Genomic DNA, 57,671 nt, shown 5'->3' with positions numbered 1-57,671 from the left:
CCCCGAAATCGAACTACGCCGTCCCCGGCCTGTACTTCTACGACAACGACGTCATCGCCATCGCCCGCGACCTGCAGCCCTCCGCCCGTGGGGAGTACGAGATCACCGACGTCAACCGTCACTACTTGGAGGCCGGCCGCCTGCAGGTCGAGGTTCTCCCTCGCGGTACTGCCTGGCTCGACACCGGCACCTTCGACTCCCTGCTCGACGCCTCGAACTACGTGCGCACCATCGAACAACGCCAAGGCCTCAAGATCGGGTCTCCCGAAGAAGTGGCCTGGCGACGAGGATTCATCTCCGACGACGAACTGCGCGTGCGCGCGGAGACGCTCGTCAAGTCCGGGTACGGCCGCTACCTGCTGGATCTGATCGACCGAGGGAACCGATGACCTTTCGTGAACTGACCATCGCCGGTGCCTACGAGTACACGCCCCGCCAGTTCGGTGACGACCGCGGTGTGTTCTTCGAGTGGTTCAAAGCGTCGGCGTTCGAGGAGACGACCGGGCGGTCGTTGGAGCTGCTGCAGGCGAACTGCTCGGTCTCCGCAGCCGGGGTCCTGCGCGGGATTCACTTCACCACCAACCCGCCCGGGCAGGCGAAATACGTCACCTGCGCCCGCGGAGCCTTCCTCGATGTCATCGTCGACCTGCGCGTCGGATCACCGACGTTCGGGCACTGGGACAGCGTGCTGATCGACGACATCGACCGCAAAGCAGTCTTCCTGTCCGAAGGACTCGGCCACGCCATCTTGTCCCTGGAGGACAACTCGACCGTCATGTACCTGTGCAGCCTCGAGTACACCCCGGCCTTGGACCGCGACATCAACCCCCTCGACCCCGCCCTGGGCATCGACTGGCCCACCACCGCACGCGACGGCACACCCCTGACCTACGAGCTCTCCGACAAGGACAAAGCCGCACCCACCCTCGCCGAAGCCCTCGAACGCGGAGACCTGCCGAACTTCTCGTGAGCGGCGGGACGAGGCGGCGACGCCAGATCCGGGCAAACGCGCGCGCGTTAGTCAGGCGCGCGCAGAATCGCCCGTGACCGCTGACGAGAATGCGCGCGTCTAACAAGTGCGTGCGCGTTTGCGGACCTCACGGGGGGCGAACCCGCGCCTGCGAACGCCCGGCGGCGACTCGGAGGCTCAGCGGATCTTGAAGATCACGAATCGCTGCACGAGGAAGTTGATGACCGTCGCCGTGCCCTGCGCGATGACGAAGGCCACGTTCGCGTACCAGAAGCCGTCGGGAAGGGCCTGGTAGAGCCAGGTGTAGATGCCCACCTGGACGGCGAAGGTGACTCCGTACAGCGCGACGACGGCAAAGAACCGCGCCCGTGACGGGGCCGCGTTGAACGTCCATCGACGATTGATCAGGTAGGCCGTCGTGGTTCCGAGGACGAAGCCGATGGCCTTGGCCAGGGTCACCCCCACGCCGAACACGAAATGCAGGATCAGGTTGACGCCCTGGTCGACGATGGCCGACAGCACACCCGTCGCCAAGAAGCGCAGCACCTGCGTCTTGAGATCGAGGGCCGCGTCGGCGATGTTCTCGGTCAGCGGCAGCTCGACGGGGAGCGGGACGTGATGCTGCAACTCGTCGTCCTCGGGCGACCAGTCGTCGCCCGTGGAGCCTTCTTCTGCGGAGCGGTCGGGGGTGGACACGAGGACTGACACTAGCCGCTGCTGCGGTGCGGGTACCCTCTTGAGCGATGTCCACGACAGCCGACGACGCACTCTTCCCCCTGGAACCACAGGCCGGGAACACTGCGCCGCTACCCACGCAGACCCGCACACTCACCGGTTGGGGCCGCACTGCGCCCTCCACTGGAGAGGTGCTCTCGACCTCCGACCCCGAGCTCATCGCGAACGCGGTCAAGCAGGTCGCCGAGCAGAACGACTCCAAGCCGGCCCACCTCCGACGCGGCGTCATCGCCCGCGGCCTCGGCCGCTCCTACGGTGACAACGCGCAGAACTCCGGCGGCCTCGTCATCGACATGAACGCCTTGAACGGCATTCACAGCATCGATGCATCGACGCGGATCGTCGACGTCGACGGTGGCGTCAACCTCGACCAGCTGATGCGTGCCGCGCTGCCGTTCGGCCTGTGGGTACCGGTGTTGCCGGGCACGCGTCAGGTCACCATCGGCGGTGCCATCGGAACGGACATCCACGGTAAGAACCATCACAGCGCAGGTAGCTTCGGCAACCACGTCCGCTCGATGGAACTGCTCACCGCGGACGGCCAGGTCCGCCACCTGACGCCGTCGGGAAAGAACGCCAAGCTCTTCTGGGCGACCGTCGGCGGCAACGGCCTGACCGGCATCATCCTGCGCGCGACGATCGAGATGACGCCGACGGAGACGGCCTATTTCATCGCCGACGGCGACGTCACCACCACCCTCGACGAGACCATCGCCCTGCACAGCGATGGCAGCGAGAACAACTACGACTACTCGAGCGCGTGGTTCGACGCGGTTGCTCCGCCGCCCAAGCTCGGCCGCGCGGCCCTGTCCCGCGGATCGCTCGCGACGTTGGACCAGTTGCCGGCCAAACTCCAGAAGGACCCGCTGCGGTTCAACGCCAAGCCGTTGGTGACGTTCCCGGACGTCTTCCCGAACGGTCTCGCGAACAAGTACACGTTCTCCGCCGTCGGCGAGGTCTGGTATCGCAAGGCCGGCAACTACCGGAACAAGGTCCAGAGCCTGACGGCGTTCTATCACCCGCTGGACATGTTCGGTGAGTGGAACCGTGCCTACGGCTCCAAGGGATTCCTGCAGTACCAGTTCGTCGTGCCGCCGGAGGCCGTCGACGAGTTCAAGAAGATCATCGTCGACATCCAGAAGTCCGGGCACTACTCGTTCCTCAACGTGTTCAAGCTGTTCGGGCCCGGAAACAAAGCGCCACTGAGCTTTCCGATTCCGGGTTGGAACATCTGCGTCGACTTCCCGATCAAGCCGGGCCTGAACGAGTTCGTCCGTGAACTCGACAAGCGCGTGCTCGAATTCGGTGGCCGTCTCTACACCGCGAAGGACTCGCGCACCGATGCCGAGACCTTCCACTCGATGTACCCGCGGATCGACGAGTGGATCAAGGTCCGTCGATCTGTAGACCCCACAGGCGTTTTCGCCTCCGATATGGCTAGAAGGCTGGAACTGCTGTGACGATAGACGCCGTAGGTAACCCCCAGACGATTCTCGTTCTGGGTGGCACCAGCGAGATCGGTCTCGCGATCACCGAGGAGTACCTGTCGAAGTCCCCGGCACGTGTCATCCTCGCCGCGCTGCCGAACGACCCGCTGCGCGAGAGCGCAGTCGCCCAGCTGAACGCCAAGGGCGCGAAGTCCGTCGACGTCATCGACTTCGACGCACTCGACACCGCGTCGCACCCGAAGGTCATCGACGCGGCCTGGGCCAAGGGTGACGTCGACGTGGCCATCGTCGCCTTCGCCGTCGACTTCGATGCCGAGCAGCTCTGGCAGGACCAGCGCAAGGCCGTCCTCGCCGCCAACATCAACTACACCGCGTCCGTGTCGGTCGGCGTGCTGCTGGGCGAGAAGATGAAGGCGCAGGCCTACGGCCGCATCATCGTCATGTCCTCGGTGGCGGGCGAGCGGGTACGTCGTTCCAACTTCGTCTACGGCTCCACCAAGGCCGGACTCGACGGGTTCTACCTCGGACTCGGAGAAGCGCTGCGCGAGTTCGGACCTCGGGTCACCGTCGTTCGCCCGGGCATGGTGCGCACCAAGTTCAGCGCGCACGTCAAGGAAGCCCCGATGACGGTCGACAAGGAGGTCATCGCGAAGCTCGCGGTGAACGCGTCACGCAAGGGCACTCCGCTCATCTGGACTCCCGCTCCCTGGCGTCTGGTGATGATGGTCCTGCGGCACGTACCGCGGCCCATCTTCCGCAAGCTGCCCATCTGATCTCGATGACACTTCTGCATTCGTGACAACGGGGCTCATGACACAGCAGGTTGCACCGGCTCGCAGGACCGCCTCTGCCGTCGGGGAAATCGTTCTCGGTGTGGTCGTTGCAGTCGTCGTGGCGACGGTCGGGTTGTACGCCTTCTCACTGGTTCAGTGGCCTGCGTTCAACTCGTCCAACGTCACCCGCGCCATCACGACGCTCGGTCAGGTGGTTGCGGCAGCACTGTTCGCGGCGTCGATCTACCTGTACCGGATTCGGAAGTGGCCGTGGATCGCCCGGCTCGCGGCGTGGATCGGGCTGAGCGGATTCGTCACCGTCACCCTCGGGATGCCGCTGGCCGCAACCAAGCTCTACCTGTTCGGCATCTCCGTCGACCAGGAGTTCCGCACGGAATACCTGACTCGCCTGACCGATTCGGCGTCGTTGCGCGACATGACGTACGCCGACATTCCGCCGTTCTACCCCGCAGGCTGGTTCTGGCTCGGCGGACGCGTCGGCAACCTCCTGGGCATGGACGGCTGGGAAGTGTTCAAGCCCTACGCAATCGGGCTGCTCGCCGTGACCGCCGTTGTGTCGTTCGTGCTGTGGAAGGCGCTGATCCGAGCCGACTGGGCCGTCGCTGTCAGCGCCGTCACCACCGCACTCGTCGTCGCCCACGCCTCCCCCGAGGCATACAGCGCCGTGATCGTGATGCTCTTCGCTCCCGCACTGGTCCTCGCCTGGGGTGCGCTGCACCGCTCCGCATCGGGCGGGTGGGGAGCGGTGGTCGGCACCGGACTCTTCCTCGGCTTGGCCGCGACGTTCTACACCCTGTATCTCGGTCTGGCGGCCTTCACCGTCGTACTCATGGCGTTGTTCGCCGCCGTACTCGCCTATCGCGAGCGGAAGTCCTGGAACATACTGGTTCCCATCGCGATCAAGGTCGCCGCGATCGCCGCGATCTCGGGCCTCATCGCCGCGACCGTGTGGCTGCCGTACCTGATCGAGTTCTTGCGCGGCGCGCCGTCCACGTCGGGCACAGCGTTGCACTATCTACCCGAAGCCGGTGCGACACTTCCCTTCCCGATGTTCGAGTTCTCCCTGATGGGCGTGCTCTGTCTCATCGGCACGGTGTGGGTGGCGGTGCGGTTCTCGTCCTCGCGCCGGGCGCAAGCACTGGGCGTCGGCGTCGTCTCCATCTATCTGTGGACGCTGCTGTCCATGGCCGCCACGGCGGCGGGCACCACCCTGCTCTCGTTCCGCCTCGAAGCGGTGCTGATCGTATTGCTCGGCAGCGCAGGCGTTTTTGGCTTCCTCGAAGGCAGCCATGCGATCTACCAGGCCATCAACGAGCCACCGAAGTTCCGTATCGCCGCTGTCGTCGTAGCGGCCATCGGTGCCATGACCTACGCGCAGAACATCCCCCAGGTACTGCAGACCGAGATCACCGTCGCGTACTCCGATACCGACGGCGACGGCAACCGCGCCGACATGCGTCCGCCGAGCGCGGTGTCGTACTACCGCGAGGTCGACGACGCACTCACCGAGCAGACCCAGCGTCCGCGCGACGAGACCGTCGTGCTGACGGCGGATACCTCGTTCCTCAGCTACTACCCGTACTTCGGCTTCCAAGGACTGACCTCGCATTACGCCAACCCACTGGCGCAGTTCGATCAGCGAGCCGACGCCATCGAGCAGTGGACCGAGCTCGAGACTCCCGATCAGTTGGTGGACGCGCTCGACAACAGCCAGTGGCGCGCGCCGGATGCGTTCCTGTTCCGCCGCGGTGCAGACGGCTACACCCTGCGCCTGGCCGAGGACGTCTACCCCAACGACCCGAACGTGCGCCGCTACACCGTCACTTTCCCCGAGGCACTGTTCGAGGATCCACGCTTCACCGTCACCGACATCGGACCCTTCGCGCTGGTGGTGCGTACCGCTTAGCGAATTGGGTGGCACCTACCCGCATGCTTGGAAGCAGTCCGCCGAGGTGCAAGAACTGTTGCGCCAGCTGGCATCCGGCCAGATTCCGATGACGAACGACCCCCTCGACAGCGTCGGCGACGATCGCCGCGCACCGCGCCTGCGGGGCATCCACCATCACGCTTCCCCGCTCATGAATCGACTACGTGTCGAACGTGGTGAGGTAGTGTCACGGTCATGACACTGCAGAAAGGCGCATGAGCGCCCCGTCGTCCGAGCGCAGACTCTTGCGCCCCCGGTACATTCGTTTCGCTGGCGGCCGACTGTGGGCGATCGATGAAACCCAGCCTGTTGCAGTACTTCTCGAACCGAGATACGGGCAGATCGACCGAATTGTCTCCTGGCCCGAGATACCCTCACCGTCACCCGCACTGACCGTTGCCTCTTATGAGGACCGTGTTTGGCTTCAATACCGCGGGACGGAGGTTCTGGCCTGCGTCACTGCGGAAGGGGTACATCACGCCGAGTATCTCGAAGGCACACAGCTGCTGACGGCAGGACCGTCGGGAGCATGGTGTTTTCGACCCACCCGGATTCGTGACGACGTCGCACGTACCGCGGATGCGCCTCCGCTCCTACGCCCTCGACCTGGACCTCCTTTACTCCTCGCCCACCCGGGCGGAGGCATGTCTCCGATAGCCATCGACGGGGTTGTCTTGGCAGCCGATTTCGACGAAGAATCGGTTCACCTCGGCGTCGAGCACGCCCCATGGTCGCGCACCTATCGGGACACCCCAACTCCGGCAGGATACGTTCTTCGACAATCCAAGTCGTGGATTCACCTACCACTGAACGCAGAGACAACCCGTATCGGACTCGACGACTACCCACGGTCGAAAGCTGACGGCGTCTGGCACACCAGCGAGTACCCGGACACTACTTGCAACGAGCAGCACCGCCGCAAGCGCGCACTGGGCGCCAGCATCCGATGGCACTGGGGCACGCCAGACAGGCGCAGCGGCGTTCTTCTCCTGAAGGCATTCCGTGACGGCTCGTCGACGCCCGTCCGTGAGATCGTACTGACCGGGATCCAAGTCTACGAGGGCACCGCACACGGTGACCGGCTATGGCTTCTGGTCAGATCTGCAGACAGAGGCAGTCCGGGCCGCCAGCTTATTCGACTGCCGATAGACACAGCAGAGCGCGAACTCGAAACAGCGATAGACGATCTGGACATCACGGGGTACTGCAGGCCCGTCGCCCCGGAGCCGCCGGATCATGCGTCGTATGTTCGCTACTGCATTCGTCGACTCGACGGTCGGCAGTTCTCGAACCGAATGCACGACGTGCGAGCCGAGTTCATCGGGGACTGGCCGCGCGGTCGATTGCACATCAGTTTCACGCACGATGACTACGAGCGGCTTACTTTGGTGGCTCGACTCAATCTGTACGACGAACAGGGACAGCGCCTCGACGACATAACTCGTTATGCCCCGACAGAATTGATGGAGCAGGCAGACACTCGCGCCTACCCTGATCGGTCGCACGCCATTGGCGGAGTGTTGTACGTATGACGCATTGGGTCGAGGTGTTGCTGAAGATCGTCGATGGTCCGCAGCGGCCGGTCACGGGCATCGCCCACGCAATTCACGCCGACATCGGTCCGCGAGTCGTCTACGACGCGCACTACGGCATCGTTCCGTCGTACGTGGGTTTCGGACTCGGCGAGGTCCGTCTGTTCCGTTTCGGTCGAAAGACGCGCATGGAGTCCCTCGATGGGAAACCGCTGTTCATTGCCGACGGCCAGAAGTGTTGGGTCTTTCAGGCTGGTCATGACGATCCGATCGAAACAAACGAACTCAACACACGGATACATGACCCTGGCCGGGATCTCATCGTGTCCCGCCCAGTCGAACACTGGGCGCGGCCGGGCCTTACCCGACCCACACGCCCCATCGAAAAGGTCGAGTTCATCGGACGACGCTGCTGGACAGTGGAATTGAAGACCGGCAGCAGGGGCCTGCCGATGGTGCTGACGATCGACACCGAGACCGGGGCCGTGCTGAGGCAGCAGTGCGAGGAGGGCAGTGGGGAGTACGTCCAGTGTGTTGTGTCGAACGAAGTACCGGACTCGACGTTTTCGTGGACCGGCCCGGTCAGAATGGCCCGAAACGTGTTCGCCGAAGATCGGGCGCGCTCGATCGAACGATCGAAGAGCACCATGCAATGGTTCCACGACAACGTCAGCCCACAACGTCTGCAGGCAACCGTCCTGGTCGACTTCACCCCGACCGAGGTGCGACGAGACCCCGAACACCCGGACAGCTTCGAAGCCGATTTCGAGAAGGGTATTGGCCGCCTGTGGCGCCGCACGCGCTCCTGCGAAGACTGGCTGCTCCCCGTCAATTGGACCGCTCACTACCCGACTCCGATCCGAGCGTGGTCCACGGACGAATTCGACTGGGCATGCGCAATAGGTCTGGGAGCGGGCAGTTTGACCGATGCGACAGTGGCGCAACTACAAGACGCTCTGCATCCAGGTCAAGACGTGGTGGGCACACCTCCACTGAATCCGAGACCCCGCTGAGCAGTACGACCGACTCCGATATACAGAGTCACCATAGAAGTTCTGCATGTTGTTGCAGCACTTCAACTTCTGTCGGTATCCAGAGGGCCAATGTTCCTCATTTGATGACGAGCATGGGGTGGTCCAATCGCGTGTGGCCCGCACGGTCGCACCGCACCTGGCGACACCGATTCGCTGCGTGCACAGCAACAGCAGTCACGCTGGTGACCGCTCTTGCCTTGTGCTGGCTGTTCGTCGCTGCCGGTGAAATCTTCACCGATACAGACGAATTCCCGCCTTGGCGGATCGCGCTGGCAGCGATTACAGCGTCGAGCTACCTGCTCGCTCCCACGACAGACCGCACCGCCCGAACACAAGACCGCCTCGGAGAATTCTAAGCCCGCGTCCCGGCCCGTCCTCAGCTTCCTCCGGGGAGTATGCCGCCGTGCAGGTACGACGATATGGGCGAGTGATCGCAGCCGTCCTGGTTGTGGGTTGTTGCAGCGCAGCGAATTCCGCGCCGCCTAGGAAGTCCAGCCCTCGCCCGGAACAGCTTCGTCTTCGGGGTCGGTTGCCAGGAAACCGTCATCGACGGTGTTTGAGCCGGGCCGAGAATCTCGGACCCAGTCACGGATGGATTGCGGGGCATCGCCATCAATGACCGGCTCTTCCAAGGCTGGGTCGTTATCGTCGCCCATTTGGGCACCGACTGTCTGGTCGCCGCGGTGGTTGTTCTGATCGCTCACGGTGGTGTTCTCCAATTCGGTGCCTAGGACCGAGGATCGCTGAACGCAATCGAACCACACCATGTGGTACGAAATATGCCAGAACCAGACATGTACCCCATTCAGGGCATGAACTAGGCGAAGGAGTAGGCGATCAACGACGTCCGGATCGAGAAGAACGGCGACGTGCGATGGGGTCTTGCCGCCTTCATCACTGTCGCACTGCCCGTCGCTGGTTGCACAGTCGACGACACAGCAGTGCCGACTGTGGGCGGGCCAGACGCCGTGATGGTCGCCACCGTGGATTGCGGCGACGACGGCGCAGCTACGGTCCGCGCCACGTTCGGTTCCCGCGACACCGAGGAGCTGTCGGTGGCAAAGGCTCCCGCGATTGCGTCAGCTGACACAGTCCCGATTTACTCCGACGAGTTCAGGGCAGAGGACGGCGCAAACGAATCCGCGTTGACCATCTGGACATCACCTACCCGCGGAGTGTGCACCACTGCGCTGACCGACCCAGCGACGGGCAACGTGCTGGTCCAGGTAACAAGTCCAGCAGCTGAGACAGTCGAAGGCCTGGTGAAATCTGACGGCTAGACGGTGGAGTGTGCATTCGAACGTCGATGCGCTGAGGACCGGCACGTTCGTCAGCTCGGTCGACGTGTAGCGATATAGGTGCACCGATGGGTCGGTGTCGAATTGTTGTTTCGGCGGGTCAGGCGGGGAAATCCGCGCTACGAGACAGCGTTTCGTTCGACCGAATGTCGCCCAGGTTCTGCTCCAGCGCGTCGATCACGGCGTCGTATCCACTGTTGCCCAGGATCAGCCGACGCGGCGGCGGGTCCTGGGCCATCGCTGCGATCACCGCACGGGCACCGCGATGCGGATCGCCCGGTTGCACCCCGTTCATGTCGATGAAAGCGGCACGGACCTCTGTCAGCATGTCGTGGTATTCCGGAATCGTCTCCGAGACGGTCTCGTCGGCGAATCCGGCGTATGCGTTCGTGCGGAAAGCCCCCGGTTCGACCGCCAACACGGAGACGCCGTGCTCGGCAACCTCTTGGCGCAGAGCGTCGGTGACGGCCTCGATCGCGTATTTCGTGGCGCTGTAGTAACCGAATCCGACCGCCGCCAGAAGCCCGGCCACCGAGGACACGTTGACGATCCACCCGCTTCCGCGGGCGCGCATACCCGGCAGCACTGCGCGCGTGACGGTCAGTACGGCAAAGAAATTCAGCTCGAACATCGCCCGTATCGAGGTCTCGTTCATTCCCTCCATCGATCCGTACCAGCCGCGGCCGGCGTTGTTGACCAGTACGTCGATACCGCCGAAGTGCTCCTCGGCTGTTCGTACCGCCTGCAGTACCTGCGCCGCGTCGGTGACATCCATGGGCACGACGAGAACGCGATCACCGTACTGATCGGCCCACGACGCCAGTTCCCCCGGACGCCGAGCCGTGAGTACCACGCGGTCCCCCGCCTCCAGCGCCACCTCGGCGTACGCCATGCCGAAGCCGCCGGGTGTGCCACCGGTGATGAACCATCGCTTGCTCATGGCTCGATCACCAACCGGTCGATCAGCGCGCCGTCCAGCGTGAAGCGGTAGTGCAGGTCGGCGACTCCCCCGGGGAAGTCGCCTTCCAGGTGCTGCTCGACGTCGACGGTCGTGCCGGTCGTGGTCGCTCCGGTGAACTCTGTTGTGTAGGTGTACTCGCTCTCACTGACCGAGGCGGCCAGCCAGGCCTCGATCTCGTCACGGCCCGAGTGGTCGTGGCCCTCATCGGTCACCACGGCATCCGCGGTGAATACGGTGAGCGCTCGAGCGCCCTGTCGGGCGTCGAGTGCGGTCATGAACTTCTTCACGGTGTCCGGGAGTCCATCCCATTCTGTGGTCATGACCCCACCGTGATCCTTCCCCCAAGGGGAGTGTCAACACTCGCCCGAGATCGAGCCCCTCGGCACCGAATCTGCCGGCCGGTGTGACCCAGGTCGTTCGAGTTTTCGCCCATCGTGATCTTTCTGTAACCTCGACGCGATGACCACCCACGACCAGAGAGTTCTCGAGCGGCAGCCGCTTACGGCACCGGCTCGACACTCCGGCGTCGGGCGTGGCGACGTCGTGGCGGCCGTCGGATTTCTGATCGCCGCCGTGTACGTCCTGCAGGGTCAGTGGCGCAATCCGAACGGCGGCTACCTCTACAACAGCGGCCAGGACCAGACGATGTGGGAGTGGTTCTTCTCCGTCGCCGCCCATTCTGTCGCGCATCTGGACAACCCGCTGTGGAGTGACCTGCAGAATTACCCGCTCGGGGTGAATCTGATGGCGAACACGGCAATGTTCGGGATCTCCATTCCGCTTGCGCCGATCACCTTGCTCTTCGGACCCACCGTGACCTGGGCGATTGCCCTCACCGCAGGCCTGGCCGGCACCGCGTTCGCGTGGTTCTGGCTGTTCTCCCGCCAGCTCAACGCGTCCAAGGGTGCCGCTGCAATGGGCGGCGCGTTGTGCGGCTTCGCGCCCGGCATGATTTCCCACGCCAACGGCCACCCCAACTTCGTGGTGCTGTTCCTGCTTCCGGTCATCGCCATGCTGGTCACCCGCATTGCACGTGGCGGCGGGACCAAGAAGAACACCGTCGGACTCGGGTTGATCGTCGCGCTGCAGATCCTGCTCGGCGAAGAGCCGCTGCTGATCTTCGCGATGTCGTTCGCCATCTTCGCCGTCGTCTACTACGTGTCCCGGCCGCGGTCACTGTGGCCTGCCGTCCGCAACGCCGTTCCCCGACTCGCGGTGTCCGCCGGTATCGCGTTGACGCTCGTGGCGTTTCCGCTGTGGTGGCAGTTCTTCGGCCCGCAGTCGTACTCGTTCCTCGAACACGGCGCGATGGGCAACGACGCCAAAGCACTGTTCCAATTCCCGACGCAATCCCTCGGCGGCGAGGCGACGCCGGGGCAGAACGTCCGCATCAACGCCACCGAGGAGAACGCGTACTTCGGCTGGCCGCTGCTGGTGCTGTGCCTCGTGGCAGCGGTGTGGATGTGGCGCGTCGCCTGCGCCCGCGCCGCCGCCGCGACCGCCATCGTCATGAGCGTGCTCTCGCTCGGTGCGACGCTGGTGATCGGCAAGGACGACACCGGCATCACGCTGCCGTGGACGAAGCTCGCCGAGTACCCCCTTGTCGAATCCGTGCTCGAGACCCGCTTCGCGTTGGGCGCGGTACCTGCCCTGGCACTGCTGCTCGTCCTGGCCACCGATCGCACGTTCCGCAACGGACTTCGCCCATTGCCTGCGTTCTGGATCGCCGGCCTCGCCCTCGCTCTCGTACCGCTGATCCCCACGCCGCTGGTGACCGTCGACAAGTCCCCGACCCCGGAGTTCTTCGCCGACGGTGAGTGGGAGAACTACGTCGACGACGGTTCCGTCGTCACCGTTCCCCTCCCACGGCCCGAGGACGCGCGCCCGCTGCGCTGGCAGATGGACGCCGACATGGGCTTCAAGCTGGCCGCCGGATACTTCGTGGGACCGAGCGACAAAGAAGAGAAGGTCGCCAAGTACGGAGCCGTCGACCGTCCGACGGCATTGCTGCTCGGCTCGGTCTACGACTCGGGCACCGTCCCCGAGATCACCGACGATCAGCGCAGCCAGGCTGCCGAGGACATGGCGTTCTGGGAGGCCGACGTCGTCGTCCTTCCGCCGGGCAAGAACACCCTCGCCCTGCGCACCACCGTCACCGACCTCGTCGGCGTCGAGCCTCGATACACCGGGGGCGTGTGGGTGTGGGACGTGCGGACGCTCGTCCCATAGCATCGTCGGCGTGCCCGAGACCGCTCCGAACATCGCGACCGCCCGGCTGATAGCGATCGTCACCGGCATCATCGGTGCCGTCCTGGCCATCGCCACGCCCCTGCTTCCGGTCCAGCAGGACGTCGCGACGCTGTCGTGGCCACAGAGCTCGTTCGGCAGCGTCAACGCCCCGCTGGTGAGTTACTCGCCCGTCGACCTCGAGGCAACCGTTCCGTGCAGCGCAGCCACTGCTCTCACCGACGGCGGCACTCTGGTCTCCACCGCACCCATCGCGGCTGCGAAAACCGAGCAGAAGGCACTGATCGTGCGGGTCGACGACGGCCGACTGCAGGTGCTGCTGCGTGATCGCGTCCTCGCCGAGGCTCCCGTGTCCGAGCTGTCCGAAGACTGCGCACTGACGGTCTCCTCGAACGCCACCAGCACGGTCGTCGACCTCGACGGCGACGCGAACACCGTGGACGGAGACATCCGGCCGCAGGTCGTCGGCATCTACACCGACCTCACCGCACCCGTCGACGGCCTGAACGTGCGTGCCGACATCGACTCGCGCTACTCCTCGAGCCCCACCACGTTCAAGTTGCTGGCCATGATCGTCGGCGCACTCGCCGTGATCGCCTCCCTGTTCGCGCTGCATCGCCTCGACAGCATGGACGGTCGACGCCACCGCCGATTCCTCCCCTCGCGCTGGAAGTCCGTCACCGGCGTCGACGCCGTCGTGGTCGGCGTGCTGGTGCTGTGGCACTTCATCGGCGCGAACACCTCCGACGACGGCTACCTGCTCAACATGGCCCGGGTCTCCGAGAACGCCGGGTACATGGCCAACTACTTCCGCTGGTTCGGCGTCCCCGAGGCACCGTTCGGCATGCCGTACTACGACATGCTCGCCGCCCTCGCGAAGGTCAGCACCGCCAGCATCTGGATGCGCCTGCCCGCCACCATCGCGGCGCTCCTGTGCTGGCTGGTCATCAGCCGCGAGGTGATCCCCCGCCTCGGTCGCGCGGTCCTCACCAACCGTGTCGCACTGTGGACCGCCGGATTCGTGTTCCTCGCCTTCTGGCTGCCCTACGACAACGGACTGCGCCCCGAACCGATCATCGCCCTCGGCGCACTGCTCACGTGGTGCTCGATCGAACGCGCCATCGCCACCGGACGACTACTGCCCGCCGCCATCGGCACCCTGATCGCCGCGTTCTCCCTCGCCGCCGGACCCACCGGACTGATCGCCGTCGCCGCCCTGCTCGCCGGGCTGCGCCCGCTGGTGATGATCGTCGTCAAGCGGGCTCGCCAGGTGGGACTGCTCGCCGTTCTCGCGCCGCTGGTCGCGTCGGGACTGGCGGTGTTGATCGCGATCTTCGCCGACCAGACTCTGAGCACCGTGCTCGAAGCCACCCGGGTGCGCTCGGCCATCGGACCGAACGTGCCGTGGTTCGAAGAACGCGTCCGCTGGGACGCGCTGATGACCATCTCGCCCGACGGCTCGCTCGCCCGACGATTCGGCATGTTCGCGATGCTGCTGTGCATCGTCGTGTGCATCGCGGTGATGCTCCGCAAGAACGGACGCATCCCCGGTACGGCCACCGGGCCATCGCGTCGGATCCTCGGAATCATCCTGGGCGCACTGGCTTTGATGATGTTCACCCCCACCAAGTGGACCCACCACTTCGGCGTGTACGCCGGTCTCGCGGCATCGTTGGCTGCGCTGGCTGCCGTTGCCGTCACCGCTGCGACCGTCCGATCTCCGCGCAACAGAACACTGTTCACCGCCGCCGTGCTGTTCCTGACGGCGGTGGCGTTCACCAGCTCCAACGGCTGGTGGTACGTCTCGAGCTACGGCATTCCGTGGTTCGACAAGCCGCCGTCCATCGCCGGCAAGGGCTTTTCGACGATCCTGCTCGGACTGACCGTTCTGACGCTGCTCTACGCCGCCTACCAACACGTCCGATTGCCCTATCGCAGAAAAGAACCCACCACGCGACGTAGATTCGCGCCGTCCGCGCTGACCATCGTCGCCGGCGGCGTTGTCGCCTTCGAGGTGCTCTCCTTCGTCAAAGGTGCTGTGGCGCAATACCCGGCGTACTCCATCGCCCGCTCGAACTTCTCTGCCCTCGCCGGAAACTCGTGCGGACTCGCCGGCGACGTACAGGTGGAGACCGACGTCAACGGCTCGGTCCTGCAACCGATCGAACCCGGCGTGGACGCACTCGGAGCGGGTGGCAGCACCGGATTCACCCCCGACGGCGTCGCACAAGACCTGACGGCCGACTCCGAGGACACCGCGCAGGGCAGCGCGAACTCCATCCGCCCCGAGGACTCCGAACAGAGCGCGGCGGCCACCTCGTCGAACTCCGCGGGCACCTCCGGTGGAACCAACGAGAACGTCGGAGTCAACGGCAGCACGGTCGCTCTGCCGTTCGGACTCGATCCGAGCACCACACCGGTACTCGGCAGCTTCGGGGCCACCGAGCCTGCGTCCCTGATCTCGGGTTGGTATTCGCTGCCTGGAGAGGGCGACCTCATCACCATCGCCGCCGCCGGCCGCATCCGATCGGTGGACAAGGACGGAATCGTCACCGAAGGCCAACGCGTCGAACTGGAATACGGTCGCCGCGACGGCGGTGACGTGCTCGCGCTGGGACGGATCACCCCGCTCGACATCGGTCCGTCGCCGTCGTGGCGCAACCTGCGCGTGCCGATGAACGAGCTGCCTGCCGACGCAGACGTCGTGCGCATCGTCGCCGAGGACAACGACCTGGCCGGCGATCAATGGCTCGCCGTCACCCCACCGCGCGTCCCGAAGACGCAGACTCTCGACTCATTGGTCGGATCGACCGATCCGGTGTTGCTGGACTGGGCCGTCGGGCTGGCGTTCCCGTGCCAGCGCCCGTTCGATCATCGGGACGGCGTCGCCGAGGTGCCGGAGTACCGGATTCTGCCCGACCGCACCGGTGCCGAGTCCACCAATGCCTGGCAGGACTCGATCGGCGGCGGCCCGCTCGGCTGGACCGAACTGCTACTCGGTGCGCAGACGTTGCCGTCGTACCTCGCCGACGACTACGCCCGAGACTGGGGATCGATCGAGAGATACATGCCACTCGATCCTGACGCGGCGACGGCCGAGATCGCCGTCGAGCAGCGGTCTCGGTCCGGATTGGCCAGCGACGGACCGATGAAAACAGACTGATCCCCTGGTTCTGGAACTATTCCGGGGACGGTGCCTGTGTGACCTCTTCGTCACGCTCGCATAACATCGACTCTCGTGCCCGACGTCGTGACAGATTCATCAGCTGGTCCACCCGTTCCCGCTCCACTGCGAGCCTCGGACGAACTTCGTGCTCAGGTACGAGTTCCCCGGCTGATCGCCATGGTGGCCGGCGTGCTCGGTGTGCTGTTCGCGCTGATCACTCCGTTCGCACCCGTCACTCAGACCACGGCCACCATCGAATGGCCGCAGAACGGCCTCCTGCAGGACGTGGACGCCCCGCTGGTGTCCCAGGCACCCCTGAGCCTCACTGCGACCCTCCCGTGCTCTGCCGTCGCAGCACTTCCCGCGTCGGGCGGGCTGTTGCTGGCGACTGCGCCCCCGCAGGGCGAAGGCGCGGCACTGAACAGTCTGTTCGTGCGCGTCGGCGAAACGAACGTCGACGTTCTCGACCGCAACGTGGTCGTCGCGACGGCACCTCGCGCCGACGTCGAGAGCACCCGCTGCGCGGCCATCGAGATCACCTCGAACGACCAGTACACCTCCGCGGCCTTCACCGGCCTGACCGATGATGACGGCCAGCCTCTGCAAGGCCGGCTCGACGGCGATCTGCGACCCCAGGTCGTCGGCATCTTCAGCGATCTCAGCGGCGCGGCCCCGGCCGACATGTCCGTCACCGTCGACGTCGACTCGCGGTTCTCGTCGTCGCCGACGTTGCTCAAGTCGCTGATCATGATCCTCGCGATCGCCTGCACCTTGCTGGCCATCGGCGCACTCGGTCGGCTCGACGGCACCGACGGCCGCGCGCACCGCCGCTTCTTCCCCTCCCACTGGTGGAAGTTCACCGGCGTCGACGTCACCGTCCTCGGAGTTCTGGTCGGTTGGCACTTCGTCGGTGCCAACACCTCGGACGATGGCTACCTGCTCACGATGGCCCGCGCCGCCGATCACTCCGGCTACATGGCCAACTACTTCCGCTGGTTCGGCGTACCCGAGGCCCCGTTCGGCTGGTACTACGACGTACTCGCCGTCTTCGCCAAGATCTCGACCGCCAGCCCGTGGATGCGTCTACCCGCCCTCATCGCAGGCGTCCTGTGCTGGATGGTGATCAGCCGTGAGGTGGTGCCACGCCTCGGCCGCGCAGTGCGCAAATCCAACGTCGCTCTGTGGACCGGCGGACTGGTGTTCCTCGCGTTCTGGCTGCCGTACAACAACGGACTGCGTCCCGAGCCGATCGTCGCCCTCGGCGCACTCCTCACCTGGTGCTCGGTGGAACGATCCATCGCCACCGGACGACTGCTCCCCGCAGCCGCAGCATGTCTCATCGGAGCCTTCACCCTGGCCGCAGCGCCGACCGGATTGATGTGTGTGGCAGCACTTCTCGCCGGGGCCCGGCCCATCGCGCGCATCGTCGTCCGACGCCACCGCCAGGTCGGCACCCTCGCGATGCTGGCACCGTTGGCCGCGGCAGGCGTACTGGTTCTCGTGGTCGTGTTTGCCGACCAGACGTACGCGACGGTCATCGAGTCCACCCGAGTCCGCACCATCATCGGCCCCAACGAGGCCTGGTACCAGGACTTCCTGCGCTACTACTACCTCTTCGTCCAGACCGTCGACGGCTCCGTCGCACGCCGCTTCGCGTTCCTGACGATGATCCTGTGCCTGTTCACCACTCTGTTCGTGCTGCTGCGTCGCCGACGCATCCCCGGCATCGCGAACGGGCCGGCCTGGCGGCTCCTCGGCGTCGTGCTCGGCACCATCTTCTTCATGATGTTCAACCCCACCAAGTGGACTCACCACTTCGGTTCCTACGCGGGAATCGCCGGTGGACTCGCCGCACTGACCGCCGTCGCCGTCTCGGCCAGCGCCCTGCGCTCGCGACGCAACCGATCGCTGTTCACCGCCGGACTGATGTTCGTTCTCGCACTGTCGTTCTCGGGCATCAACGGCTACTGGTACGTTTCGAGCTACGGCGTGCCGTGGTTCGACAAGACGGTATCGCTGAGCGGCAACGAATCGGGAACCCTGTTCCTCATCCTCTTCGGACTGGTCCTCGCCGTCGCCGCATTCCAGTACCTACGCGAGGGATACGCTCCCCCACAACCGAAACCGACGTCTGCGCGCGGCAAGCGCATCCGTAAGTTCGCCGCCGCACCGCTGACCGTCATCGCCGGAATCATGGTGCTCTTCGAGGTGCTCTCGCTCGTCAAGGGAGCCGTCTCGCAGTATCCCGCCTACTCGCTGGCACGCTCGAATGTGCAATCGGTTCTGGGCAATTCGTGCGGACTCGCCAACGACGTCCTCGTCGAATCGAACCCCAACGCAGGTGTACTGAGCCCGCTGCCGGAGGAATTCGACCCCGTCGCAGGACCCCTCGGCGGATCGAGCAGCACACTGCGCAACTTCACCGCCAACGGCGTCCCCAGCGACCTCAGCGCCGACGCCGTGGAAGTCAAACCAGGACAAGGCAATACCGACCAGCAGTCCGTCGGACCCGCCTTCGAGGAAGGCCAGAGCTCCGGAACTGCAGGAGGCACCGGCGAAGTGGGCGTCAACGGCTCCTCCGCCGCCCTCCCCTTCGGACTCGACCCGGCCACCACTCCCGTCCTCGGCTCGTACCAGGAAGGCGTCCAGGAGCCCGCGTCGGCCACCTCGAGCTGGTACCAACTGCCCGCCCGCAGCGACGACGCACCGCTGGTCGTCTTCTCCGCAGCCGGACGTATCTGGTCCTACGACGACACCGGAGCCCTCACCTACGGACAGTCGCTGCTGCTCGAATACGGCAAGCGCCAGCCCGACGGTAGCGTCCAGGCCCAGGGCACCTACCTGCCGCGCGACATCGGACCCGCACCCTCGTGGCGCAACCTCCGAATCCCGTTGGCAGACATCGCACCCGACGCCGATGCCGTCCGCATCGTCGCCAACGACCCCAACCTCACCGGCGACCAATGGCTCGCGTTCACCCCACCGCGAGTGCCCGTGATGGAAAACCTCAACACCATGATCGGCAGCGAACAACCCGTGCTGCTCGACTGGGCCGTCGGACTGCAGTTCCCGTGCCAGCGCCCCTTCGACCACCGATACGGCGTGGCCGAGGTACCCGGATACCGCATCCTGCCCGACCGCCCACTCGCCGTCAGCTCTACCGACACCTGGCAATCCGGCGAGAACGGCGGCCCCCTGGGCTGGTCCGAACTGCTCGCCAAGCCCGTCACCGTCCCCACCTACCTCGAGAACGACTGGGCCAGGGACTGGGGATCGTTGGAGCGCTACGAGCAGTACTACCCGAGCGCCGTGCCCGCTGAACTCGACACCGCCGACGTCACCCGATCGGGTTGGTACAAAGACGGAGAACTGCGAGTCTTCGAGGACTGACCGCCCGCCCGCCCCCCGCTCCGCGTGAATGGACCCTTGCACACGTCTCGACCGTGCAAGGGTCCATTCACGTATCGGCACGTCGTGGGTCAATGGACCATTGCATACGTCTGAGCGCGTGGATGGTCCATTCACCCTCCGGTGGGGCACAGACCGCGGACTTCATCGGACTCCATCTGACGGCTTTATCATTCGAGTCCGACAGCGTCGTCCGGCTCGCGACCGGTAGCAGCCGATCCATCCACAGCCTCGTCGGGTATCCACAGACAATCGGCGACAGCGTCTAAATGCGAAAAACGTGTCGGTGCCGAATTCGACTCTTCGGGCATGAAAAGACGACAGTGGAACGCAGGTTCGTTGTTCGACCTGAGCTCGACCGGCGTAGTGACGCGCCGACAGCTTCGCGAAGTGGGCGTGAGTGACGCAGCGATCGACGGCAGATGCGCGGCAGGCGGTCCGTGGCAGCGGTTGCTACCGGGTGTCGTACTGCTGCGCAACGGCCATCCCTCGACCCTCGAGCGCTCAGCCGCGGCGCTCGCGTACGGCGGCCCGACGAGCATGATCACCGGCTGCGTCGGACTCGATTCGTTCGGATACGGGACCAACGGATCCTCCGGGGAGGTTCATCTGCTGCTGCCCGCGGAGATGCGTCGGGCATCGGTGTCTTTCGTCCGAGCAGAGCGGACGTGGCGGCTTCCCGAGCCGATCACCAAGGGCAGCATCCGAGTTGCTCCTCTGGTGCGTTCATTGGTCGACGCCACGCGGGCCGCGAGATCCGAGGCACGGTGCGTCGCCTTGCTGACCGAGGTGCTCCAAAGAGGCAGCGCGTCCATCGACGAAATCGCCACCGAACTGGCCGAAGGCCCGCGACGCTACAGTGCGCTCACCCGCCGTGTGCTTCTCGAGTTGCGGGACAACGCGCACTCGGTGGCAGAACTCGAGGATCAACGTCTGTACCGAACCAGCGGGCTGCCCACGATGACGCACAACTGCGACATCTACGCCCGAAGCGGAGAGTTCATCGCCAACACGGACGGGTGGATCGACGCTGTGGCACTGGCACGGGAGATCGATTCCGTGACCCATCATCTGTCACCGGCCGACTACCAGCGGACACAAGCCCGACGCAACCGAATGCAGGCCCACGGTCTGATCGTCGTATCCCATTCACCGCAAGACATCCGCGATCGACCGCATCAGGTGCTCGACGACCTACGGATGAACTACCAGCACGCTCTCGCCCGACCTCGACCGGATGTAGTGATGGTTCCGCGTGAATCGACCGCGTGAATGGACCACAGAACACGTCTGACCGGTGCAATGGTCCATTGACACCGGCCCGGCTGTTGCGTGAATGGACCATTGCATACGTCTGAACGGTGCAGTGGTCCATTGACGCGAACGGGAGCGAAGCGACCCCCTTGCGAGGGCAGGGGCACCACTTCAGTCCGGCTAGATCGGAAGCAACGAGTGCTTACGTGGACTCTTGTGCACTTCCTTGTCCTTCAGGATGTGCAGGGCCTTGCGAATTTCGAGGCGCGTCTGGGAGGGCTCGATGACCGCGTCGATGTAGCCACGCTCGGCGGCGATCCAGGGCGTTGCCACGTGTTCGTTGTAGAAGTTGATGAGCTGCTTGCGCAGCGCCGGTGCGTTCTCTCCGGCCTCGGCGAGTTGTTTGCGACTCATGATGTTGATGGCACCTTCGGCACCCATGACGGCGATGCGGGCGGTCGGCCAGGCGAGGTTGATGTCGGATCCGAGCTGCTTCGAGCCCATCACCGCGTATCCGCCGCCGTACGACTTACGAATCACCACAGTCAGTTTCGGCACTGTCGCTTCGACGAACGAGAAGATGAAGCGGCCACCGCGATGGATGACGCCGAGGGTCTCCTGGTCGACGCCGGGCAGGAAGCCGGGTGTGTCGACCAGGAAGATGATCGGAATGTTGTAGGCATCGCTGAGGCGGATGAACCGGGCGCATTTGTCCGCTGCCTTGGCGTCGAGCGCCCCGGACAGGTGCATCGGCTGATTGGCGACGATGCCCACCGGCCGGCCGTCGACGCGGGCGAAACCGGTGATGACGTTCGGTGCCGTCTGGCCCGACAGCTCGTGGAATTCACCGTCGTCGAAGATACGCAGGATGATGTCGTGCATGTCGTAGCCGGCGTTGTCGGCGTCGGGCATGAACGAATCGAGCTTGCGATCGGAGTCGGTGAGCTCGGGCTCTAGCCCCGGGTTGATCACCGGCGACTCTTCCTGGCAGCTCGACGGCATGTAGCTCAGGTAGTTCCGGATCCACTCGAACGCGGCCTTCTCGTCCGCTGCCACGTGGTGCACGTTGCCGTTGACCGCCTGGACGCGAGCACTGCCCAGTTCGTCGAGGCTGACGTCCTCACCGGTGACGGACTTGATGACGTCCGGGCCGGTGACGAACATGTACGCCTCTTCGGTGGCGACGACGATGTCGGTGTTGATGGGCGCGTACACGGCACCACCGGCACACTTGCCGAGGATCAGGGAGATCTGCGGGCACAGACCGGACAGCGCCTCGTGGCGTCGGCCCAATTCGGCGTACCAGGCCAGCGACGTGACCGCGTCCTGAACACGTGCTCCACCGGAGTCGTTGATGCCGACGACGGGGCAGCCCATCTTGATCGCGAAGTCCATGATGCCTGCGACCTTGCGGCCGAACATCTCGCCGACGGTTCCGCCGAACACCGTCTGATCGTGCGAGAACACGGCGATCGGACGGCCGTCGACGGTTCCGTGACCGGTGACGACGCCGTCACTGTAGAGGGCACCGGGATCGTTCGGGGCCTTCACCAGTGCGCCGATCTCGACGAAGCTACCGGGATCGAGCAACGAGTTCACGCGATCGCGGGCGCTGGGGATGCCCTTCTTCGCGCGCTTCGCTACGCCGATGTCGCCGGCCGGCTCCTTGGCCTGTTCGAGCTTCGCCCGTAGTTCGGCCAACTTCTCCGCAGTGGTGCCACTCAAGATCTACGCTCCGGTTCTTGCAGACTCGATGTTCTCGAGCGTCTTCGACAAATGGGCCGCAATTTTTCCAATGTACGGCTCGTCGACGACGGCGAGATGGTCGCCTCCGACGTACACGATCTCGAGGTCCTCGACCACAGGTCCCCAGCCACCGTGCTCTTCACGGCTGGCGTACGCGGGCTCGAGGGCGATGGCGTCGTCGTGGTACTTGTCGGCCATGTACAGCGTCACGTGTCCGCCGTACTTCTTGAGCTCGGCCGTCTGGATCGCCCGGTTGTCGAGCCACGACGTGCGCTGGTGCTCGATGATGCCGCCGGGGATCTTCGCGCCACTGAGCTTCACCAGATCGGTGATGATGCGGATCTGGCCCTCGTCGTCCGACTCGACCAACTTGTCGTACGGAATCGGGTAGTCGACGTTGTAGGTCTTCTTCGCGAAGGCCGCGTACCGCTCCCAGCGCTTGCGCACCTCGTCCTTGGTGTCCGGGATCTGCGTACCGGGCATGACGGTGTCGAGCAGCCCGACGTAGGCGACCTCGATGCCCTCTTCCTCCATCTGACGCGCCACCTCGTAGGCGAGGATGCCGCCCAGCGACCAGCCGACGAACACGTACGGTCCTTCGGGCTGGATCGCCTTGATCAGCGGCACGTATTCCGCTGCTCGTACCGCGATGGGCCCTTCGACGCGCTCGAGTCCGTACATCGGCGTGCCTGCAGGCAGCTTCCGCAGCAGCGGCTCGTAGGCGACGGTGGAGCTACCGGCCGAGTGGAACGCGAACACCGGTGTGGCGGTGGAACCTTCGGGGCGGGCACGCAGGTTGCGTACGACGCCGTCGATCTCACCGTCTTCGAGGTGCGGGCGAACCTTGTCGGCGAGCTGCTCGATGGTCTCCGAGTCCAGGACGTCGTCGAAAGTGATCTCGCCGCCTGCCCGCTCGGTCAGACGAGCGGCCAACTTCTCGGCCGTCTCGTCGTCGAGGATGGGCAGGGTGTTGAAGATGCCCTTGGCCGATTCCTTCGTCACCACAGCCCATGTCGCGAACGTCATCCGCTCGGCATTGTCGCGCGGAGGCACGTCGGACCCGGCGGCCTCGGCGAAGGCTTCCTTGCCGCCGAGGTCGGTCTGCGCCGCGGCAGCAACAGCCGGGGCAGCCGTCTCGACGGGAGCGACATCCTCGGCAACGGGGGCAGGCTCGACCGGAGCAGGCGCAACAGCAGCCTGCTCGGCCGCCTTCTCCGCCGCCTGCTTGTCTGCCAGGGCCTGCACCTCGTCGCGGTTCTCGATCGCATAGCGCAGGTACTTCTCCACCTCACGCAGATTCGCGTCGCGCACGGCCTGCAATTGCACTGTGGGGATGTCGAATTCGTACTCCACCCGGTTCTTGATCCGGACGGCGCTGAGCGAATCGAGACCCAGTTCGATCAGCGGAACCTCGGGCGGCAGATCCTCCGGCGCGTAGCCCATGGACTCCGCGACGATGATGGCCAGCCGGTCTTCGAGCTTCTGATTGCCGTTGGGATCCCAGCGATCACCGAAGGTCTCGACGACCTCCGGCAGCTCCTCCATGGGAGAAGAGGAACGCTCTTCCAGAGCGACAACGGGTTCCGGACGCGCATCACCGGACGTGACGACGGCCTCGTGCAGCAACGTGAAGGCCGAGCCCTCGTGTGCGTGCACCTGGACCGACGCGCCACCGAGGTGCGAGGTCAGGGTCGTGACGACAGTGCCCACCTTCGGCACGCCGGCATGGGAAACCGAAACACCCAGGGCCACATCGGAGAACACCTGCGACGCGGCAGCAGTGACGAGTGCATCGAAACCGGTGACGGCCGAGGCCTGAACTTCCCAGACGTGGCGGCCGTCGGGCAGTGCGACGCGTGCGCCGGGCACCCGCGTGTTACCACTGGAGCTGACCTGCGAGTTGAGCCAGAACTCCTTGCGCAGGTACGCAGTTCGCGGGATCGGCGCGTACGGACCGGACTCGAACAGCGTTGCCAGTTCCAGTGCGTGGCCGTGGACGTACAGCTGCGCCAGAGCGGCGAGGAAGGTCTCGGACTCGTCCTCCTTGCGCTTGAGCGTCGGGATCAGAGTCGAATCGGCGACGCCTGCAGCCCATGCCGTGGCGGCCACCGACATCAACGCGACGGGGTTGGGAGCGAGCTCGACGAACGTCGTGTGACCGTCTCCCACAGCGACATTGACGGCCTGAGTGAACCAGACCGGATGACGCATTCCCTTGGTCCAGTAGTCGACACCGTGGATCGCCGCATGCCCGACGCGATAGTGCGCCTCACGATCGACCGACGAGTAGACCCCGGCGGTGAGCTTGCTCGGTTCGATTCCGGCCAGTTCGGCGGCCAGCTCACCGAGCAGCACGTCGACTGCTGCGGTGTGTCCGGCACCCTTGACGTCGAGCAGGCGGGCCATCTTGCCTGCTGTCTCGGCCATGTCGACGAGAGCCTCGACCTCGGCGCGTGGTCCTCCGACAGTGGTGTGCGTCGGTGCTGCGTAGACGCAGGGTTCGACGTTGGGGAACTGATCGGTGAGGGTCTTGACCTCGTCCGGGGTGTATTCGACGAGAGCCATGGCACCCTGCGATGCGGCTCCGAGTCCGTCCTGCCCCTCGGCCAGCAGTCGCGAACGGGCGTAGATGATGCGCACTGCGTCTTCGAGGTTCAGGCCACCGGCGACGTAGGCGGCGGCGACCTCACCCATCGAGTGGCCGATGACGGCTGCCGGCTCGGCACCGTGCGCGCGAAGCGTTGCCGCCAAGGCGATCTGGATGACGAAGATGCCGACCTGGGAGTTCTCGAACTCGTAGGTCTGCGAGTCGTCGAGGATGATCTCGCGGATGGAGTAGCCGGCCTCGTCGACGAGCAGCTCGTCCACCTTGTCGACCTCGGCCGCGAACACCGCGTTGGTGCGGTACAGCCGCGATGCCATCTTGCGGTGCTGCGAACCGAAACCGGAGAACACCCACACGGCTCCGTTGGACGCGGGTGAATCCGCGGAGAACACGCCCGGGCCAGGCTTGCCGGCGGCGATGGCGCGCAGGCCCGCGATGGCCTCGGCCGTGGTGGAGGCCAGAACCACTGCGCGCGAACGCCCGTGGTTGCGGCGAGCCAACGTGCGGCCGACGTCGACGAGAGGCGTCGTGCTGCCCTCTTCGGTCTCGAGCCAGTCGGCCAATTCCGATGCAGCCCGCTTACGACGCGACGGCAGGGCGGCGGACACCGCGAGAATCACTGTCTCCGGGGCACTTTCGGACTCTGCCAGGATGGTCTCGGCCTCGGCGACCGGGCTGGTCGTCTCGGAATCGAGCTGCTCCTCGTAGACGCCCTCCACCACCGCGGCGTCCGGGTCCACGGCCGAGGGGTCGAATGCGCCGTCGGTCTCACCCGGGACGTACTCGCTCACGACGACGTGCGCGTTGGTGCCACCGAATCCGAACCCGGACACGCCCGCGACGGCCTTGCCGGTGTACCGCGGCCAGTCGGTGGCCTCCGGGATCACCTTCAGGTGCGCCTTGTCGAAGTCGATGTACGGGTTGGGGCCCGCGTAGTTCAGCGAGGCGGGCAGCTTGTTCTGCTGCATCGCGAGGACGACCTTGATCAAACCTGCTGCGCCTGCGGCAGATTCGAGGTGGCCGAAGTTCGTCTTCGCCGATCCCAACAGAGCCGGCTTGTCGGCGTCACGGCCACGACCGACCACACGACCGAGAGCGTCGGCCTCGATCGGGTCGCCCAGAATGGTTCCGGTGCCGTGCGCTTCGATGTAGTCCACGCCCGACGGGTTGATACCGGCGTCGCGGTATGCGAACCGAAGCGCATCGGCCTGTGCGTCCGGGCTCGGTGCGAGCAGTCCGTTGGAGCGGCCGTCCTGGTTGATCGCGGATCCGGCGATGACGGCGAGGATGTCGTCCCCGTCGCGTTCGGCGTCCTCGAGTCGCTTGAGCACGACGAGTCCGCCGCCTTCGGAGCGGATCATGCCGTTCGCGTCGGAGGAGAAGGCCTTGATTCGGCCGTCGGGCGCAAGCACACCCGTCTGGCCGAATCCGACGGTGATGGGCGGCGCGAGCAGCATGTTGACGCCACCGGCAACGGCCAGATCGGATTCGCCGGTACGCAGACTGCGCACCGCCTGGTGCACGGCGACCAGCGACGACGAGCACGCGGTGTCGACGGCGATCGACGGCCCGCGGAAGTCGTAGAAGTACGACACTCGGTTGGCGACGATGGCGGTGGACGTGCCGGTGAGGGCATACGGGTGCACGGCCGGGTCGCTGACGGCGATGAGCTGGTAGTCGTTGGAGGAGCTGCCGATGAAGACGCCGACCTGGCTGCCCTTGATAGAGCTGGCCGGAATGTGCGCGTGCTCCAACGCTTCCCAGGTCAGTTCCAGCGCGAGCCGCTGCTGCGGATCGACGTTGACGACCTCATTGGGCGACATCGCGAAGAACTCGGCGTCGAAGGTCTTGACGTCGTCGAGGTAACCGCCCTTGGTCACCGTCGCGGCCACCGCCGCAGCGATGACGGGATCGGAGGTGAATTCCTGCCAGCGGCCGTCGGGCAGATCGGTGATGCCGTCGCGGCCCTCGATCAGCAGCGACCACATCTCTTCCGGAGTGTGTCCGGTGCCAGGGAATCGAGAGGACAGGCCGACGATCGCGACGTCGTGCGCGTCGCCCGACTGGCCACCGCTGGTGTAGAACGCATCGTCGACGGTGCCGACCGGCTCGTCCGGCTCGCCCTCGATGATGATCTTGGCGAGCGAAGCGATGGTGGGGTGCTGATAGACGACGGTGGCGGTCAACGTGACCCCCACGAGTTCCTCGATCTCGCCGCTCAGTGCGACGGCATCGCGAGAGGACAGACCGAATTCCTCCATCGGGCGGTCGTCGGAGATGGCCGACGCCGGTTGCCCGGTCGCGTCCGCAACCCAGTTGCGCAGCCAGTCCCGCAGCTGCGCAACCGTGAGGTCTCCGCCGTCCACGCGCTCGATTTTGTCTGTCTCTAGTTCAGCCATTACTCACCAAGTCGTGTCGGAGGAAAAACGGAAGATGCGTCCGTCAGTCGGGCAGTTCTGCGTCCGGGAAGGCCGTCTGCTGATAACCGCCACGCAGCGTGCCCTCGATGTACGCCGCCTTGCATGCGCGTCGAGCGATCTTGCCGCTCGACGTACGCGGAATGGAACCGGCCGGTACGAGGAGGACGTCGCGAACCGTGACGCCGTGCCGGGCGGACACTGCGGCACGCACCTCGTCGGCGATCGGAGCCGGGTCTGCCTTGCCGGAGCCGGGTGCGCGCTCGGCGACGATGACGAGCTGCTCGGAGCTGTCGTCGGAGTCCTTGGTCAGGGCTGCGCCACTGAACTCGAACACGACGTCCGGAAGCTGGTTGAGCGGGACGGCGAAGGCCGCGACGAAGCCGGGACGCAGGGCCTTGCTGGCTTCCTGAGCCGAGAACTCGATGTCCTGCGGGTAGTGATTGCGGCCGTCGACGATGACGAGGTCCTTGACGCGGCCGGTGATGTAGAGCTCGCCGTCGTGGTAGACGCCGAAGTCGCCGGTACGCATCCAGTTGCCACCCTCGGGAGCGCCCTCTGCGTGCGAGCCCTCGGGATTGCGGTGGACGAGCTTGTTGTGGAAGGTCTCCGTGGTCTCGGTTTCGCGGCCCCAGTAGCCCTTGCCGATGTTCTCGCCGTGCAACCAGATCTCACCGACGTGCTCGTCGGCAACCTCGCCGGCGGTCTCGGAATCGACGATGGCAGCCCACTGGCTGCGGGCGACGGTTCCGGTGGACACCTGCGGGATGGCACCGGGGGCGTCGGGGGCGACGACGACGAAGTTGCCCGCGTTGAGCTCGACGCGGTCGACGTAGACCACCTTCGCCTCGTCGGCGTGCTTGCTGGTGGAGACGAACAAAGTCGCCTCCGCCATGCCGTAGGACGGCTTGATCGCGGACTTCGGCAGACCGTACGGACCGAACGCCTCGTTGAACTTCTTCATCGACGACGTGGTGACGGGCTCACTGCCGTTGATCAGACCGATGACGTTGGACAGGTCGAGGCTCTCGCCGTTCTTCGGCAGACCGCGCTGGGCGGCGTGCTCGAACGCGAAGTTCGGTGCTGCTGCGAAGGTGCCTGCGCCGTCGGAGACTGCGGCGAGCTCCTTGATCCAGCGCCAGGGCCGCTGCACGAAGGCACGCGGGCTCATGATGGTGATGTACTTGCCGCCGAGCGCCGGGAGGATGACGGTGAGCAGGCCCATGTCGTGGAACATCGGCAGCCAGGTGACACCGCGGGAGTCGTGGTTGATCTCCATGCTGTCGACCATCTGCAGCGCGTTCACGCCCACTGCCCGGTGCGTGATCTCGACGCCGGCCGGGGTACGCGTCGAGCCGGACGTGTACTGCAGGTAGGCGATGTCGTCGAGCCCGGCCTTGGGCTCGACCCACGTCTCGCCGACGCTGTCCGGGACGGCGTCGACGGCGATGATCCTGGGCCGCTCCGCAGCGGGCAGCGCGCGGAAGAACGCGCGCACGCCTGCAGCCGAATTGCTCGCGGTGAGGATGGCGCTGGGCTTGCAGTCACCGAGGACGGCATGCAGGCGGTCGGTGTGACCGGGCTCGTCGGGATCGAACAGCGGAACCGCGATGGTGCCCGCGTAGATCGCACCGAAGAAGGCGATGACGTACTCGAGTCCCTGCGGGGCCAGGATGGCCACGCGATCACCGGGCTGGGTGACCTGCTGCAGGCGAGCAGCGACAGCTTTGAGGCGAGTACCGAACTCGGCCCAGGTGAGCTCGTGAGCTTCACCGTCACGTTCCCGGGAGTAGTCGACGAACCGGTACGCGAGCGTGTCGGAATTCTCCTGCACGTTCACCTCGACGTGGCGGACGAGTGTCTGCCCTTCGCCGATGGTGATGTGGCCGTTCTCATCGATGAAATCATCGAACGTGTGGCTCATTACTTCAATCTCCTCCGACACGAATCCGCTGCCACACAGCCTGCGTGACCTGGGCCCACACGACCGGCTACGTGCATGCAGACACCGAACAGCGTTTTATGTTACTGACTAGTAGCTCTTACGGTGTCGGTTTGGCACCTGGTTTCGAGGCCAGCTACATCGTACCGACACGCGCCTACGTCACTCGCCTTTCAGCAAGTCGACAACCGGCGCGAATGCTTCCATTTGAGTAGGGAAAACCCCGACATAGGACATCGTCGTTCGCGCGCGAACGTTACGGATCTGATCGGCAATTTCCTCGTATGTCCCGAATGCGAGGTACGGAGACGACAGAATGTCCTCGACGGTGAGCTTGACGTCGACGTCCACGTTCGGCGGGTAGCCGTTGTCGAGTGCCGCCAGCGCCATCTCGGCCATCTGCTCCCGATCGTCGGTGACGACGATCGTGGTGATGGCCCAGTTCAGTTCGATGTCGTCGAACCGATCCCCCGCAGCGCTGCGAATGAGCTCGACTCGCTCGAGGGTCTTCTCGATGGTCATGCCCGAGAGCAACAGCTTGCCCTCCTTCGAGGTGCTGGGCACCACGGAGATGATGTCGGCGTGCTTGGCCGCGAGCGCGAGCATCTTCGGACCGCCACCGCCGATGCAGATCGGAGGACGCGGTCCCTGCCGTGGCCGAGGACTGCCCTTGAGTCCTGCGATCGTGTAGTGCTTGCCCGCGAAGTTGCATTCCTGACCGCGCAACAGGACGTCGAGAATTTCGAGGGTCTCTTCGAGCTTCTCGATGCGCACGCCCGGGCGGTCGTACGTGATACCCGCCTTGTCGTACTCCTCACGCATCCACCCGGCACCAAGACCGAGTTCGAGTCGACCGCCCGACAGCACGTCGATGGTGGCCGCATCCTTGGCCAGCACAGCGGGATGCCGGAAGCCGTTGGCCAGGACAGCAGTGCCGAGCCGAATCTTGTCGGTGGCGACGGCGAGTGCTCCGAGAGCCGCGATCGGACCGACCTGGTTGCCCAGGTGGTCGGGAATCATGAAGCTGTCGTAGCCCAGTTCCTCGGCCTGTTGCGCCAGCTTGATGAACTTCCGAGCCCCGCCCTCCTCGGCGTTTCCCTCTCCGCCTGCAGCGAATCGGAATTTGCGCGGCCCTGCGGTCGCGGCCTCGGCGGAACTCATCTATTGCTCTCCTCGGAGTGTGCAGCGGTCTTGTTTCGGGTGGCGAGAGCAGCCCGGCCGAGGCCGATCTGCGCAGGTCCAAGGCGCCACTCTAGCTGCTGACCGGAGTCGATCACACCGGCTGGGGGGTTTCACGGCTCAGGTTTGTGCCTGGCAATAGATCGCCACGCATTGCGTTGTGACGTTTCCGTTATCAAGCGTCATCGCTCACGAATGCGCGGGCGTCGGGGCGTTCTCGATCAGTCCGGCGGCCCACGCAGCGGTCCACTGAGTGGCCGTCGTACCGGATTCGTCGACGACAAAACTGTTGTACGACGCATGAACGGGGTTGCCTGCAGCACCGATCAAAATCTGGATGCTCTGCGGAATGTTGCGGAGCGACAATCCATCCGACGGTGACGAGCAGATCAAGTCGCCGGGAGCGCAGATCTCGTTGGTCCGGTCGTCGAGAGCACCGAAGCCACCTTCTCGACGCCCCGTCATCGTGATGCCGGGCAGGTCGAGTCCGCCCAGAGCGACCTCTGCACCGACGCCGTCGAGCGGGGCCGGAACGTCGGTACCGGAGACGCCGTCGCGTCGACCGTCGGCGATGACGGTGACACCGAGAACCCGATCGGCGGAGATGGGACCGTTGCCCGCTCCGATGTCAGCCGCGATGTCGCCGGCGATGACCGCGCCCTGCGAGAAACCGGTGAGGACGAAGTTGGTCAACGGGCAACGCGCGCTGACATCGGTCATCTTCTGCACGGCGACGGCTTTGCCTTCGGTACGACTGTTGTTGTAGGACTGCTGGCCGTCCGGCGGCAGTGCGATGGGGTTCGAGAACTGAGCCACGTACGGCACGGTGTAGACGTCGGCTCGCGAGCCGGGGAACTGCTCCTGCAGCGGGCGAGTGACGTTGAGCATCAGCGAGGCCGGATTGGCCGTCGGGTTGTACGGATCGTCGGTGGCAGACGACTCCCAGGTACCGGGAATGGCGATGACCTGGACGTCGGGGCAGTCCGCCGGTTGCGACGTCGGCTCCTCGGGACCCGGCGGCACCGGGATACCCGGTTCCTTCGGCAGCCGTCCGGCCAGCAGGTACCACAGAGCGACGATGATCAGACCGATGATCGCCGCAACGGCGATCACCGGAAGAATTCTGCGCTTACGCTTGGCCATCACCGTGGATCTACGGCCTGCAGTAGGTCGCCTGCGCGGCGGCGATGTAGGTCTGGGCTGTTTGCTGAGCCTGCGTCTCGCTCACCTGAGTTCCGGCTGCGCTGGCCTCGACGCCGACGTTCGCAGTGACGAACGTCGAGATCTCCTCCGCCGCGACTCCCTGCGCCTGCGCGGCACAGATGTAATTGGCCGTCGACACCGCGATGTCGCCGTTGCCCGCCGGAGTGATGCCCTGCTTCTTCAACTCGTCCAGGAAACTCGTACCGCGGTCGTCGATCTGGCTTTCCGTCGGCCCCGGGAAATCGTCCGGGACGGGCTGCGGCTGCTCGGGCGGCGCGGTGGCCGCCTCACCCGGGCTTGTGGTGGGCGCAGCAGTGGTGGTCTCGGCAGCCGACGTCGTCGAACTCGCCTCGGTCGTCGTCTGAGCGGCCGAGGTGGTGCTCGTCGGCGCTCCGGTCGCCGTCGAGTCGTCACTCCCGCAGGCCACCAGCATCGCACTCGCCGCCACGGCGAACACGCCGAGCGACAGAGTCCTGGTGAGGGAATTACGCGTCATCGATCGAAATCCTTCGGTCGTCGGGTTCGCAGGCGACAGTACCGCCACGCTCTGAGAGGACTCTGAAGAGTCGTGCACCTCGCTACGGCGCGATCGTGGCAACGCCGTCCTTCAGCGTGATGATGCCGAACTGGAAGTTCTGCTGCTTACCGCCACCGTCGATGTCGAACTGATCGCTGGTGGGGTAACCCAACCGGCCGCCCTCGTAGCCGACCGATCCCCACGCGTCGAAGATCGGACCGTACGGGGTGGACCAGGCTCCGCTCAGAGGGCTCCAGTAGATGTTGCCCGTCTCGAACTGGTTGAAGCGTCCGCCGTCCCTGATCGGGCCGAGCTCGTTGGACTTGGGGAACCCGAGAGCTCCACCCTCCCAACCCAATTCGCCGTACTTGCCCAGAATCATGCCCTGCACCGAGTGCACCCCTGCGTCGGGCGAGGTGTAGATGGCACCGATCTCGAAGCCCTGCACCGATCCGGGCTTGTTCGGCGTCGCGACCTCGTCGAGCACCGGGTAGCCAAGCGGTCCGCCCTCGTAACCCTGGGCGGCCCACTCGTCGAGCACCGCGCCCTTGACCGCGTGCGCGCCGGTCTGCGGCGTGAAGTAGACCATGCCGTTCTGGAAGGCGTTGAACCGTCCACGACCGTCGGGAGTTCCGATCTCGCCGGTCGTCGGGAAGCCGAGAGCGCCCTCGGGGCCCCTGTTGCCCTGATAGATGCCACCGATGGCACCGGCGACGACCTGCGCCCCGGTATCGGGGGTGAAGAAGACCCGACCGAAGGTGAAGTCCTGAGCCCGTCCGCCTGCCACGTTGTATTCGGCGGTCAAGCACGGCCCGAGCCACGAATTGGCACCGCTCGCGTTGCCGATCAGTCCGGCGGCGCTGCACGCGGGCTTGTCGACCTCGACACCGAGCGCGGTGGCGAGCTGCGGCCACAGCTGATGCAGCTCGAACTGCCAGTACGGCCACGAGTGCGTGCCCGACGGCCGGTAGTTGACCTGAGCAGGAATCCCGAGCTGATTGAGCTTGGTGGCGAACGTCTGCGAGGTCAGTCGCGACAGGATCTCGAGCCCCATGCCGGCGTAGTTGGTGCTCACGCCAGGAATGGGCGACGGCTGATCGTACGGTCCGGCCGAGCCGTTGCCGCTGGAGATGTACAGACTGACGCCCTCGAGCTTGTCGGCCAACATGTACGGATCATGCTGTGCCCACAGCGAATTCGACGGCGGCCCCCACATGGCGCTCGAGTTGAACCCGCCGGCGTCGGTCATCGCGTACTGGATGGCCTGCGGCATGCCGAGCGAGGTGGTGCTCAGGATGCCCGAGAGCGATCCGGCGAACTTGAAGAAACCGGGATTACGCGCTGCGAGGAACATCGCGGACGTGCCGCCCATCGACAGTCCGACGACTCCGCGGTTGTCGGTGCTGCGCCAATCGCGTTCCAGAATGGGCGGAAGTTCCTTGGTCAGGAACGTCTCCCACTGGTAGTTCTTTCCGTTGTCCTGATCGACCCAGTCGGAGTAGAAGCTGGACTGGCCGCCGATGGGCAGGACCACGTTGACGTTCTTGTCGGCGAAGTACGACTCGGCATCGGTCTCGGCCGTCCAGCCGTTCTCCTGATCCGTGGCGCGCAGTCCGTCGAGCATGTACACCTGCGGGAACGTCGCCTGCGGGTTGATGTTCCAGTCACGTGCGAGCAGCAGCTGAACCTGGATGGGCGTGCCCATCGACGGAGATTCGATCCACAGGGCGACGCGACGGTCGGAGAGCCAATCCACCGAGGTCACCGTGGCACCGGACGTCTGCGTGTAGGCAGGCCCGGCAAGTGCGACAGGTGCCGTCCGCGCGACGGGGGCAGCGGAGGCAACGGTCGTGGTCGCGAAGGGGATCATCAGCGCGGAAGCGACGGTCAGCGCTGCTGCCGCTCGCCGAGCCCGTGTGCCGGCCGATGTAGCCCGACCGAACCGAACAAGCTCAGTGCGCATGATGGTGACTCTCTTTCGACGTGACTTTCGAAGGTCTCCTATCGAGACATGCTTCGTATGTCTTTCTACACGTGCCCGATGCCGACGAGCAGCAGACTCGCTGTGACTGGTGGTGCAATTGTGAACTGGGTCGACGGTGGCGATCACGGTCGAGACCGAAAAATGCCACCCGGCGCACAGACGCGGGGCGGCATTTCTCTAAGAACAACTTGTCGATCGGTGTCAGGCGTTGAGCGCGTCCAGGATCTGGCCGCGAGCCTTCCACAGCTCGGCTCCCCAGTACGGCCATGCGTGAATGCCGTTGGACGGGAAGCTGTAGGTGGCCGGGATGCCGAGGGTGTTCATGCGGATCTGGAATGCACGGGTGTTGGCGAGCGAGAGGGCCTCGAGAGCCATGCCGTTGGCGGTGTTGTAGAAATCGATCGGCGCGGCCGGTCGATCGAACTCGCCGGGCAGACCACTGGCTGCCGAGATGTACAGGGACATGCCCTCCAGCCTCGGTGCGAAGACGAACGGGTCGTTACGCAGCCACGCCGGGTTCCAGGGCGGTCCCCACATGGAGTCGACGTTGAAGCGTCCGGCATCGAGCATGGCGACGCGGATGGCCTCACGCATGCCGGGTGCCGAGATGTTCAGGTAGCCCGAGAGCGAACCGGCGAACTTGAACTGATCGCGGTGGTACGCGGCGAGCGTCAGAGCGGCCGAGCCACCCATCGACAGTCCGAGAACACCGTTGTTGCTGCGCGAGACACCGTAATTCTCGAGGAATGCAGGCAGTTCCTGGGTCAGGAACGTCTCCCACTTGTAGGTGACTTCCTGGCCGTTGAAGTTCGACGAGGTGTACCAGTCGCTGTAGAAGCTCGACTGACCACCGACGGGCATGACCAGGGTCACGTCGTCGTTGGCGAACTGATCCTGCGCGTTGGTCTCGAACGTCCAGGCGTTGCGGTCGTCGCGTGCGCGCAGTCCGTCGAGCAAGTAGAGAGCAGCGTTTCCGCCGCGGGCCGCCCACTGGACCTGAACCTTGATGGGGCCCATCTCGGACGGGACGATCAGGTCTTCACGGCCACCGGCAGGGGCCTGATGCGCGACGGGAGCGGGCGCTGCAACAGCGACTGCTCCACCGACGACACCGGCTGCGAGGGGAAGGACGAGCGCTGCAGCACCGACGCCGAGCAGGCGCTGACGCCAGCGTGAAGACGCCTTCGGTGTTCTGCTGAGGCCGGCAAATCGCATGAATCGTGCTCTCTCTCATCTACGCGGTCTCCGCGACATGCGGCCCCCGGCAATCGAACAGGGCTTTCCTGGTGGCCCCTCGAGGCCGAAGGACGACGTGGTCCCGAAAAATCTGAGGTTCTGCTGTGAAAACAGGCGAACCGCTCGATGGAGGTTATTCCATCGAGCGGTTCCAAGGCAAAACTGTGATCAGCGTCCCAGTTTCACCTCGACGTTTCCCTGAAACAGGAGACTATCCTGCCCGGTCCCCGCTGAACAGCCCTGAAAAGTCGTGAAGTTTCACGAAAGGCCGAAAAACGGGCCAAACAACCGAAATGACCGTTGACCGGGTCAGTTACCGATGTTGGCGCTCAGGTCCGGTGCCATGATGCGGATCTGCTCGCCCCAGTAGCCCCACTGGTGGGTACCGACGGCCGGGAACGCATACGTGACGTTGTTGGCACCGATGCTGGCCATGCGGATCTGGAACGCACGACTGTTCGCCAGCGCGATGGCCTCGAGGCCCATGCCGTTGGCGGTGTTGTAGTAGTCGATGAAGCTCTGCGGGCGATCGAGTCCGCCGGGCAGACCGCTACCTGCGAAGACCCACACTCGCGTTCCGTTGTCACGCAGGCGAGGTGCGAAGACGAACGGGTCGTTGCGCAGCCACGCCGGATCCCACGGCGGTCCCCACATCGCGTCGATGTTGTAGCGGCCGGAGTCGAGCAAGGCCAGACGCATCGCTTCACGCATGCCGGGAGCGGAGATGTTCAGGTAGCCGGACAGCGAGCCTGCGTAGCTGAACTGGTCCGGGTGGTACGCGGCGAGCGTCAGAGCAGCCGAGCCACCCATCGAGATGCCGATGACACCGTTGCGGTTGGGGTTGAAGCCCCAGTTCGCACGCAGGTTCTCACGCAGGTTCTGGGTCAGGAAGGTTTCCCACTTGTAGGTGGTCTGCTGCCCGTTGAAGTTCGAGGGCGCGTACCAGTCGGAGTAGAAGCTCGACTGTCCGCCGACCGGCTCGACGACGTTGATGTTCCAGGAGGCCAACACTGCACCGGCGTCGGTCTCGTGCTCCCAGCCGGAGATGTCGTTGGTGGCCCGCAGCCCGTCGAGCAGGTAGACGACACGGTTGGTGTTACCGTCCGCGGCGCGCCAGACGCGGCTCTTGATCGGACCCATGCTCGAGTCCGTCCATACGTCGATGGCATTGCCGTCGAAGGCCGCGTTGGCAGTTGCGCCACCACCGGCTACAGCCAATCCCAGTGGTAGGACCACTGCCATCAGCATGGACGTGGCGGCGCGGCGTCCCCAGGACCCACCTCGCTTGTCCTCGGACCGGCTCTTCCTTCTACCCAGCATGCACTCGACCTCTCAGCTGCTTCGTCGTCACATCGGTTACGCAATCAACGCTTGATCTCGCAAGTTCACCATGTCTGTCGTCCGACCACACAGGTCGGACGCATACACATCCTCCGCACTTATCGCGCGAAGGACGACCCCCGTTACATGATCGAGATAGCTCATCTTGGCGTCGAGACCAATTCGGCGCAACCCGGTGACCCTTTCGTGTTCGGACACCTAATTGTCTGCCTTCAATATCGGGGCCGGAAGATCACATCGTTGTATTTCGTACTTCGGTACCCGATCGAACCGATATCCGGCGTAGAAGAGCGAACGCTTGAAATTCCGGACGAACAATTCCTTCGTCAACGGAGCCCGATACGAGGTCAGCAGCTCCTGGGTGTCGGGGCAGGTCAGTGCCACCTGAGCCTCGGTGACCCAGTCCTCGTCCATGTACCAGGGCAGGTACGGATGGACGGCGACGAGCCCGAGATCGGCCACCACCCAGTCCGGATACAGGTTCTTGTCGTGCCCGATCCGACCGTTCTCGAGCCGCTCGGTGTGTGACGCCAACGGGTAGGCCAGCCCCATCTGGTCGATCACCCGCACGTCGAGGCCGACGTTCATGCTGGTCATTCCGAGGTTCAGGAAGAAGACGGTGTGACCGAACCCACCCTCGGGGATGGGCAGCGGTGGTGGCACGACATCCCAGTACGTGAACTGCGCCGACGGCAACAGCAGACCGCCGTCGGGAGTGTCCTCGATCGCCTCGACCATCCCTCGCATCCGCGGGTAGTCGAGGTAGTCCGAGGCCAGGATCGGATGAGCGTGCCCGGTGTTGAGCGAGTAGAATTCTCGCTCGTCGACGATGCCGCTCCGGCCGACGATCGAGCCCTGCGGCATACCCGTCGTATTGGCAGCCACGACGGCCCAAACGACGATGCCACCCCAGACGAAAAGATCGGCGGCGAAAACCGCTGTGGCGCGGTCTGCAGACCAGCGTTCGGGGAGGGCAACCGGCAGCACCGAAATCGGCAACAAAAGCGTGAACAATGCCGGCAACAATGTTCGACCGTGCATGAAATCGCCGCCGACGCGAATCGCGTACAAAGCCAGCAGAAGTCCACTGATCAATACGAAGACGACCACGGCGGTCGGCGTCCGTAGTGCGGCGAGCCAGCCGCCGACGGTACGGGGCAGGGACAACTGCACTCGGGAGGCCGACAGAACGGCACCGACGACGAGCAGTACGAGCGGCAGCCACAGCAGGTACGGGCCCACGAGGTTGGACAGGTACTCGAACCCCTGCGACCACTTGGCTCCGCCTGCATCCTTCGAGACCGCGGTGTTGGGGTACGGCAGGCCGTAGTAGCCCATGCGCCAGATCTGATAGAGCACCGGCACTGCTCCGGCGAAAACGAACACTCGGAGCCTGGACAACCAACTCTGCGGGGCCAGGAAGATCATCGCCAGCGCCAGCACCGCCACGATGGACAGTTCCGGACGCACCAGCGGGCCGAGCCCGGCGAAGAAGGCCAGCAGCAGCAGCTCGACGCCACCGGCGCGGCGCTGACCCCACCGAACCATCAGCAGCCACAGCATCGCCAACCAGAAGATGACCAGGCAGGTCTCGAGGCCGGACGTCGCGAAGTCGCGGGCGGGCGGAACCGCGATGTAGACCAGTACACCGGCAGGCAGGAACAGAGTCTTCGTCGCGGTGCGGCCGCGCAGCGCGAACGTGCCGATCATCGCGATGACGACGGCCGCCGTGGACAGAACCAGTGCGATCGTCAGAACGACGTACTCGAGCCTGCCCTCGCTCAGCCAACTGCCCGCGTAGACGAGGTAGGTCCAGATGGTGCTGGTGTTGGTCTCCACCCGTTCGCCCGCATTGAACACCGGTCCGTTACCTGCCAGCAGGTTACGGACGGTTCGGAGAACGATCAGGCCGTCGTCGGCGATCCAGCGGCGCTCCCACGCACCCCAGAGGAACAACGCCCCGGTGACCACGGTCCCGATCCAGAAGACGGGCCGGGTGATCGGTGCCCGAGCGGAGTTCTCTTCTCGCGCGTCTCGCTGGTCAGGCGAGGTAGACAGCGACACCAACCACTCCGATCCACGCTATGGCGAGTAGCTGCAGAACCCTGTCTCCCAACGCGATCTCTTCGGGTTCGCCTGCCTCGCCGCCATCGACATCCACTGCATATCGCAGGATTGCGATAGTAAACGGAATCATCGAGATGGCGAACCAGTTGGCACCCGTGCCGGCGTCTTCCTGGAACGCCCACAGGCCGTAACAGATGACGACGGCAGTCGCGGACAGTGTCCAGACGAATCGCAGGTACGTGGTGGTGTAGTTCTCGAGCGATTTGCGAATCTTCGCCCCGGTGCGTTCGGCGAGCTGCAGCTCCGCGTAGCGCTTACCGGCCGCCATGAACAGCGAGCCGAACGCCATGATCAGCAGGAACCACTGCGACAGCGGGATCGAGGCAGCAACTCCACCGGCGATCGCGCGGAGCAGGAAGCCCGAGGAGACGATGCAGATGTCGAGCACGGCCTGGTGCTTGAGGCCGAAGCAGTACGCCAGCTGGATGACGATGTAGACGCCGATGACCAGCGCCAGCTTCCAGTTCGCAATGAACGAGAGGCCGATGGCGAGTCCGAGGGACACCACCGCCATCGCGTAGGCGATGTTGACGGGCAGCACGCCCGCGGCGATCGGCCGGAAGCGCTTGGTGGGGTGCGCGCGGTCGGCTTCGACGTCCATGGCGTCGTTGACCAGGTAGACCCCGGAGGCGGCGAAGCAGAACACGACGAACGCCAGCGCAACGGACAGCAGCACGTCGCGATCGGTGACCGACCCGGCCGCCAGCGGCGCAGCCAGCACCAGAACGTTCTTGACCCACTGACGGGGACGAAGCGCCTTGACGATGCCGTCCGCCAGGTTCTTCGGCGGTGCGCCTACGGGTGCGGCATCCTCGCTCATTTGTCTCCTTCGAACTTCACGACGGCCGCAGCCGTCAACGCGCCGAGTGCCGATCCTGCCAGCACGTCGGTGGGGTAGTGGACTCCGAGCACCAAGCGCGAGAGCAGCATGGGTGGGACGAGGACCGCCGGTAACGGTAGCCCGGTCACCCGGCCGAGGAGAACCGCGGCGGCTGTGGTGGATGTCGCATGCGAGGACGGGAAGCTCAGCTTGCTGGGCGTCGAGACGTTGATGCGCACGGCCGGATCGTGCGGGCGTGGCCTGCGCACGATGCGCTTGATGACGATCGACGCGGCGTGGGAGCCGACTGCCCCGACGGCCACCGAGGCCCACTGACGCCGACGCGGCTTGTCCAGTGCGGCTCCGATACCGGCGATCGCGACCCAGCCGAGTGCGTGTTCGCCGAAGTGCGACATGCCACGGGCGACGGTGATCGCGCCGGGGGCACTGCCGACGGTGCTCTGCACCTTCTCGAGGATCCTGACTTCCGTCGGAGCCTCGGTCTGGCCCTTACGCCTGGTAACGAAAGACACGTTCCCACGTTTCCTTACTGGTCAGGTGCGGCACGGCATCGCGGTACCGAGCCTTGAGGGCGGGGAATTCAGCTGCCAACTGCTTGCGCAGCGACAGGGCTTCCTTGAGCAACGCCGCGGCCTGCTGGCGATCCCGCTTGCGGTAGACGACGCCACGGCCGTCGGCGGTCGTGACGGTGACGCCGTCGACCTGAGAGAGCAGGAACCAGCGCGCGTCGAGAGTCGGGACGTTGAGCTGCGGGCGCTCGTGGTGCTGGGTGTGTGCGGGCTTTGCGTTGTGCAGCAAGCCTTTTGCCAGACGACGGACCTTGGAGATCGGGTTGGTCGGCAGGCCGACGGCTCCGACTTCCTCACCGGACGCGAGCGGCAGCTCGGTGGAACTGCCGACGACGACCGCGTCGGGAAATTCCTTGCGCAGTGCGTGCACGGTCGGCAGCGCGGTGGGCAGGATCTCGAGGATGTGCTCGGGGCCCGCCAGGAAATCGCGGATCGCGAGGTTCTGAATGGCGACCGTCGAGTATTCGAGGCACAGCAGGTGCTTGACCGTGGCCTTGATCGTGTCGAGCACCAGGCCCTTGCCGTCGCCCGGCATGTGCAGCGATGCCACCACGAGGCGGTTGCGCAGATGGAAGTACGCCTGCCAGTCGATGGCGTCGTCCTTGTCGCTCCACGCCATGTGCCAGATGGCCGCGCCCGGCAGTGTCACCGTCGGGTAGCCGGCTTCCCGTGCGCGCAAGCCGTATTCGGCGTCGTCCCACTTGATGAACAGGGGCAGCGGCTGCCCGAGTTCCTCGGCGACGACGCGCGGAATCATGCACATCCACCAGCCGTTGTAGTCGACGTCGATGCGGCGGTGCAGCAGTTTGCTGGTGCGCAGTGGGTCCTCGGAGAAGTCGTGGTCGTATTCGACGTTCTGCGCGCCGGTCCACATGAAGTTGCTGCGGTCGATCACTTCGCCCATGACGTGCAGGTGACTGCGCGCCTGCAGGTTGAGCATCTGGCCACCGACCAGCGTGGGGACCTTGGCGAACCGAGACATGGCCAGCGCCCGCAGGATCGAATCGGGCTCGATCTCGATGTCGTCGTCCATGAACAGGATGTGTTGGCACGAGGTGTTGTTCAGTGCCTCGTACATGATGCGGCTGTATCCGCCGGATCCGCCGAGGTTGGCCTGATCGTGGATGGCGAGTCGGCCGCCGAGTGCCGCTGCGGCCTCGTCGAATCCGGGCTCGTCCTTGGCCTTGCGGGTGCCCTGATCGGGCATGATGACGGCCTCGATCACGTCGAGAACCAACGGATCCGAGCCAAGCGCCACAAGGGCTTTGACGGCGTCGGTCGGGCGATTGAAGGTAGGGATACCGACCGCGACGGTGGCCTCGCCCGGTGCCTCGATCGGCGCATACCAACCCGCGCTCTCGAGCACCACCTCGGAGTCGGAGGTGATGTCGAACCAGATCCAGCCGCCGTCCTCGAACGGACCGAGGTCGATCAGAAACTCCTGCGCTGCATCGCCGTCCACGGCCTCGCGGCCCTCGACGTGAATGCGCGACGCGTCGGCCTTGGACCGGTAGACGTCGATCCGGCAGTGTCCGGAGACCTCGACGCGCAGCACCACGGACTTCAGGACGCTGTAGCGCCGCCAGTAGCTCGCCGGGAACGCGTTGAAGTAGGTGCAGAACGATACCTCGGACTCGGAGCCGATCGTGACCGAGGTCCGCGAGAGCGAGTGTGCGCGTTTGGCGTTGGTGAGCGCCTCTTCGAGGTACAGCGTGCGCACGTCGAGCGGTTCACCCGAGCGCGGCAGCAGCACCCGCTGCAGCAACGACTTTCCGAGAATCGGGGCGACGTCCGCGGCCCCGTCCTCGAGCAGGTGCTTGGCGGTCACTTGTCGCCTGCCAGGGGTGCGCCGGTCTCGAAGTGCGGAACCAGGGTGTTCTCGTACATGTTCAGTGCGCTCGCGATCGCCATGTGCATGTCCAGGTACTGGTAGGTGCCGAGGCGTCCACCGAACAGCACTCCGTTGGAGGCCGCTTCGGCCTTGGCGCGGTCGCGGTAGGCCTCGAGCTTGCTCCGGTCGTCCGGAGTGTTGATCGGGTAGTACGGCTCGTCACCGCTCTCGGCGAAGCGGGAGAACTCGCGCATGATGACCGTCTTGTCGGTCGGGTACTGGCGCTCGGGGTGGAAATGACGGAACTCGTGGATCCGAATGAACGGCACGTCGCCGTCGTTGTAGTTCATCACCGGGGTGCCCTGGAAGTCACCGGTCGGCAGCACTTCGGTCTCGAAGTCGATTGTGCGCCAACCCAGTTCGCCCTCGGAGTAGTCGAAGTAGCGGTCCAGTGGGCCGGTGTAGACGATGGGAGCGTCGGGGCTCTCGGCCACGAGCTCGGCCTTGACGTCGAACCAGTCCGTATTCAACCGGACCTCGATCTTCTCGTCGGCCGCCATCTTCTCGAGCCACGCGGTGTAGCCGTCGACCGGCAGTCCCTCGTACGTGTCGTTGAAGTAGCGGTTGTCGAAGGTGTACCGCACCGGCAACCGGGTGATGTTGCCCGCGGGCAGATTCTTCGGATCGGTCTGCCACTGCTTGGCGGTGTAATCCTTGATGAACGCCTCGTACAGCGGACGCCCGATCAGTGAGATCGCCTTCTCCTCGAAGTTCTGCGCGTCCTTCGAGTCGAACTCACTGGACTGCTCTTCGATGAGAGCCCGCGCCTCGGCAGGCGAGAAGTACTTGCCGAAGAACTGCGAGATCAGGCCGAGGCCCATCGGGAATTGATACGACTGGCCCTTGTGCAGCGCGAAGACGCGGTGCTGGTAGCTGGTGAAGTCGGTGAACTGGTTGACGTACTCCCAGACCCGCTTGTTCGAGGTGTGGAACAGATGCGCGCCGTACTTGTGGATCTCGATACCCGTTTCGGGCTCGGCCTCGGAATACGCGTTGCCGCCCAGGTGGTGCCGCCGATCCAGCACGAGGACACGCTTGCCCAACTGGGACGCCGCCCGCTCCGCCACGGTCAGTCCGAAGAACCCGGATCCGACGACGATGAGGTCGTATCGGCCGGTCACGGAGGCGTCGGAAGAGGTGGTCTCGGGGCTTACAGCAGTCACGGGCAACCAGGGTATCCGACGATCGTGACCGCTCTCCCCCGCCAGGCGTCCCGCGGCGGGCCCGATGTCATTCGGTCGGACGTCGAAGCAGGTAGGTGTCCATCACCCAGCCGTGCCGGGATTTGACCTCCTCGCGGGCGCGGCGGATCTCGCTCAACACGTCGTCGAGTGGACCCGCCACCAGCTTCTCGTCCGCCGTCCCCAGGTTGGCACCCCAGTGGATGCCCCACCCTGCGCCGGTCAGCGCGCTGCAGGCCAGGTTGCCGTCGAGCATCACCACCAGGTTGTCGAGGCCGGCAGCGACGTCGCCCGCCAAGTTCCTGCCGGTGGTGATGACGATCGGTCCGCCGATGCGATTGAGCACGAGTCGGTGACTCGCCGCCAGCATCGACACACTGGAGATACCGGGTGTGACATCGAACTCGATGTCGTTGCGCAACGCGGCCAGCCGCTCGGCGACGCGGATCGTGCTGTCGTACAGCGCGGGGTCTCCCCAGACGAGGAATCCGACGACCGTGCCTTCGGCGAGGCCGTCGAGCACATCGGCGTAGGCGCGGGCGCGGGCGTCGTGCCAGTCGAGGACCGCGGTCTCGTACTGCCGGGGCGACCGGTCGCGTGGCGGGTCGGGTACCTCGATCACCCGGTAGCTGCCACCGTGGTGGCGCTCGAGAATGCCCTGCCTGGCCGCTCCGAGATCGCCGACGGACGCGCCCTTGTCGGCCACGATGAACACGTCGACGGCCCGGAGTTTCTCGATGGCCTGGACGGTCACCTGATCCGGGTGCCCACCGCCGATGCCGATCAGATGGATCCTCACGAGCGGTCCCGGCAGGCGTCGTACAGGTGGGATTCGGTGACGACGCGTCGCGCCAGGGCGGGACCGACCAGAATCACCGCCGCCTGTCGCAGGTCGGCGGCCTCGACCTGATCTGCGATGTCGGCCAGGGTGCCGCGCAGAATCAACTCGTCCGGCTTGCTGGCGTGGAATACGACCGTGGCGGGGCACTCCGGACCGTAGAACTCCGTCAGTTCGTCGGCGATGATGCGGGTGCGGGTGATCGCCAGGTGCAGCGCAAGCGTTGCCCTGGTGGCGGCGAAGTTCTTCAGCGCCTCGGTATCGGGCATCGCCGTCGAGCGGGCCTGCGCGCGGGTGAGCACCACCGACTGCGTCACCTCGGGAACCGTCAGCTCGACGCCCAGTGCGGCGGCTGCAGCCGCGTAGGCCGGAACGCCGGGGGTGACGTCCCAGGGCACGCCTGCGGCGTCGAGTCGAGCGGACATCTCCGCCAGCGCGGAGTAGAGGGACGGATCCCCCGAACACAGGCGCGCGACGTCCTCCCCACGCTCGTGGGCGGCGACCAGCTCTTCCGTGATGGCGTCGAGGTCGAGTTTCGCGGTGTCGACCAATCGGGTGCCTGCAGAGCAATGTTCGAGGATGGCGTCGTCGATATAGGTACCGGCGTAGACGCAGACCGGGCTCGACCGCAGAAACTCGACGGCCCGCAGCGTGAGCAGGTCTGCAGCCCCGGGTCCGGCTCCGATGAAGTGCACAGTCACAGCTGAAAAGCGTATGCGACGCGCCCGACGCGCCGCGCCACTGGAACTTCCCGGCTGTGGCTAACTGTCAAGCTAAGGTTTAGCCTTGTGTCTGATGGGACTCATGTTGCTGATGTGATTCATGTTGTTCAGCAACTGGAGATCCTACGACGCGTACCTACCAACAACCAGGGAGTACCGCCTTGCCGAACCGTCGAACGAAGCCGTCGATCGTTCTCGGTGCTGTCGCACTGCTGGCCGTCGCGACCCCCTTTGCGGTCGCAGGCCTCACCGACAGCACGACAACCGGAGTTCGACCGGCCAACGAGACAACCCCCGTCACTGTGCCGACCAAGATCGTCGAGACCGCGCTGAGCGCAGCACCGGACATCGTGATCCCGCTGCAGGAGCTCACCGGACTGCCGTTGCCCGATCTTCGGCTCTCCGATCTGAAGTACCTGCCGCTGCCGGATTCCATCGTGATCCCGCCGATCGAGATTCCCGACATCCCGGGTCTCACCACGCCCGCGCCGGGCAACGCGACCGCGCAGGCACCCGTTCCCCGGGTGGACGCATCGGCACCGGTGAACCCCGAGGCTGCCGATCCGACCGGCCCGCCGCTCGGTGCCGCCGTCAAGGAGATCAAGCAGGACACCCCGTTCAGCATGGTCGCCCTGACCTCCGAGCAGCTCGACGGTGCGACCGCTCAGGTTCGCCGCCAGCTCGAGGACGGATCCTGGGGCCCGTGGCTGCAGACCGCTCCGGTGGACAGCACGGCCGACGACGCTGCTCCCGCCCCTGCCAAGCAGGGCACCGAACCGATCTTCGTCGGACTGACCAACGCAGTGCAGGTTCTGCTGACGCCACTGACGAGCAGTGCAGCTCCCGAAAGCTTCGCGACTGCACCGGTTCCCGAGGTTCCGGTCGTCGAGCTGCCTGCTGCCGACGCGCCTGCCGAGGCCCCCGCCGCTGCGGAACAGCCACTGGGCTACACCCCGGCATCGTCGAGCAAGCCACTGCGCCAACAGGATCCGGCCCCGGTCGATCCCGCGGCCCCGGCACCTGCAGTCGAAGCGCCTGCAGCAGATCCCGCCCAGCCCGAAGCCGCGCCGGAAGGCACGGCCGAGCAGTTGGCTGCTGCGGTCAGTGACATCAGCGCCGTGCTCATCACGCCCGGCACGTCGCCGGTCGACTCGGCATTGAGCGACATCGCCACTCCCGTCGCCGGTGACGCAGGCCCGAAGGTCATCACCCGCGCGCAGTGGGGTGCCGACGAGTCGATCCGTTGCGCCACACCGACGATCGACGACTTCCTCGGTGGTGCCACCGTGCACCACACCGCAGGCAGCAACGACTACTCCAAGTCCGAATCGGCCGAGATCGTCCGAGCCATCTACGCGTACCACGCGCAGACGCTCGGTTGGTGCGACATCGGCTACAACGTCCTCGTCGACAAGTACGGTCAGATCTTCGAAGGTCGCGCCGGTGGACTCGACAAGCCGGTTCAGGGCGCACACGCAGGCGGATTCAACGAGAACACGATGGGCATCGCCATGATGGGCGACTACTCCAGCGAGGATCCCTCGCAGGAGACCATCGATTCGGTCGGCAAGTTCCTCGGATGGCGACTCGGCAAGGCCGGTCTCGATCCCGAGGGCACCACCACGATGACCTCGGAGGGAACGGATTTCACGTTCGTCGGCAAGGGCAAGAGCGTCGACCTGCCGGTGATCTTCGGTCACCGCGACGTCGGCAACACCGAATGCCCGGGTGACTCCGGATACGCACGGCTCGGGGAGATCCGCGACATCGCGGCGGCCAACCTCGGCGGCGGAGATGCCACTCCGGCCTCGCCCGACGCGACCGACCCCGCTCCCGACACCGCAGTGACCGACGCGACACCGTCGCGGCCGGGCTCCGATGCCAGTTCCACTCTGGGAGAGAACATCCCGGCCCTGGTCGCGGAGTTGCAGCGACTGGCGTCGACCAGCCCGGTTGCACAGAAATGGTTGGCCTCGGGGGCCGAAACCGGGTCACTCGGCGTACCGGTGAGCGGTCTGGTGCAGGTGAGCGGCGGCCGTGAGAAGGCGCAGTTCGCCAACGGCGAGATCATCACCAACATGGCCGGCCAGGCCGTGGCCGTCATAGGCAAGATCTTCCAGCAGTACGCGCAGCAGGGTGGCGTCGACGGCGTGCTCGGTCTGCCGCTCACCGACGAGTTCAGGGTGCCGGAAGGCTTCCGGACCGACTTCGAGAACGGTTCGCTCATCTTCAACGAGCTCACCGGAATCGTCACCACGGTGATCAAGACGTACAACGACACCTACAACGCGGAAATGCAGAACCCCGTCGCAGCACCGGTGGAGCCGGCTCCTGTGCCCGAGCCTGCTCCCGCACCGGAGCCCGCACCGGAGCCCGCACCCGCGGGCTGAGATCGACCAGCCAGAAGGGCCGAGTCACCGTGGTGACTCGGCCCTTCTCGTGTTCGAAACGCCCCTGGACCGACGCGTCACCACCAGCGTTCGAGAACCTGCGCCACTCCGTCTTCTGCGTTGGTGACGGTCACTTCGTTCGCTGCAGCGACGGCAGCGGGATGCGCGTTGCCCATCGCGACGCCCAGTCCCACCATCGACAGCATCGGCACGTCGTTGGGCATGTCGCCGAAGGCCACGATGTCCTCGACATCCACCGACAATGTCTCGGCGACCTTGGCCAGGCCCGACGCCTTGGTGATGCCCGGTGCCGACAGCTCGATGAGTCCGTTGTCGGTGGAGAACGTCAGGTCGGCTCGACCGGAGATCAGCGGGGACAGGATGTCGGCCATGTGTCCGCTGGTGGATCCCGAGAGCCGGATCAGCAGCTTGACGGCCGGAACGTCGACCACGTCGTCCTCGGTCATCTCGACGTTGTCCGGGTTCAGCCAGGCGTGCTCGTATCCCGGCGAGCTGACGAACTGCGGCGTGGCCGAGTCGTGTGCCGTCTGCCCCACTCGCTCGGCGGCGAGTCCGCAGCCCGGGAGCGCGCGATACGCGACGTCGGCCAACCACTGCAGCGTCTCGACCGACAGCGTCTCGGCGCTGAGCACGCGATCGTTGGCGGCGTCGTAGATGACCGCACCGTTGGCGCACACCGACATCGGCGCGTATCCCAGCTGATCGACGACGGGGTGGATCCACCGCGGCGGTCGACCGGTGGACAGCACGAACGGGACGCCGTCGGCCACGACGGCCGAAATGGCACGCTTGGTGCGTTCGGTGACACGCTCGTGCTGGTCGAGCAGGGTGCCGTCGACGTCGCTTGCGACGAGTCGGGGGGCGAGGCGGGTGGTGTTCGGCGCGTTGGTCATCGTGACGTCATTCTGCCCTAGTGTCGAGGTGCCCTGTTTTCGACGTGGAAGAAACGGCAGCGGACATCCGTGAACCGTGGGATCCGATTTCCTCCGCGACCGGTGGCACGTCTCGACGACGAATTCTTCACCGGGGAAGCCGATTCCCGTTCCAGGATGTCGAGGTCGATGCGTCGATCGCCCCTACACCCACGTGACTCGGGCTCTCGGCTTCCCCGGTTCACGGTCACGGTGTCAGGCGGGATTCCTCTGCGAAACGATCGCGCAGGGGACCCTTGACGAGCTTGCCGGTAGGCGTGCGCGGCACCGTCTCGACGAACCGAACGTCCCGCGGAACCTTGTATCCAGCCAGGTGTTGGCGGACGAATTCCTGCAGCCGTCGAGTCATATCCTCGTCACCCGCGACACCGACGACGAGCTGGACCGCGGCCAACACTCGCTCGCCGAACTCGTCGTCGGGAACCCCGATCACGGCAACGTCCTCGACCTCGGGGTGGAGTGCAAGGCAGTTCTCGATTTCCTGAGGGTAGATGTTGACTCCGCCGGAAATGATGGTGAACGCCTTGCGATCGTTGAGAAAGAGGAACCCATCTTCGTCCAGGTAGCCGATGTCACCACACGTCGTCCAGTTCGGATGATCGCGATGCTGCGCTTCCACGGTCTTCTCCGGGTCGTTGTGGTACTCGAACGGACGGGCGTCGCGCTCGAAGTACACCACTCCCGACTCTCCTGCCGGAAGCTCGGCTCCGTCGTCGCCGCAGACCCGGATCACACCCAATTTGGCTCTGCCGACCGTGCCGTGCTTTTCGCTCCATTCCGCCGGGTCGACCATGGTGATGCCGTTGGCCTCGGTGGACGAGTAGTACTCGTGCAGTATGGGCCCGAACCACTCCATCATTCGACTCTTGACTTCCGTGGGGCACGGAGCGGCGGCATGCACGGCGTACTGCAGACTGCTCACGTCGTACGAGTCGCGCACCCTCTGCGGCAGTCGAAGCATCCGCACGAAGTGTGTCGGCACCCACTGACTGTGTGTGACGCGGTAGCGATCGATGATGCGCATGCTCTCTTCTGCGTCGAAATGCTCCGCGGTGATGACGGTGCCACCCAAACTGTGCGTGATCATGCCGAAACGCAGCGGTGCGGCGTGATAAAGCGGTGCCGGCGAGAAGTAGACGGTGTCGGCACTCATCTTGTAGGTGCCGCCGAACACTGCCACGTAGGGATCTCCCACGTCTCCGACCTGCCGTGCAGGCAGCGGTGGCTTCACGCCCTTGGGTCGACCCGTCGTACCCGAGCTGTAGAGCATGTCGGCACCACGGGGCTGTTCTGCAGGTGCGACGTCCGAACCGGTGTGTAGGAACCTTTCGTAGTCCTCGAAACCCGGGACCGATTCTCCGCCGTACGCGAGCGCGATGCCGACGCCACGGCTGGCCTGGCGGGCAACATCGGCCACACCTGCGAGATCGTCGGAGACAACCAACGCCTTGGCACCGCAGTCGTCGACGATATACGCGATCTCGCTGGACGACAGATGAGTGTTGACCGGTGTCAGATAGAGACCACTACGCAGGCACGCCCAATAGACGACGAACATCTCGGTACTGTTCGTGGACAGCAATGCCACCACATCGCCCAACTGTAAACCCCTGTCGCGCAGCGCATTCGACAACTTGACCGAACGATTCTCGAGCTGCGAATACGTCAGAACGTCGTTGGTTCCCGCCACTATCACCGCAGGTCGGTCGGGAGCAGAGCTGGCATGAATTCCGGGATACATCATGATCTCCTTGACTGGGAATTGTATGATCTAGCTAACAAGCCGGTACGCTTTATGCCGTGCATCACATGGTCCGTAAGGCGGTACCGTCGAGCGCCCGCTCGACGGCGAATATTCGTCCGATCCTGGACAGCCTCGACCGAGAGGCCGGCGTCTCGTCCACAGATCGCGTTCGCTCCGATTCGCAGATCGATGTCCTCGCGCAGGACGCCTGGGCCGACATCGCCGATGCGCTCGAAGCAGGCAGCGACAACCTCCCGCCCGAGTTGCGGGCCGCTCTCGCTCGACTCAGAGTCGTCGATCAGCAGTTGCTGCAACGACTGACCATGCGAACATCGACAGAGCGCTTGTCCAGCGTCGTCGAAGCTCTCGAATTGCTGCCGTGTGTGACCGACGACTTGATCACCGCTGCACCGCGTTTGATCTGCGACCTCGGATTCGACCGCGCCATCATCTCCCGAGTGGAGAACGGTCTGTGGACCTCGGAGGCCGTGTACATCCCCGACAGTGCAGAGTGGGCAACCGAGATCAACAAAGTCGGTCAGGAAATGCCGCAGAAGCTCGGTCCGGACATCCTCGAAACCGAAATCGTCCGTAGACGTGAGGGGCTGTTGGTGACCGATGTGCAGTCCGACGGTCGGGTGAACCGGCCCATCGCCGACGCGTCCAAGTCGCGTTCCTACGTCGCCGCCCCGATCATCTCCGACGGTCGCGTCGTCGGATTGCTGCACGCCGACAAATATCGCCAGTCCATCGATGTCGATGCCGACGACTGCCAACTGCTCATCGGTTTTGCCCAGAGCTTCCGACTGGCTCTGGGCAGGGCAAAGCTCGCCGAAGAAGTCCTTTCGGTCAAAGGCACACTCGACTCGATGCGCTCGATGCTCGATTACAGCACCGACACCGTTCACCACGTGTCCGTGCGCCGCACGTCCGACGACGCCCAGCCGGCCCCCGCTGCCGAGCCGGGCCGATCTGCTCGGCCCGACCGGACAGCGCCTGCAAGTCGCGTGCCGCTCACTCAGCGTGAGCACGAGGTTCTCGCGTTGATGGCACGGGGTAGCACCAACAGCGCAATTGCCCGTGAACTGGTGATCGCCGAGGGGACGGTCAAGCAGCATGTGAAGCATGTCTTGCGAAAGCTTCAGGTCGCCAACCGATCCGAGGCCGTTGCAGTGTGGTTCAACGAATTCACACCCACATGATCCTTCAACGACATTGATCTGCACCGTAATTCACCCCTGATACCCACGAGTCAGGTGCAGTGACGAACCGCCGGTACTTCATGATCAAGTCGGGGCGGCCGATGGTGAGAACTCCGGCGACGCGCCCGCCCGATCGATAGAGCACCACGGTGCCGCCGGTCTTGTCGCGCCGCTGTTGCACCAGCAATTCGTCGGCCTGCGACGTACCGACGAACTGGATCCGCGTTCCGTACCAATCCGACCAGAAATACGGGACCGTGGTGAATGGCATCGGAGAGTTACCCGACACCGCATTGCGGGCGGCGGCCGCACCCTGCTCGGACGCACTTGCCCAGTGTTCGAGGCGCATCCTCTTGTCGAACAGTGCATTCGGCCAGTGCGCAACGTCACCCGCTGCCCAGACCCCATCGACCGGTAGTCCAGCACTGGACAACACGGCCAACGTGGCATCGCACTCGATCCCCCCGTCCCGAGCGTCGAGGCCGATGTCGGTATCGGACAACCACTCCGTGGACGGAGCCGCGCCGATTCCGACCACCACAAGGTCACCGTCCACCACACGTCCGTCTGTCAGCTTCACGCCGGCGACGGTGGTTCCTGTCGAATCGGTGATCATCGACTCGACGCCGACACCGAGGACGAGTTCGGTACCGTTCGCCGCGTGGAGTTCGGTCACCAATGCGCCGCCCTCCGCTCCGAGCGAGCGAGTCAGAGGGGCCGGTGCGGCCTCGACGATCGTCACCGGATGGCCGTAGTTGCGGGCCGCCGACGCCACCTCCGCACCGATGAAGCCGGCACCGATCACTACCACCCGAACGGGAGACTGCAGACGCTTCCATACCGCTTCGACATCGGAATGCGTTCGTAGGGTGTGTATTCCAGAGATACCGGAAGTTCCGGGCAGCTCTCTCGACCTCGCACCACACGCAATCACCAGATGCTGATACGGCACATCACCCTTCCCGGTCCCGACCACACGCGCGCGGGTGTCCAGGCCGACGGCAGGCGCATCGGTCATCACGTCGATGTCGAGCTCGGTGAACCTGCCGCGCTCGCGCAACAGCGGAACGGCAGGGGACGCCTCGCCGACGAGAAGTTCTTTCGACAGAGGAGGCCGGTCGTAGGGCACATGAGATTCCGCGCCGATCAAGGTGATCGGCCCGGAGAAGCCCTCGCGGCGAGCGGACTCGCAGGCAGCCACACCTGCGAGTCCCGCGCCGACGACAACGAGTCCCCGGTTACGCATCGCCGCCGACCTCTTCGACGACGATCGCCTGCGTCGGGCATGCTCGTGCCGCTACTTCGACCTCCGCGCGACGTTCGGCCGAGACCTCGTAGCTCAGGACCATCAGCTGGCCATCTGCTCCGATCTCGAAGAAATCGGGAGCTTCGGCTTCGCAGATTCCAAGACCCGAGCATTTGCCCATATCGACTACCACTCGGCATGCTCCGGACATGACTACTCGACTCCTGTGTTGGGGTAGAAGGGCATGCTGACGACTCCACGCATGAAGTTCGTTCGCATCAATTTCGGCTCGCCTGCAATGAAATTGGGCATCTGACGGTGCAGTTCACGAAAGAGTGATCGCATCATCGACTTGGCCAACTGATTGCCCAGGCAGAAGTGGACGCCACCACCGCCGAACGTCACGTGCGGGTTCGGGCTGCGGTTCAGATCGAACTTGTCGGGGTCGGTGAATATCTCACGGTCCCAGTTTCCGGATCCGTACATCATGACCACCTTGTCGCCCGGCAGAATGGACTGTCCGCCCAACTGGTACTCACTGACGGCAGTTCGACGGAACGTCACCACCACCGAACCCCAGCGGAGGAATTCCTCGATCGAGCTGTTGATCCGAGCGTCGAAATCCTCCCACAGCCAGGCACGCTGCTCGGGAAAATCCGTCAATGCCTTCACCGCGAAACTGGACGTGTGGCGCGTGGTATCCGTTGCGGCGACCGCCATCAACGTCATGACGGCACCGATCTCGAAATCGGTGAGCGACTCGCCGTCGACCTCGGCCTGAACCAGGTTGGTGAGCAGGTCGTTCTGCGGTTCGCGCTTACGCTCGGCAATCAATTCCTCGGCCAGCGCGTGGATGGCCATTGCGGCGTCGCTCTGCACCGCGATCGGATCGCGCCCGGCCAGCAACTCCGGATCGGCCCACGCGACGATCTCGTCCGCCGCGTGACCGACCTCGGCCCGGCGGTCCTCCGGAATTCCGAACATGTCGCCGAACATCTCGATCGGCAGATGCTTGGAAATATCGGCCACGAAGTCGATCTCTTCCCGATCGGCGACGGCGGAGACGATTCGACGCGCACGCATGGCTATGTCGTCATCGATCTTCTTGATCTGCTTCGGGGTGAAGGACACGCTGACGAGCTTGCGGATCTTGTCGTGCTGCGGATTGTCCATAGCGAGGAAGGACATGGCCATCTCGAGGAACATGGCGGGCAGCAAGTCGAACATGACGCCGTAACCGGACACGAAAACATCCGGGTTGTGGCTGATCTCGGCAATGTGCTCGTGCTTGACCACGGCCCAGAATCCAGGGTCGTGGGGATCGGGAACGACCGATGTCTCGATCGGCCGCTGCCAGGTGACGGGCGCACTCTCCCGCAATCGGCGGAACACGGTCTCGCGCTGTGGAGCGTCCTCACCCCAGAAGTCGTCGCTCCACACGTCGATCTCGTGGAACTGCCGCGTCGCAGCGACGTCGTTCCTGGGGATTTCGGGTTCGTTGTCGTCATCGTCGTCGAAGCGGAGTTCAGGACCGTCATCGAAACTGGTTGTAGTCATAGTGTCTTCCTGAGGTCGCAATCAGTCGTCTGCATGGCTGAGCAGAATGTCGTAGGGCTTGTTCTCACGTCCACCGGACAGATCGAGGTGCACGGTCTTCGCTTGGGTGTACTCGTCGAGCGCGTCGGGGCCGAGTTCGCGGCCGACGCCACTTTGCTTGTAGCCGCCGAACGGTGCTTCGGCGTTGATCTGGTGAGCGTCGTTGATCCACACACTGCCGGCCTCGACGCGGGCAGCGACCGCCAGTCCGCGAGAGTTGTCGGTCGTCCAGACGCTGGCAGCGAGGCCGTAGTCACTGTCGTTCGCGATCGAGACTGCCTCGTCGTCATCGTCGTACGCAATGACGACGAGGACCGGGCCGAATACTTCCTCGCGTGCGATCGCCATGGAGTTGTCCACGTTCGTCACGATGGTCGGCTCGATCCAGAAGCCGCGCTCGAACGTATCCCCTTGGGGCTTACCGCCGCCGGTGACCACGGTTGCACCCGACTGCACTGCTTCGCCGACGTACTGCAGGATTCGAGCCTGCTGCTTCCCGTCGATGACGGGCCCCATGTCGGTATCCCAGTCGCGGGTCTCGCCCATCACGATCGTGCGTGCGCGGTCGACCAACCGCTCGACGAACTCGTCGTGCAGGCTGCGCGGTACGAGTGCGCGGGTACCGGATTCGCACACCTGGCCGGAGTAGACGAAGCAGCCGTAGAGAACTCCGTCCACCGCCATGTCCAGATCGGCATCGTCGAGAACGATCGACGGTCCTTTGCCGCCCAGCTCGAGCGTGACCTCTTTGACGGTTCCCGACGCGAGCTTCATGATTTCGCGACCGACCGCTGTGGAGCCGGTGAATGCGATCTTGCCGATGTCGGGGTGAGATGCCAAGCGCGCGCCCGCATCTCGCCCATCTCCGGGCACTACGTTGAGCACTCCCTTGGGCAGACCGTTCGCCTCGGCGATCTCGGCGAACTCGAGAATCGACAGTGGTGTGTGCTCGTCGGGCTTGACGACCACGGAGTTACCGGCGGCCAACGCGGGCCCGACCTTCCACAACGTCAGCAGCAGCGGGAAGTTCCACGGCGCGATCGCACCGACGACTCCGATGGGCTCACGGTGTACGACGCTCTGCGCGAGAGTCGGGAAACTCGAGATCGGGCCCGGACGTGCGAAGGCATACGTATCGGCGAGATCTGCGAAGTAAGTGAAGTGCGCCAACGCATATCCGACGTGGAAGCCGGTTGCTTGCCGGACGGTTGCCCCGTTCGCGGCCATCTCGAGCTCGACGAGTTCTTCGATGCGGTCGTTGGCCGCGTCCGCAATCGCGCGCATGATCGACGCGCGTTCCTGTGGCGTCTTACCCGCCCACACACCACTGCGAAACGCAGCCTTGCCTGCCGCCACAGCAGCATCGATGTGGGTGGCGTCGCCCTTGGCTGTGGTTGCGACGACGCTCTCGTCCGACGGATCGACGATGGTCATCGTATCGTCGGTGTCGACTGCCTCACCACCGATGAGCATCGGATAGTGCTGTACGTCAATGCTTGTCATAGCGTCACCTCGTCGGATCGAGAAGGATCTTCATGGCTTCGCGAGCCTCGAAGAGTTTGTAGGCGTCGGCGGCCTCGGACAGACCCATGCGGTGCGAGATCATCGCGCTCGGATGCAGCTTGCCTGCGCCCATGAGCCCGATCACTTCGTCCATGTATTCGGTGATGTGGCTGACTCCCATTTCGATTCGCACACCTTTGAGATACAGATCGGCGAACGGAATTGTCATCGATTCTTCGGTGTAGACACCGGGAATGGACAGCACCCCACCTGCGCGCAGAAGCGGAATGGCCGCGAGAAGTGCGGACGGGTGGCCTACCGCGTCGACCACGACATCCGCGCCGCGCCAATCGGTGAGATCCAAAACCGCATCGGTAGCATCGGTTTCACTGGCATCGATGCCTATCGCACCGAAGCGTTCGGCTTCCTTCAGGCGGGCGGCGACTCTGTCCACGACCATGACCTGTGACGCGCCGAGCGCGACGGCCGACATCGCCGCGCAGAGGCCGACGGGTCCGGCACCGACGACGGCAACGCTGTCTCCAGGTCGCATGGCGCGCGCGACTGCTTCGTGGCCCGTGGTCATGATGTCGCCCGCGAAAAGGATGTCCTCGTCGTCGACAGTGCTTCCCGTCGGGATCGCACGAGCAGTGAGGTCTGCAGACGGGACCACCACGTACTCGGCCTGTCCACCGTCGAGGTCTCCCAGAGCCAGACCGAGTCCGAAGATGCGGCTGCCGGCGCAGTTGCCGGGCTGGTGTCGTCGGCACTGGTAACAGGAACCGCAGCTGACGACGCAGGATGCGACCGCCCGGTCACCCTCGGAGAACTGAGTGACTGCGCTGCCGACATCGACTACGGTGCCGAGGAATTCGTGACCGAGGATGATGTCGGCCTCGAGTTCGAGCCTCCCCTCGTAGGGATGTAAGTCGGTTCCGCAGATGGCCGTTTTCTCGACTCGGAGCAGAATGTCGGTGGGTTCGGAGATGTGGGGAATGGGCACGTCGGCGATTTCGACGACGTGCGGTGCCCGCAGGACCGCGGCCTTCATCGTCTCGCTCACGCCGTGACCTCGGCGTCCTTCGGAGCGATCTTGTCGCGGTACATCGGAAAGAGCGGCTTGGTGAGCGGAACCAACTTCAGGATCTTGTTGGTCGGCCCCTTGGCCTTGACCTGGCCCTTCGCCAAGCCCACAGCCAGGTTGTACTCGCCGCGCCAGAACTTGTCTGCAGTGTCACCGCGCATCAGCAGTGTGATGTCGGGCTTGAGGTCGGTCGGTCCGGCGATGACCTGGTAGTCCTCGCGGAACGCGATCGTCACCTCGCACTCGGGATCTGCGTACTGCACGCGCATCACGATGTTGGCTGCTTTGAGCTTCGGGCCCGACTCGGGGTGCTCGCCCGCGTCACGGAAAACGCCACCGATGTACTGATCGAGTTCTGCTGCATCTTTGAAAAAGCCCATTGGAATGTGTACTCCTCGAGAAGTGACCGTCAGCCGGATTGGCCGGTAAGGACATACAACCAACGAAACGTGAGCTGGGTAACTCTCGATAGTGATATCTCTACCCCCCTTCGGGGGTGTGATACACAACTCATTCCACGGCGGTCCTGATTGGCCTCATCCTGACGACACTCCGGAGATCGGCACTCCGGCACTTCGGGGAAACCACGATCCTCGCCTCCGAGTGGCAGCGAACCCACAGGGGCACAGGACAACCCGTACCCAACCGCTGCATCAGACGTACTCGAAGCTCTCCTGGATGGCGACCTGCGCACTGTGCGGCAGCGTGTGCATGATCTGGCGGACGCGTTCCTGCCTGCGTCCGACGGCCTGGCGCACCGGAGTACCGGGGGTGGCCTTCATCTGCGGGACGATGCCTTCGACGTCGTCGACGCCACCGGCGTGGTGCCCGGCGTCGACC

42 protein-coding genes and 1 pseudogene (1 of these 43 running past the window's edge) are annotated in these 57,671 nt (G+C 64.8%); 14 read left to right on the top strand and 29 right to left on the bottom strand.

Features of this window, described 5'->3' with window-relative positions:
* Both rfbA and CH295_RS10675 read left to right on the top strand, forming a co-directional pair.
* On the top strand, nt 1–389 hold the end of the coding sequence (rfbA, locus tag CH295_RS10680; RefSeq protein WP_094740653.1) for a glucose-1-phosphate thymidylyltransferase RfbA. Its footprint begins 484 nt before the window's first position; 389 of the gene's 873 nt are visible here — the last part of the coding sequence; its start codon lies beyond the left edge, outside the window; the stop codon is at nt 387–389.
* Nucleotides 386–970, top strand: coding sequence for a dTDP-4-dehydrorhamnose 3,5-epimerase family protein (locus tag CH295_RS10675; protein WP_094740652.1), 585 nt, complete (start codon nt 386–388; stop codon nt 968–970). Before rfbA ends, CH295_RS10675 begins: the two co-directional genes overlap by 4 nt.
* Before the next feature lie 177 nt (nt 971–1,147).
* Here the strand turns inward: CH295_RS10675 and CH295_RS10670 are convergent, their stop codons facing one another.
* Entirely contained in the window at nt 1,148–1,666 is a 519-nt protein-coding gene (locus CH295_RS10670) for a GtrA family protein (protein ID WP_082323528.1), read from the bottom strand.
* A gap of 47 nt (nt 1,667–1,713) precedes the next feature.
* Between CH295_RS10670 and dprE1 the strand changes: the two genes are divergently transcribed.
* From dprE1 to CH295_RS10640, 5 genes are all read left to right on the top strand, one after another.
* Entirely contained in the window at nt 1,714–3,165 is a 1,452-nt protein-coding gene (gene dprE1 / locus CH295_RS10665) for a decaprenylphosphoryl-beta-D-ribose oxidase (protein ID WP_037187223.1), read from the top strand.
* Nucleotides 3,162–3,926 (top strand): decaprenylphospho-beta-D-erythro-pentofuranosid-2-ulose 2-reductase, encoded by a 765-nt coding sequence (gene dprE2 / locus CH295_RS10660; protein WP_037187221.1) that lies wholly within the window; start codon nt 3,162–3,164, stop codon nt 3,924–3,926. The genes dprE1 and dprE2 overlap by 4 nt, the downstream gene beginning before the upstream one ends.
* A gap of 37 nt (nt 3,927–3,963) precedes the next feature.
* The gene (locus tag CH295_RS10655; RefSeq protein WP_094740651.1) at nt 3,964–5,853 is read left to right on the top strand and encodes a galactan 5-O-arabinofuranosyltransferase; all 1,890 of its coding nucleotides are present in this window, start codon (nt 3,964–3,966) and stop codon (nt 5,851–5,853) included.
* 665 nt (nt 5,854–6,518) lie between these two features.
* The gene (locus tag CH295_RS10645) at nt 6,519–7,406 is read left to right on the top strand and encodes a hypothetical protein (RefSeq protein WP_141216997.1); all 888 of its coding nucleotides are present in this window, start codon (nt 6,519–6,521) and stop codon (nt 7,404–7,406) included.
* Nucleotides 7,403–8,419 carry a hypothetical protein gene (locus CH295_RS10640; RefSeq protein ID WP_037187215.1) on the top strand — a complete coding sequence of 339 codons (1,017 nt, stop codon included), beginning with the start codon at nt 7,403–7,405 and terminating at the stop codon, nt 8,417–8,419. The genes CH295_RS10645 and CH295_RS10640 overlap by 4 nt, the downstream gene beginning before the upstream one ends.
* Before the next feature lie 503 nt (nt 8,420–8,922).
* On the opposite strand, the gene CH295_RS10630 is transcribed toward CH295_RS10640, so the two are convergent.
* Nucleotides 8,923–9,144, bottom strand: a complete 222-nt coding sequence (locus CH295_RS10630) for a hypothetical protein (RefSeq protein ID WP_141216718.1) — start codon at nt 9,142–9,144, stop codon at nt 8,923–8,925.
* Between the two features lie 165 nt (nt 9,145–9,309).
* On the opposite strand from CH295_RS10630, the gene CH295_RS10625 reads away from it, so the two are divergent.
* The gene (locus CH295_RS10625) at nt 9,310–9,720 is read left to right on the top strand and encodes a hypothetical protein (protein WP_037187211.1); all 411 of its coding nucleotides are present in this window, start codon (nt 9,310–9,312) and stop codon (nt 9,718–9,720) included.
* 118 nt (nt 9,721–9,838) lie between these two features.
* Here the strand turns inward: CH295_RS10625 and CH295_RS10620 are convergent, their stop codons facing one another.
* Nucleotides 9,839–10,678, bottom strand: a complete 840-nt coding sequence (locus CH295_RS10620) for an SDR family NAD(P)-dependent oxidoreductase (RefSeq protein ID WP_094740648.1) — start codon at nt 10,676–10,678, stop codon at nt 9,839–9,841.
* Complete coding sequence (locus CH295_RS10615; protein WP_037187209.1) at nt 10,675–11,019, bottom strand: nuclear transport factor 2 family protein; 345 nt, start codon at nt 11,017–11,019, stop codon at nt 10,675–10,677. The genes CH295_RS10620 and CH295_RS10615 overlap by 4 nt, the downstream gene beginning before the upstream one ends.
* Nucleotides 11,020–11,158: 139 nt before the next feature.
* Here CH295_RS10615 and CH295_RS10610 point away from each other — a divergent pair, with 139 nt between their 5' ends.
* The 4 genes from CH295_RS10610 to CH295_RS10590 all read left to right on the top strand — a co-directional run bounded on the left by CH295_RS10610 (nt 11,159) and on the right by CH295_RS10590 (nt 20,792).
* Entirely contained in the window at nt 11,159–12,928 is a 1,770-nt protein-coding gene (locus CH295_RS10610) for a glycosyltransferase family protein (protein ID WP_094740647.1), read from the top strand.
* Between the two features lie 10 nt (nt 12,929–12,938).
* Entirely contained in the window at nt 12,939–16,109 is a 3,171-nt protein-coding gene (locus CH295_RS10605) for an arabinosyltransferase domain-containing protein (RefSeq protein WP_252341996.1), read from the top strand.
* A gap of 75 nt (nt 16,110–16,184) precedes the next feature.
* Nucleotides 16,185–19,502 (top strand): arabinosyltransferase domain-containing protein, encoded by a 3,318-nt coding sequence (locus CH295_RS10600; protein ID WP_094740646.1) that lies wholly within the window; start codon nt 16,185–16,187, stop codon nt 19,500–19,502.
* A gap of 327 nt (nt 19,503–19,829) precedes the next feature.
* Nucleotides 19,830–20,792 (top strand): hypothetical protein, encoded by a 963-nt coding sequence (locus CH295_RS10590; protein WP_094740644.1) that lies wholly within the window; start codon nt 19,830–19,832, stop codon nt 20,790–20,792.
* A gap of 162 nt (nt 20,793–20,954) precedes the next feature.
* Here the strand turns inward: CH295_RS10590 and CH295_RS10585 are convergent, their stop codons facing one another.
* From CH295_RS10585 to cobM, 16 genes are all read right to left on the bottom strand, one after another.
* Nucleotides 20,955–22,499, bottom strand: coding sequence for an acyl-CoA carboxylase subunit beta (locus CH295_RS10585; protein WP_037187200.1), 1,545 nt, complete (start codon nt 22,497–22,499; stop codon nt 20,955–20,957).
* 3 nt (nt 22,500–22,502) lie between these two features.
* Nucleotides 22,503–27,524: a polyketide synthase Pks13 gene (gene pks13 / locus CH295_RS10580; RefSeq protein WP_094740643.1), complete on the bottom strand. Its 5,022-nt coding sequence runs from the start codon at nt 27,522–27,524 to the stop codon at nt 22,503–22,505.
* Between the two features lie 43 nt (nt 27,525–27,567).
* Nucleotides 27,568–29,466 carry a long-chain-fatty-acid--AMP ligase FadD32 gene (fadD32, locus tag CH295_RS10575; RefSeq protein WP_037187195.1) on the bottom strand — a complete coding sequence of 633 codons (1,899 nt, stop codon included), beginning with the start codon at nt 29,464–29,466 and terminating at the stop codon, nt 27,568–27,570.
* 180 nt (nt 29,467–29,646) lie between these two features.
* Entirely contained in the window at nt 29,647–30,645 is a 999-nt protein-coding gene (locus CH295_RS10570) for an LLM class F420-dependent oxidoreductase (RefSeq protein ID WP_094740642.1), read from the bottom strand.
* A gap of 207 nt (nt 30,646–30,852) precedes the next feature.
* A complete protein-coding gene (locus CH295_RS10565) occupies nt 30,853–31,806 on the bottom strand; it encodes a cutinase family protein (protein WP_037187191.1) in 954 nt (317 codons plus the stop codon).
* A gap of 10 nt (nt 31,807–31,816) precedes the next feature.
* Nucleotides 31,817–32,362 (bottom strand): DUF732 domain-containing protein, encoded by a 546-nt coding sequence (locus tag CH295_RS10560; protein ID WP_094633508.1) that lies wholly within the window; start codon nt 32,360–32,362, stop codon nt 31,817–31,819.
* A gap of 82 nt (nt 32,363–32,444) precedes the next feature.
* Nucleotides 32,445–34,346, bottom strand: a complete 1,902-nt coding sequence (locus CH295_RS10555; protein ID WP_094740641.1) for an alpha/beta hydrolase-fold protein — start codon at nt 34,344–34,346, stop codon at nt 32,445–32,447.
* A gap of 222 nt (nt 34,347–34,568) precedes the next feature.
* The gene (locus CH295_RS10550) at nt 34,569–35,582 is read right to left on the bottom strand and encodes an alpha/beta hydrolase (protein ID WP_052047297.1); all 1,014 of its coding nucleotides are present in this window, start codon (nt 35,580–35,582) and stop codon (nt 34,569–34,571) included.
* A 330-nt stretch (nt 35,583–35,912) separates the two neighbouring features.
* Complete coding sequence (locus CH295_RS10545) at nt 35,913–36,923, bottom strand: alpha/beta hydrolase (RefSeq protein WP_170945858.1); 1,011 nt, start codon at nt 36,921–36,923, stop codon at nt 35,913–35,915.
* Between the two features lie 219 nt (nt 36,924–37,142).
* Complete coding sequence (locus CH295_RS10535; protein WP_094740640.1) at nt 37,143–39,008, bottom strand: arabinofuranosyltransferase AftB family protein; 1,866 nt, start codon at nt 39,006–39,008, stop codon at nt 37,143–37,145.
* A complete protein-coding gene (locus CH295_RS10530) occupies nt 38,986–39,891 on the bottom strand; it encodes a decaprenyl-phosphate phosphoribosyltransferase (RefSeq protein WP_037187181.1) in 906 nt (301 codons plus the stop codon). Before CH295_RS10530 ends, CH295_RS10535 begins: the two co-directional genes overlap by 23 nt.
* A complete protein-coding gene (locus tag CH295_RS10525) occupies nt 39,888–40,424 on the bottom strand; it encodes a phosphatase PAP2 family protein (RefSeq protein ID WP_052047296.1) in 537 nt (178 codons plus the stop codon). The genes CH295_RS10530 and CH295_RS10525 overlap by 4 nt, the downstream gene beginning before the upstream one ends.
* A complete protein-coding gene (locus CH295_RS10520; RefSeq protein ID WP_037187178.1) occupies nt 40,402–42,309 on the bottom strand; it encodes a glycosyltransferase in 1,908 nt (635 codons plus the stop codon). Before CH295_RS10520 ends, CH295_RS10525 begins: the two co-directional genes overlap by 23 nt.
* Nucleotides 42,306–43,535, bottom strand: a complete 1,230-nt coding sequence (gene glf / locus CH295_RS10515; protein ID WP_170945857.1) for a UDP-galactopyranose mutase — start codon at nt 43,533–43,535, stop codon at nt 42,306–42,308. The genes CH295_RS10520 and glf overlap by 4 nt, the downstream gene beginning before the upstream one ends.
* A gap of 67 nt (nt 43,536–43,602) precedes the next feature.
* Nucleotides 43,603–44,352: a precorrin-6A synthase (deacetylating) gene (gene cobF / locus CH295_RS10510; protein WP_170945856.1), complete on the bottom strand. Its 750-nt coding sequence runs from the start codon at nt 44,350–44,352 to the stop codon at nt 43,603–43,605.
* Nucleotides 44,349–45,092: a precorrin-4 C(11)-methyltransferase gene (cobM, locus tag CH295_RS10505; protein ID WP_037187168.1), complete on the bottom strand. Its 744-nt coding sequence runs from the start codon at nt 45,090–45,092 to the stop codon at nt 44,349–44,351. Before cobM ends, cobF begins: the two co-directional genes overlap by 4 nt.
* Before the next feature lie 182 nt (nt 45,093–45,274).
* On the opposite strand from cobM, the gene CH295_RS10500 reads away from it, so the two are divergent.
* Nucleotides 45,275–47,503: an N-acetylmuramoyl-L-alanine amidase gene (locus tag CH295_RS10500; RefSeq protein ID WP_094740638.1), complete on the top strand. Its 2,229-nt coding sequence runs from the start codon at nt 45,275–45,277 to the stop codon at nt 47,501–47,503.
* Nucleotides 47,504–47,580: 77 nt separating this feature from the next.
* On the opposite strand, the gene CH295_RS10495 is transcribed toward CH295_RS10500, so the two are convergent.
* Both CH295_RS10495 and CH295_RS10490 read right to left on the bottom strand, forming a co-directional pair.
* A complete protein-coding gene (locus tag CH295_RS10495) occupies nt 47,581–48,417 on the bottom strand; it encodes an HAD family hydrolase (protein WP_094633431.1) in 837 nt (278 codons plus the stop codon).
* Between the two features lie 226 nt (nt 48,418–48,643).
* Nucleotides 48,644–50,197, bottom strand: coding sequence for an acyl-CoA synthetase (locus tag CH295_RS10490; protein WP_094633510.1), 1,554 nt, complete (start codon nt 50,195–50,197; stop codon nt 48,644–48,646).
* A 68-nt stretch (nt 50,198–50,265) separates the two neighbouring features.
* Between CH295_RS10490 and CH295_RS10485 the strand changes: the two genes are divergently transcribed.
* Nucleotides 50,266–51,402, top strand: coding sequence for a LuxR C-terminal-related transcriptional regulator (locus CH295_RS10485; RefSeq protein WP_082323459.1), 1,137 nt, complete (start codon nt 50,266–50,268; stop codon nt 51,400–51,402).
* A 4-nt stretch (nt 51,403–51,406) separates the two neighbouring features.
* On the opposite strand, the gene CH295_RS10480 is transcribed toward CH295_RS10485, so the two are convergent.
* From CH295_RS10480 to CH295_RS10450, 7 genes and pseudogenes are all read right to left on the bottom strand, one after another.
* On the bottom strand, nt 51,407–52,648 hold the full coding sequence (locus CH295_RS10480; protein ID WP_094740637.1) for an NAD(P)/FAD-dependent oxidoreductase: 1,242 nt from the start codon (nt 52,646–52,648) through the stop codon (nt 51,407–51,409).
* Nucleotides 52,641–52,859: a ferredoxin gene (locus CH295_RS10475; protein WP_037187158.1), complete on the bottom strand. Its 219-nt coding sequence runs from the start codon at nt 52,857–52,859 to the stop codon at nt 52,641–52,643. The genes CH295_RS10480 and CH295_RS10475 overlap by 8 nt, the downstream gene beginning before the upstream one ends.
* Before the next feature lie 2 nt (nt 52,860–52,861).
* On the bottom strand, nt 52,862–54,205 hold the full coding sequence (locus tag CH295_RS10470) for a cytochrome P450 (RefSeq protein ID WP_052047295.1): 1,344 nt from the start codon (nt 54,203–54,205) through the stop codon (nt 52,862–52,864).
* A 21-nt stretch (nt 54,206–54,226) separates the two neighbouring features.
* On the bottom strand, nt 54,227–55,747 hold the full coding sequence (locus CH295_RS10465) for an aldehyde dehydrogenase family protein (protein ID WP_094740636.1): 1,521 nt from the start codon (nt 55,745–55,747) through the stop codon (nt 54,227–54,229).
* 4 nt (nt 55,748–55,751) lie between these two features.
* Complete coding sequence (locus tag CH295_RS10460; protein WP_230596138.1) at nt 55,752–56,810, bottom strand: alcohol dehydrogenase catalytic domain-containing protein; 1,059 nt, start codon at nt 56,808–56,810, stop codon at nt 55,752–55,754.
* A complete protein-coding gene (locus CH295_RS10455; RefSeq protein WP_037187153.1) occupies nt 56,807–57,211 on the bottom strand; it encodes an SCP2 sterol-binding domain-containing protein in 405 nt (134 codons plus the stop codon). The genes CH295_RS10460 and CH295_RS10455 overlap by 4 nt, the downstream gene beginning before the upstream one ends.
* 273 nt (nt 57,212–57,484) lie before the next feature.
* Nucleotides 57,485–57,671, bottom strand: a pseudogene (locus tag CH295_RS10450) (ABC transporter ATP-binding protein); the annotation flags it as partial.

It is taken from the genome of Rhodococcus sp. 14-2483-1-2 (genome assembly GCF_002259405.1).
Lineage (GTDB): Bacteria > Actinomycetota > Actinomycetes > Mycobacteriales > Mycobacteriaceae > Rhodococcoides.
This window is presented reverse-complemented; position numbering and strand designations above follow the sequence as displayed.

What these genes read in the sequence shown, in the direction of transcription:
- CH295_RS10675 (WP_094740652.1), top strand. Translation starts at nt 386, where the DNA reads ATGACCTTTCGTGAACTGACCATCGCCGGTGCCTACGAGTACACGCCC.
- dprE1 (WP_037187223.1), top strand. Translation starts at nt 1,714, where the DNA reads ATGTCCACGACAGCCGACGACGCACTCTTCCCCCTGGAACCACAGGCC.
- CH295_RS10655 (WP_094740651.1), top strand. Translation starts at nt 3,964, where the DNA reads ATGACACAGCAGGTTGCACCGGCTCGCAGGACCGCCTCTGCCGTCGGG.
- CH295_RS10645 (WP_141216997.1), top strand. Translation starts at nt 6,519, where the DNA reads ATGTCTCCGATAGCCATCGACGGGGTTGTCTTGGCAGCCGATTTCGAC.
- CH295_RS10640 (WP_037187215.1), top strand. Translation starts at nt 7,403, where the DNA reads ATGACGCATTGGGTCGAGGTGTTGCTGAAGATCGTCGATGGTCCGCAG.
- CH295_RS10620 (WP_094740648.1), bottom strand. Translation starts at nt 10,678, where the DNA reads ATGAGCAAGCGATGGTTCATCACCGGTGGCACACCCGGCGGCTTCGGC.
- CH295_RS10615 (WP_037187209.1), bottom strand. Translation starts at nt 11,019, where the DNA reads ATGACCACAGAATGGGATGGACTCCCGGACACCGTGAAGAAGTTCATG.
- CH295_RS10610 (WP_094740647.1), top strand. Translation starts at nt 11,159, where the DNA reads ATGACCACCCACGACCAGAGAGTTCTCGAGCGGCAGCCGCTTACGGCA.
- CH295_RS10590 (WP_094740644.1), top strand. Translation starts at nt 19,830, where the DNA reads ATGAAAAGACGACAGTGGAACGCAGGTTCGTTGTTCGACCTGAGCTCG.
- pks13 (WP_094740643.1), bottom strand. Translation starts at nt 27,524, where the DNA reads ATGGCTGAACTAGAGACAGACAAAATCGAGCGCGTGGACGGCGGAGAC.
- fadD32 (WP_037187195.1), bottom strand. Translation starts at nt 29,466, where the DNA reads ATGAGCCACACGTTCGATGATTTCATCGATGAGAACGGCCACATCACC.
- CH295_RS10570 (WP_094740642.1), bottom strand. Translation starts at nt 30,645, where the DNA reads ATGAGTTCCGCCGAGGCCGCGACCGCAGGGCCGCGCAAATTCCGATTC.
- CH295_RS10565 (WP_037187191.1), bottom strand. Translation starts at nt 31,806, where the DNA reads ATGGCCAAGCGTAAGCGCAGAATTCTTCCGGTGATCGCCGTTGCGGCG.
- CH295_RS10560 (WP_094633508.1), bottom strand. Translation starts at nt 32,362, where the DNA reads ATGACGCGTAATTCCCTCACCAGGACTCTGTCGCTCGGCGTGTTCGCC.
- CH295_RS10555 (WP_094740641.1), bottom strand. Translation starts at nt 34,346, where the DNA reads ATGCGCACTGAGCTTGTTCGGTTCGGTCGGGCTACATCGGCCGGCACA.
- CH295_RS10550 (WP_052047297.1), bottom strand. Translation starts at nt 35,582, where the DNA reads ATGCGATTTGCCGGCCTCAGCAGAACACCGAAGGCGTCTTCACGCTGG.
- CH295_RS10545 (WP_170945858.1), bottom strand. Translation starts at nt 36,923, where the DNA reads ATGCTGGGTAGAAGGAAGAGCCGGTCCGAGGACAAGCGAGGTGGGTCC.
- CH295_RS10530 (WP_037187181.1), bottom strand. Translation starts at nt 39,891, where the DNA reads ATGAGCGAGGATGCCGCACCCGTAGGCGCACCGCCGAAGAACCTGGCG.
- CH295_RS10495 (WP_094633431.1), bottom strand. Translation starts at nt 48,417, where the DNA reads ATGACCAACGCGCCGAACACCACCCGCCTCGCCCCCCGACTCGTCGCA.
- CH295_RS10490 (WP_094633510.1), bottom strand. Translation starts at nt 50,197, where the DNA reads ATGTATCCCGGAATTCATGCCAGCTCTGCTCCCGACCGACCTGCGGTG.
- CH295_RS10485 (WP_082323459.1), top strand. Translation starts at nt 50,266, where the DNA reads ATGGTCCGTAAGGCGGTACCGTCGAGCGCCCGCTCGACGGCGAATATT.
- CH295_RS10480 (WP_094740637.1), bottom strand. Translation starts at nt 52,648, where the DNA reads ATGCGTAACCGGGGACTCGTTGTCGTCGGCGCGGGACTCGCAGGTGTG.
- CH295_RS10475 (WP_037187158.1), bottom strand. Translation starts at nt 52,859, where the DNA reads ATGTCCGGAGCATGCCGAGTGGTAGTCGATATGGGCAAATGCTCGGGT.
- CH295_RS10470 (WP_052047295.1), bottom strand. Translation starts at nt 54,205, where the DNA reads ATGACTACAACCAGTTTCGATGACGGTCCTGAACTCCGCTTCGACGAC.
- CH295_RS10465 (WP_094740636.1), bottom strand. Translation starts at nt 55,747, where the DNA reads ATGACAAGCATTGACGTACAGCACTATCCGATGCTCATCGGTGGTGAG.
- CH295_RS10455 (WP_037187153.1), bottom strand. Translation starts at nt 57,211, where the DNA reads ATGGGCTTTTTCAAAGATGCAGCAGAACTCGATCAGTACATCGGTGGC.